This is a genomic window from Aeromonas tecta, from assembly GCF_000820185.1.
In the GTDB taxonomy this organism is placed as follows: domain Bacteria; phylum Pseudomonadota; class Gammaproteobacteria; order Enterobacterales; family Aeromonadaceae; genus Aeromonas; species Aeromonas tecta.
The window spans coordinates 115,259-171,218 of the sequence record NZ_CDCA01000022.1 but is presented as its reverse complement, the minus strand read 5'-3'; the positions used below and the strand labels follow the sequence as shown (position 1 = coordinate 171,218).

The window sequence follows — 55,960 nt, the reverse complement described above, 5'->3', positions numbered from 1 at the left end:
GTGCGGTTTGCCCGGCGTGCGGCAAGATGGACACCATGATGCTGTATATGGAGCATGGAGTCGAGAAGGTGACCTGTGTCGACTGCGGGGACACCCAAGTGCAGACTCAGGCCGAGGTCGACAAGGCCACCCGTGAGACCGAACAGGTCATAGGTGTGTTTCGTCCTGAATAACGGTCGGCCAGATGGCCGAGGTCGATAAGGCCATCATCAGACTGAACAGGTCATAGACGTGTTTCGTCCTGAATAACGGTCGGTCAGATGGCCGAGGTCGACAAGGCCATCATCAGACTGAACAGGTCATCGGCGTGTTTCGTCCTGAATAACGGTCGGTCGGATGGCCGAGGTCGACAAGGCCATCATCAGACCGAACAGGTCATAGGTGTGTTTCGCCCAGAATAACGGTCGGTCAGATGGCCGAGGTCGACAAGGCCATCATCAGACTGAACAGGTCATCGGTGTGTTTCGCCCCGAATAAGGGGCATCCAGTATATCCAGGATGAGGCCAGCTCCATTTTGGACTGCTGACTTTTTCAGCATGCCAGAGGGGGGCAGATCATATGCTTGGCCACCTTTTTGAGGTATTCTGGGCCCGTTTTTTTCTATCCGCAGGATCCCTGACATGAAAGTAGCTCCCCTGAGCGTGGTTACGCTGGAATACACGGTCACCGACGAACACGGTGAAGTCATCGACACCACTGTCGGTAAAGAGCCTCTGGTGTATCTGCACGGTACCCGTTATCTGGTCTCCGGCCTCGAAGCCGAGCTGGAAGGTCGTAGCGTGGGCGAGGCATTCGACATCACCCTGACCCCGAGCCAGGCCTACGGCGACTATGACGAGAGTCTGGTGCAGGAAGTCCCCGGCGAGCTGTTCGATGGCATGGAAGTGTCTGAAGGGGATACTTTTGTTGCCGAGACCGACGATGGCCACCGCCCGGTGACTGTGGTTGAAGTCTCCGAAGAGTTCATCAAGGTTGACGGTAACCATCCGCTGGCCGGCGTGACCCTGGGCTTCAAGGTTGAGATCAAGGACGTGCGCGCTGCCACGGCCGAAGAGCTGGCCCACGGCCACGTACACGGTGCCGGTGGTTGCGGTCACGATCATGGCCACGACCACGACCATGGTCACGATCATGAGCACGGCGGTTGCTGCGGTGGTGGCGGTCACGCTCACGATCACGGCCATGACCACGGTGATGACCATGGCCACGGCGGTTGCTGCGGTGGTGGCGGTTGCGGTGGCAAGGGTCACCAGCACTGATCTCAGCCTCTGGCATGATAAAAAAACCCGCGTCTATCGCGGGTTTTTTTATGGGTGGCCGGCCTTGGCTCAATAGTGCGGCGGCGGCGTCTCTTCGGCCATGCTGGCGATCTGGCTGGGTTGCACGCTCTGCAGCTTGTCGACCAGCAGCTGGATCTGATGCTTGAGCCGGTCGAGTTCACGGCCTTGGGTGGTCACCTCCTCATTGAGCTGCTCCACCGTGTATTCGGCATAGGCGAGACGACTTTCCAGGGTCTCGAGGCGATCGTTAAGTTGCTGACTCATGGGCCTTTTGGTCCTTACTTGATAGTCCAGATTTCGGCCAGGCCACTGGAACTGGCGCTGACGAGGTGGCTATTGTCGCGCAAAGCCACGCCATAGACCACCGCACTCGGTGGTTTCACCTTAGGGTGGGGCGAGACGCGCCAGCTCTGCAGCAGGCTGCCATCGCTGACTCGCCACAGGGATAGCTGGCGGGAAGGGGCACCTGTGATGAGCCAGTTGCCGTCATTGGCGAAGCGAGCGCTGGTGTAGACCTCGAAGCGGTGATCGAACTGCAAGCGGCTGCGCTCCTTGCCGGTTTTGAGATCCCAGATGATGGCTTGGTGGCTGTCTGCGGTGAAGGCGAGGCGCCCCGCCGGGTCCAGCCTCGCCATTATCACCCGGCCGCCGTGGTTGAAGCGCCACACCACCTGGCCAGAGCGGGTGTCCCACAGGTAGGCGCTGTAGTCGTTGCCGCCGGTGAGGGCGTAGCGACCATTGGCGGAGAGATCCACCGTATTGACCTGCTCGGTGTGACCGAGAAACTGCAACCTGCGACCGCTCTGGGTATCGACCAGTTCGGCCTTGCCGTCGGCGCGGCCGATCAGCACCTGGCGGCCATCGGCCGAGAGTGCCGCGTCCCTCAGGCTGGATTCAGGAAGCGAATAGTAGCCTTGGGATTGGCCATCTTGCAGGCGCCAGATGGCGAAGGCGTGCTGGGTGGCGGTGATGACGTGACTGTCGTCTGGGGAGAAACGGGTGAGGGTCACAAAGTCGTTCTGGTCATCGGACTGGCGCCAGCGCCAGCGTTCCGTGCCCAGTACCAGATCCCATACCACTGTGCCCTGACTCAGGCTGGAGGCGATGGCCAGCTTGCCATCGCTGGAGAGATCCGCACTCAGCAAGCCCTGATTGGCGAGGCGGATCTGTTGACTGGGTAGTGAGCTCTGTTCGCAACCAGTCAGCATCAGACAAATACCGAGGAGATAAATGGCACTTTTGATCATTTTTCCTGTCTCATGCTTTCGTTACCTGCGATCAGGGCGTTAGTATAAGGCGCTTATCACGATAAACCTCTCATTTCACGAAGGAACCGAGAGCGGTATTTAGAGTTTTGGAGAAACTGATGAACAATTTTCTGAAGGTATCCCTGTTGGCTGCGGCCGTCGCCGTCGGTCTGACTGGTTGCCAAAAAGACGAGAAACCTGCTGCTAATACCGCAGAGGTCAAGGCTGAAGCCAGCAAGCCGGCAGAGGCCCCCAAGGCTGAAGCCAAGAGCTTTGAAGAGCAATCCGGCTATGCAATCGGCCTCTCCATGGGTCGTTATATCGCCAATACCCTGGAACGTCAGCAGGAGCTCGGCATCAAGCTGGACAACGCTGTCATCCTCAAGGGTGTGACCGACGGTCTGGGCAAAGAAGCCAAGATGACCGACGAGGACATCCAGAAGGTTCTGCAGCAATACGACGCCAAGATCAACGAGTTGACCAAGGCCAAGGCTGACAAGGATGCGGTGGAATTCCTGAAGAAGGGTGAAGAGTATCTGGCCGCCAACGCCAAGAAAGAAGGCGTGAAGAGCACCGAATCCGGCCTGCAATATCAGGTTGAGAAGATGGGTGACGGCGCCAAGCCCAAGGCCACCGACATCGTCAAGGTTCACTACACCGGTACCCTGACCGATGGCACCAAGTTCGACAGCTCCGTCGATCGTGGCGAGCCGGCGACCTTCCCGCTCAACCAGGTTATTCCGGGTTGGACCGAAGGCGTGCAACTGATGCCTGTCGGCTCCAAGTTCAAGTTCTTCCTGCCGTCCAAGCTGGGCTATGGCGAACATGGTGCTGGCTCTATCCCGGCTAACGCCGTGCTGGTATTCGACGTTGAGCTGCTGGCTATCGAGAAGCCGGCTGCCGATGGCGACAACGCCAAGAAATAAGCAGAACACTGCACAAAAACGGCTCCCAAGGGAGCCGTTTTACTTGGCTCGGTCCGGTGCCTGCCTCATAAAAGAGGGCCGCCATGCCTTGAGTGTGTGCCGGCAAACCCCCAGAATAGACAACAAAATCAATCGCAAGGATGGACCCCGTGGCTGAAAACAAACCTCGCGTCTTACTGGTGGAAGATACCCGCAGTCTGGCGGTCGTCTATGAGCAGTATCTGGCCCAGGATGGCTATGAGGTACTGCTGGCCGACTGTGGCCAGCAGGCGCTGGCCCAGTTGATGGCGAGCCCGCCGCCGGTGGTGTTGCTGGATCTGGAGCTGCCCGACATGTCCGGCATGGACATTCTGCAGCAGATCACCGAACAGCAACTGCCCTGCTCCGTGGTGGTGATCACCGCCCACGGTTCGGTCGATGTGGCGGTGGAGGCGATGCGCCACGGGGCCTTCGATTTTCTGACCAAGCCATTTGATGGCAAGCGGCTGTGCGCCACCGCCCGCAACGCCCTGACTCATCAGCAGCTGAGCTCCTTGGTGGCCCAATACCGGGAGAACTTCGAGCGCAGCTCTTTTGCCGGTTTCATCGGCGCCTCCATGCCGATGCAGGCGGTCTATCGCATCATCGAGAGCGCTGCGCCGAGCAAGGCGACGGTGTTTATCACCGGAGAGAGCGGTACCGGCAAAGAGGTGTGCGCCGAGGCCATTCATCAATGCAGCCCGCGCCGGGAGCAGCCCTTCATCGCGCTCAACTGCGCCGCCATTCCTCATGACCTGATGGAGAGCGAGATCTTCGGCCACGTGAAGGGATCCTTTACCGGTGCTCAGGGGGATCGCAAGGGGGCGGCCAGCCTGGCCGACGGTGGCACCCTGTTTCTGGACGAGATCTGCGAGATGGACTTGGATCTGCAGAGCAAGCTGCTGCGTTTCATCCAGACCGGCACCCTGCAGCGGGTCGGCAGCGGCAAGCTGGAGACGGTAGATGTGCGCTTCGTCTGTGCCACCAACCGGGATCCCCTGGTGGAGGTGAAGGCGGGACGTTTTCGAGAAGATCTTTACTACCGGCTGCACGTGATCCCCCTCAGTCTGCCACCCCTGCGGGAGCGTGGAGAGGATATTCTGCTGCTGGCGCGAGATCTTCTGCTGCGTTATGCGAAAGAAGAGAACAAGCGTTTCAAGGACTTCGATGCCGAGACGGTGCGGGTGCTGCTCGATTACCCCTGGCCCGGCAACGTGCGTGAATTGCAGAACGTGGTGCGCAACATAGTGGTGCTCAACGACAGGGAGTGGGTGAGCACGGACATTCTGCCACCCCCGTTAACGGGTGGCCGCGGCAGTGCCCTGCAGGCAGCCATGTCAGCGCCCCGAGATGACGCCAGCGCCCCTGCGCCGCGCAATGTGCCCATTCGCCCGCTCTGGTTGGTGGAGAAGGAGACCATAGAGCAGGCCATCGCCAGCTGCGATGGCAATATTCCCAAGGCCGCGGCCCTGCTGGAAATCAGCCCCTCCACCATCTATCGCAAGAAGCAAGGTTGGGACGAGGCAAACCAAGGCTGACGCTGCGTGCAATTGGAGCTCAGCCCACTCAAGCTCTGTCCATCTATCGCAAGAAGCAAGGCAGGGAAGTGGTCAAGCTGAGCTGGCGGGTCTATGACCTGCCCTGTCCGGGGTTACAGTTTGGCGAGATGCTTGAGCCTTGCCAGCCGCTTCCCTTCGTTGGCCTGCAGCCAGCCATCGCGCGATAGCAGGAACCAGGCGCGGGCAAAGTACTCAGGAGCGCTTGGATCGTCCAGCATCAGGCCATTCTCCCCCAGCTCCTCGAACAGATAACCATCCTCTGGTTCCTTGACCTCCGCCATGTCGGTTTGCAATTGCCTCAGCTCGCTCATCGCCTGCTGGTGCTGTCCCTGGGCCCGGCTGAGACGGGCCAGACTCCAGCGGGCTATAAAAGCCTTGGCGGGGTTGCCATGTTGCTCATGCCAGCTCAGACACTTCTGCTGACAAGCCCTGGCTTCTTCGAGTCGCCCCAGTTCGAACAGAGTCCAGCCCTGATGGTGGTAAAGGCTCGGTAGCCAGCCGCGCGCCTGCTCATCCTGACTACGCTCCGCCAGGACCATGGCCAGTTGCTGCCAGCGGCTCCGCTCTTCCAGCGGGGCCGTGATGGCCACCATGTTGGCCGCGTCGATGGCGAGATAATCTTCCCCAAGCTGGAGCCCCAGCGGCCATGCCTGTTCGAACAGGGCTCTGGCTCGCGTCTTGTCTCCTGCCGAGTTGAAACAGCGACCCCGCTCCAGCAGGGCGCGCAGCCTTGCTCTTGGTGTCGCATCGGTGAGGCGGGTTTCTATCTCGTCCAGCAGCTGGTGCGCTTCTGTAAACTGGCGTTGTAGGGAATGGGTGCGGGCGAGCTGGGTCAGCAGTTCCAGCTGATATTGCGGCTCGGCGCTGGCCTGGGTCTCGGCCAGCAGGGCATGAAAGCGCGCTGCGCTGGCGGCGGGATCCTGATAATCCCACAGGGTCATGAAGTCGGGCGGGTTGTGCATCTGGCCTCCTGGCTGGCGATCCTCTCACCAAGATGCCCATTGGCCATTGTTTGTACAAGAGGCGCCCGTCACAGAGCGCCTCTTGGTCAGTCAGCAATCAGCATACTCAGCGGTCAATACACCTTCTGTTAATACACCATGCCCAGACTCATCAGCATCAACCCGAGGGCGGCGAAGGCACCCTCCTTGATGGCCAGACGGGGCACCAGCGCCTTGGGCAGGGCCGGGAACAAGCTAAGGGCGAAGCCGAGCCCGGGCATCAGCCAGTGAAAGCCAGGGCTGCGCTGGGCAGGATCGGCCGCGCCATTGATGACGATAAGCAGGATGAACAGGGTGAAGGCGGGCAGAATAAACCAGCGTGCGCTGCCGGAGGCGACGGCGCGCAGCGGCGAGATGCGATAGAGCACCAGGGTTACGATAAACAGCACCAGGGGGGCCAGCAGATAGAGCGGGGCCGGATTCATGATAGAGCTTCTCCAGACGGTGGGAGGCGGGATTTAATCAGCCGGTGCAGGACATGACCAGCATGTCGGCCCCAGCCTGTGAAGCCGATCCCAGGCAAACCTTTGCCTGGGGCGGGATCAGTGCAGCCAGAACCAGGCAGCGGCAAAGCCCAGCCAGCTCAGCACCAGCAGCGCCCAAGGCAGGGGATGCTGGCGGGTGATCTCGACCAGCTCGATCTCATGGACTTCTTCCTCGTGCTCACCCGGCGCTGGCTGCTTCGCCTTGGCTTGCAGTTTCTTCTGGCGGCTGGCTTCGCGGGCCCGCGCCTTCATCTGCTTCTTGTATTCGTCTACCCCCTTTTGGATCCCCTGGGCGATCAGCTGGGTCTGCTCCTTGGTCTGGCCGGGTTTCTGATTGGCGCGGGCGATCTTCATCGCCTCTTGCTGGGTCTCGGGGGAAATCTTGTCGTACTTTGCCATTCACGGCTCTCCTTGGCATCAATGGACGGAAGTATGCCATAACTGCCCGCGTCAGGCTGCCATCCAGGTACGTTTGATGGGCTGGAATACGGGTGAAAAATGCGCCGAATATCAGAATGAGAAAACAGGTTGCGTGGGTGATCACATTTAGCGGAATTTGTGAGTCGTCGATGAAAAAGCGTCACAAGTTGTTTGTTATATTACCGCCCGACCCGAGGCTGGGTCGTCCAATAACAATATAAAAAGGTGATATGGAAATGCATTATAAATTTATCAAAGGAAGTGTCGCACTGGCTGTGCTCGCTGCGCTGAGTGGTTGTAATACCTCCAAGAACGAAAGTGTCGCCCCCTGCACTGAAAATGTCTGCAAACTGACCGTCCTGCACACCAACGATACCCATGGTCGTTTCTGGCACAACGACAAGGGTGAATATGGCATGGCGGCCCAGAAGACCCTGGTCGAGCGCCTGCGCGGCGAGGCCAAGGCGGCGGGCAGCGAGGTACTGGTGCTGTCCGGTGGTGATGTGAATACCGGGGTGCCCGAGTCCGATCTGCAGGATGCCGAGCCAGACTTCATGGCCATGAACAGCATTCGCTACGATGCCATGGCGGTGGGTAACCACGAGTTCGACAACCCCTTGAGCATCCTCGAGAAACAGCGCGAGTGGGCCAAGTTCCCCATGATCTCCGCCAACATATACGACAAGGCCAGCGGCAAGCGCTACTTCGATCCCTACAAGGTGTTCAAGCTGGACAATGGCCTCAAGGTCGCCGTGCTGGGTCTGACCACCGAAGACACCGCCCAGCTGGTGGATCCCAACAACGTCCAGACACTGGAATTCCGCGATCCGACCACGGAAGCGGCCAAGCTGGGGCAGCAGATTCGCAGCAACAAGGAAGCGAATCTGGTCTTCGCCATCACCCACATGGGTCACTACGAGAATGGCCAGCACGGCAGCAATGCCCCAGGCGATGTGGAGATGGCGCGGGCACTGCCGGCCGGTACCCTGGACGCCATCATTGGTGGTCACTCCCAGAACCCGGTCTGCATGGAGCCGGGTACCCCGGACAAGTACGCCAACTTCCAGCCGGGTGACGATTGCCAGCCGGATCAGCAAAATGGCACCTGGATCATGCAGGCTCACGAGTGGGGCAAGTATGTGGGACGCGCCCAGTTTGATTACCAAAATGGCAAGCTGACCCTGACCAGCTATGAGCTGATCCCGGTCAACCTGAAAGACAGCAAAGGCGCCTTCATTCAGGAGGAAATCACCAAGGACCCCGAACTTTACAACACCTTGCTCGGCTATCAAGAGAAGGGGCAGCAGGAACTTGGGGTAGTGATCGGTTCCACCGATGGCAAGCTGGAAGGGGATCGGGCTGTCGTGCGCGCTCAACAGACCAACTTGGGACGCCTCATCACTGCCGCCACGGCGCAGAAGTTGAACGCTGACTTTGCCATCGTCAACTCCGGTGGGGTACGTGACTCCATCGCTGCCGGTGACATCAGCTACCGCAGCGTGCTGCTGGTTCACCCCTTTGGCAATACGGTAAACAAGGCCGAGATGAAGGGCAGCGAGCTGGTGACCTACCTGGGCCAGGTGGCAACCAAGACCCGCACCACCGGCGGCTATGCTCAGTTTGGTGGCATCAACATGGCGGTCGATTGCCAAGCCAAGAGCGTGACCATCACCAGCGTGGGTGGCAAGGCGTTTGATCCTGCTGCGACTTACAGCTTCGCCATTCCGAGCTTCAGCGCGGCGGGTGGTGATGGTTATCCGAAGATCAATACCATCAATGCGGGTCTGGTGGATGCCGCCGTATTGAAAGAGTTCGTTGAGCTGAAGAAGACTATCCAGGTGGCCGATTATCAGCCCAATGGGGAAGTCAGTTATTTGAACTCTCCCTCAACCGCGGGCTGCCAATAATATTCAGGCACTCTGTTAGTAATTAAAAAAGGCAGCCATGGGCTGCCTTTTTTATTCATGGTGCCTCATAAAATTGATGAGGTTGTTATTAACGAGAGTGACTGAGCTGAGAGCCATTGCCACAGTGCAATAGCATTCAGGACTCCGAAATAGAAAAGGCGACCCTGAGGTCGCCTTTTTACTTTCCGGATGGAGAGCCTTACAGCTGCTCGATGCCGGCGATGTGCCAGGGAGCATTGTCCTTGGCCAGGTTACGCTCGAGGTGCCACACCTCTTTGATGTCTTCCTCGACGTTCTCCTGACGGTCCATGTAGCGACCGCTGAAGCGCACGCTGACCTGGGCCCAGTCGCTGCCGTAGTCGGCGCGCACCAGCTGGGTGTCCACGTACATCACTTCGGTATGCTGCTCGCCGGTCAGTTCGGCACGTTCGGCCTTGAGGTTTTCGAACAGCTCGGGGCTCACGTACTCGCGTACCTTCTCCAGATCGTTCTTGTTCCAGGCCTCTTGCAGGGTGCGATAGTGATCGCGGGCACCGGACAGGAAACCATTCATGTCAAAGCCCGGGGGCAGACGGAACGGCACGTCACTGTCGGCAAAGCCGGTTGCCTGCGGGGCGCTGTTGCTCTGCTCGAACTGCTGCGGGGCCTGGGGAGGCTGATAGCCCGCATAGGCAGCCTGTGGCTGGGCCGTCGCCGCCTTGTTCTTGCGCATGGCACGGAACAGGAAGACGGCACCCAGGGCCAGCATAGCGATCAGCAGCATATCCATGCCCTGCAGACCTTCAAATGCACCGCTACCCAGCAGATAGGCGAACAGGCCGCCAGCCAGCAGGCCGCCGAGCAGGCCACCCATCATGCCGCTCTTCTTGGGCGCCGCAGCCAGAGTCGGGTTTTTGCCGTTCACTGGTGCTGCGTTCGGAGCCGGTTGCGCCGGCGCCGTCTTGTAGCTCTTGCCAAAGGATTTGCCGCCGCCAAATTTCTTGGCTTCGGCGATGGGTGCCCCGAGGCCTATGGCCAGGATCACGGCAAACAGGGTCAGCATCTTTTTCATTTTGACTCTTTCACTCTCATGTGGATGGGGGCATGCTCTGCTTGTGCGAGGCGCATGGCAGGCTGCCAATCCCTTTTTGTGGTGCAGCTTGCGACTATGATTAACATGTTTGGCATGAATTATTCATGAACAGATTGCCCCTTCCCGGGGCGCTCAGCGGAGAATAACCATGAAAAATAGACGACCGAGTAGAACGGTACGCAGACAGCGCAACAAGGCGAGAGCCAAGGTGCAGGATCAGACCCTGATCTGGCCCTTTATCGTGGTGTGAGGAGGTACAACCTCATACCCAGGTGCAGTGATGGCAACCCATGGGAGGACGGTTGCGCCAGAGTGACGTTAATAGGGCGCATTAGCGCTCGCGATGACGGGGTTTCTTTTGTAAAATTCCCGTCCCCTTCCCGCTGCGGTTTTTATGTGTATGGCAGAGCAAGTGACGGCGAAAAAAGACGCCAAGACACAACAGCTGAAAGTTCCCCCCCACTCCTTTGAGGCCGAGCAGTCCGTACTGGGCGGCCTGATGCTGGATAACGATGCCTGGGATCGGGTGGCCGAGCGGGTGATCGACAAGGATTTCTACAGCCGTCCCCACCGCCTCATCTTCCAGGCCATGACCCGCCTCACCAACGCGGGTAACCCAATCGATCTCATCACCCTGCAGGAAGAGCTGGAGCGCTCCGAGCAGCTGGAAGAGTCGGGAGGTTTTGCCTATCTGGTGGAGATCGCCAAGAACACCCCGAGCGCTGCCAACATCAACGCCTACGCCGAAATCGTGCGCGAGCGGGCGGTGGTGCGGGAGATGATTAGCGTAGCCAACGAGATAGTCGAGGCAGGTTACGAGCCCCAAGGCCGCACCTCAGGCGATCTGCTGGATTTGGCCGAGAGCAAGGTGTTCCAGATTGCCGAGCAGCGCACCAGCGCCAACGAGGGGCCGCAGCCCCTTAAGCTCATTCTGGAGCAGACGGTCGACAAGATTGAAGAGCTGTTCAAGACCCCCCACAACGGGGTGACCGGGGTCTCCAGCGGTTACGGGGATCTGGACAAGATGACCGCCGGTCTGCAGCGCTCGGACCTCATTATCGTCGCGGCCCGTCCCTCCATGGGCAAGACCACCTTTGCCATGAACCTGTGCGAGCACGCGGCGCTCACCGCCGACAAGCCGGTGCTGATCTTCTCCCTCGAGATGCCCTCCGAGCAGATCATCATGCGTATGCTCGCCTCAGTCGGGCGCATCGATCAGACCAAGGTGCGGACCGGTCAGCTCGACGACGAGGATTGGGCGCGGCTCTCCTCCACCATGGGGTTGTTGCTCGAGAAGGGCAAGATGTACATAGACGACGCCTCGGGTTTGACACCGACCGACGTGCGCTCCCGTGCGCGCCGCATCGCTCGTGAGCACGGGGGTCTGTCCATGATCATGATCGACTACCTGCAGCTGATGCGGGTGCCGTCACTGTCTGACAACCGAACCCTGGAGATCGGTGAAATCTCCCGCTCCCTCAAGGCGTTGGCGAAAGAGTTGCAGTGCCCGGTGGTGGCGCTCTCCCAGTTGAACCGAAGCCTGGAGCAGCGTGCCGACAAGCGCCCAGTCAACTCGGATCTGCGGGAATCCGGCTCCATTGAGCAGGATGCGGATTTGATCATGTTCATCTACCGCGACGAGGTCTATCACGACGACAGCCCCGACAAGGGCATCGCCGAGATCATCATCGGCAAGCAGCGTAACGGCCCCATAGGAAGAATACGACTCACCTTCCAGGGTCAGTTCTCCCGGTTCGACAACTACGCCGGCCCGGCCTTTGACGATGACTACTAAGCCGGAGCGAATCGCTCCCAACTGACAACACAGAGTTTTCCCGGTTCGACAATTATGCCGGTCCGGCCTTAGACGATGACAATTAAGGGCTGACACCCCCCGGTGCCTGGCGCATTCATGCGCCATCATGCCCTCGTAAGGGAAAACAGATGAAAGCGGCTATTGCCCAAATCGATACCCAGGCCCTGCGCCACAACCTCGCCGTGGTCAAACGCCACGCTCCTTCCTGCAAGATCATCGCCGTGGTCAAGGCCAACGCCTATGGTCATGGTCTGCTGCCGGTCGCCCGCACCCTGGTGGACGCGGATGCCTATGCGGTTGCCCGCATCGAGGAGGCGCTGATGCTGCGCTCCTGCGCCGTGGTCAAACCCATAGTGCTGCTGGAAGGCTTCTTCTCGAGCGCAGACTTGCCCGTGCTAGCGGCCAACAACCTGCAGACCGCTGTGCACACCTGGGAGCAGCTCGAAGCCCTGGAGCAGGCGGAGCTGCCGGCCCCCGTGGTAGCCTGGCTCAAGCTCGATACCGGCATGCACCGACTCGGGGTGCGGGCTGACGAGATGCCCGCCTTCATCGATCGCCTCGGCAAGTGCAAGAACGTGGTACAGCCGTTCAATATCATGACCCACTTCAGTCGCTCCGATGAGCTGGAGCAACCGACCACCCGCGAGCAGATCGACTTGTTCAGCCGTTTGACCGCGTCCCTTGCGGGCGAGCGGGCCATGGCGAACTCGGCAGGCATCCTGGCCTGGCCGGACTCTCACTGCGACTGGGTGCGCCCCGGCGTCATCCTCTACGGCGTCTCTCCCTTCCCGGGTACTGTGGCGGCGGATTACGACCTGAAACCCGTGATGACCCTCAAGACCCAGCTGATCGCGGTGCGGGATCACAAGGCCGGTGAGCCGGTGGGCTACGGCGCGAACTGGGTATCGGAGCGCGATACCCGGCTCGGGGTCATCGCCATCGGCTACGGCGACGGCTATCCCAGGATGGCACCCAACGGCACCTCAGTGCTGGTCAATGGTCGCATAGTGCCCCTGGTGGGCCGGGTCTCCATGGACATGACCACGGTAGACTTGGGCCCGGGTGCCACCGACAAGGCCGGTGACGAGGCCGTGCTCTGGGGCGAAGGCCTGCCGGTGGAGCGGGTGGCCGAGGAGATAGGCACCATTCCCTACGAGCTGATCACCAAGCTGACCTCCAGAGTCTTTATGGAGTATGTGTAACTCTTTGACCTGGGATGAGTTGTCGAGGAGATAGGTGCCATTTTTCCCTATGAGCTGATCACCAAGCTCACCTCCCGGGTGCTTATGGAGTACTTTTAGCCCCCTCATCCCCAACCCTTCTCCTGCGAGGGGAGAGGGAGCAAGAGAGTAACGACAGCAGTTCTCTCTTCTCTGGGAGAACTATGAAGAATAAAAAAGGCCGCCCTTATCGAGGCGGCCTTTTTTGTTCTACTGTGATCGCATTGAGAACATAAAAAGCCCCGCATCGGCGGGGCTTGAGTCTCTATCACTATGTGGCGCTTAGCCTATGGTCATCAGGCTGGCGTTGCCACCGGCGGCGGCGGTGTTGACCGAGAGGGCATGCTCGATCAGTAGGCGCTCCAGCGGGATGTCGGTCTCGCCGCGGTGCAGGCCGTGCACACCGACGATGGCGCCAGGACGGGCGGCGGCCAGCTTGCTCACCTCGCTCAGCTGATCCGAGTCGCCGTGGTGCAGCAGGGCATCGAAACCGATGTCGCCATTGGCCCAGTCAGTCACCAGCTGGATGCGGCCCCGCGCCTCGGCCGGCAGGCTCGCCTGCAGAGTGCGGTTCTGGGCATTGTCCTGCCACAGCACCTCTGTCCCGACCGCCAGACAGGCTGCCAGCTGCGCCAGCAGATCCGCTTTATCTTCGGCCAGACAAAGAACCCGCTCCCGTGGCAGCAGGCTGTAAGTGTTGCGCTCACCGGTAGGGCCGACCAGCACCTGGGTCAGGCCACTCTGGGCCAGCTCGCCATACTGGTCGCACAGTGCTACCAGGGCTTTCTCCTGCTTGGCTGCCCAGTTGCGCAGCGCCTGCAGGGCTGGCTTGGTTGCCTCGCTACGCTGGGTGGCACCCGGCTCCTGACGCAGCTGGCTGGCCACCGCATCCTGCGGGCGAGTGGCCAGCAGGCGATACATGTAGAGCGGGCCGCCCGCCTTGGGACCGGTACCGGAGAGGCCTTCGCCACCGAAGGGTTGCACCCCGACCACGGCACCGACGATGTTGCGGTTCACGTAGAGGTTGCCGACCTTGGCGGTGTTCACCACCTGGGCGATGGTCTCGTCGATCCGGGTGTGCACACCCAGGGTCAGGCCGTAGCCGCTGTCGTTGATCTGGCCCAGCAGCTCGCCGAGCTTGGCGCGCGGGTAGCGCACCAGGTGCAGCACGGGGCCGAACACTTCGCGACCGAGCTCATCCAGGCTGTCGAGCTCGATGAGCGTCGGCAGCACGAAGGTGCCGCGGCTGTAATCGGCACCTTGTGCCCGGGCAATCTGATGCACCTTGCGACCCTTGTTGGTCATGGCCTTGATGTGCTGCTCGATGTTGGCCTTGGCCTCGGCGTCGATCACCGGACCGATATCGGTGGAGAGGTGCTCGGGGTTGCCGACCTTGTACTCGGCCATGGCGCCCTTGAGCATGCGGATCACGCGATCCGCCACGTCTTCCTGCACGCACAGCACCCGCAGGGCGGAGCAGCGCTGGCCGGCGCTGTCGAACGCGGAGGAGATGACATCCATCACCACCTGTTCGGTCAGGGCGGAGGAGTCGACGATCATGGCGTTCTGACCGCCGGTCTCGGCGATGAGGGGAATGGTGCGGCCCTGGGCGTCGAGGCGACCGGCCAGGTTGCGAGAGATGATGCCCGCCACCTCGGTGGAGCCGGTGAACATGACACCGCGCACCCGCTCGTCGGCAATCAGCGCCGCACCCACGGTTTCACCGCGGCCCGGCAGCAGTTGTACCGCACCGGCCGGCACACCGGCTTCCAGCAGGATGCGCACCGCTTGGGCTGCGATGAGCGGGGTCTGCTCGGCGGGTTTGGCCAGCACAGTATTGCCGGCGGCGAGCGCCGCGCACACCTGGCCGCTAAAGATGGCCAGCGGGAAGTTCCAGGGGCTGATGCAGACCACGGGGCCGAGCGGCCTGTGGCTGTCGTTGGCGAAATGATTGCGGGCCTGGGCGGCGTAGTAGCGCAGGAAGTCCACCGCCTCGCGTACCTCGGCGATGGCGTTGCTGAAGGTCTTGCCGGACTCGCGCACCAGCAGGCCCATCAGGGGTTGCAGCTCGGATTCCATCAGCTCGGCGGCTCTGTCCAACACGGCGGCACGCTCGGCGGGCGGGGTCGATTGCCAGATCTGGCCGCTGGCGAGGGCGCAGGTCAGTGCACCGTCGACCAGCTCAGGAGTGGCTTCGCTCACCTGACCAACGATGTCGCGGTGATCCGCCGGGTTGACCACATTCTGGAACTCGGTCGGCGCTGATATATCCATGCCCAGCATGGGCAGCGCCTGGTAGCGGGTATTGGTGCTGCCGAGCAGGGCGGCGGAGAGGGACCCCAGGCGGTGTTCGTTGGCGAGATCCAGCCCTTCGGAGTTCGGACGGGCATCGCCGTACAGATCCCGCGGCAGGGGAATGCGCGGGTGCGGCAGACCCAGGGTGCCTTCGCGGGCGGCCATCTGCTCGATCTGCTGCACCGGATCCTGCACCAGATCCGCCAGGGAAATGTTGTTGTCCGCGATGCGGTTGACGAAGGAGGTGTTGGCCCCGTTCTCCAGCAGGCGGCGCACCAGGTAGGCGAGCAGAGTCTCGTGGCTGCCGACCGGCGCATAGATGCGGCAGGGGCGGCCCAGCTTTCCGTCGGCGACCTTGCCGACCACCTGTTCGTACAGCGGCTCACCCATGCCGTGCAGGCACTGGAACTCGTACTGGCCAGGGTAGTAGTTCTGACCGGCGAGCTGATAGATGGCCGACAGCGAATGGGCGTTGTGGGTGGCGAACTGCGGGTAGATGGCTTCCGGCACCGCCAGCAGCTTGCGGGCGCAGGCCAGATAAGAGAGGTCGGTATAGGGCTTGCGGGTATAGACGGGGTAGCCTTCCAGACCGTCTTGCTGGGCGCGTTTGATCTCGCTGTCCCAGTAGGCGCCCTTCACCAGCCGGATCATCAGGCGGTGACGGCTGCGCTTGGCCAAGTCGATGACGTAGTCAATCGCATAGGGGCAGCGCTTCTGATAGGCCTGGATGACGAAGCCGATGCCATTCCAATCGGCGAGGCTCGGATCGAAGCAGAGCCGCTCCAGCAGATCCAGCGAGATCTCCAAGCGGTCGGCTTCCTCGGCGTCGATGTTGATGCCGATGTCGTACTGCTTGGCGAGCTGGGTCAGGGAGAGCAGGGTGGGGTAGAGCTCCTCCATCACCCGATCGTACTGGGCACGGCTGTAGCGCGGGTGCAGGGCGGAGAGCTTGATGGAGATGCCCGGGCCCTCGTAGATGCCGCGGCCGTGGGAGGCCTTGCCGATGGCGTGGATGGCCTGCTCGTAGGAGGCGAGATAACGCTTGGCGTCCTCTTCGGTCAGGGCCGCTTCCCCCAGCATGTCGTAGGAGTAACGGAAGCCCTTGCTCTCGGTGCTGCCGGCGTTGGCCAGCGCCTCGGCAATGGTCTCGCCGGTGACGAACTGCTCACCCATCAGCCGCATGGCCATGTCGACGCCCTTGCGGATCAGCGGCTCACCGCCCTTGCCGATCAGGCCCTTGAGGGAGGTGTTGAGACCGGCCTCGTTATGGGTGGCCACCAGCTTGCCGGTGATGAGCAGGCCCCAGGAGGCAGCGTTGACAAACAGGGAGGTGCTGTTGCCCAGATGCTGGCTCCAGTTGCCACCGCTTATCTTGTCGCGGATGAGGGCATCGCGGGTCGCCTTGTCCGGGATGCGCAGCAGCGCCTCCGCCAGACACATCAGGGCCACCCCTTCCTGGGAGGAGAGGGAGAATTCCTGCAGCAGCCCCTGCACCAGGCCCTGACGGCCACTGGCACCCTTCTGATTGCGCAGCTTCTCGGCGATGCTCAAGGCGAGCTTCTGGGTCGCCTCGGCCTTGTCTTTGGGCAGGCGCGCCTGCTCCAGCAGCATGGGCACGGCCTCGGTCTCGGGACGGCGATAGGCGGAGGTGATGGCGGCGCGCAGCACGGATTGCGGCAGGATACTCTCGGCGAATTCGAGGAAGACCTGGATGCCCTGCTCGGTCAGCGTCTCCAGCGGCTCTTCGCCCGCGGCGGCGGCCAGACCGGACTGTTCGGTCGGGGTCAGGCCAGACTCCAGCTGTTCCAGATAGGTGAAGATCGCCTGCTTGATCAGCCAGTGGGGGGTGCGGTCTATGGTCTGGGCAGCCTGCTTGAGTCGGTCGCGGGTTGCTTCGTCGAGTTTAACGCCAAGGGTGGTGGTGGCCATGGGACTTCCTGTGTCGGTACGGTAGAGATATTACGGAACGGTTAAATTTCGATGATGATGGTGCAACCAGGTGCAACCTTCAAGTTAGAATTTTTAATCATTGTGCTACATGGTTGCATTTGAGCTCTTTCATCAGGTCTGTGTTGTGGCGAGGCTTTGGACGGATTTCATATTTTTTACTGTAAGATTAATAGGTTAATGACCTGTCTCGTGAATGTTGAACGAGGCGCAACCCGGCGCATCCACGTTGCTCTTTTTTGGCGGCGATCAGAGGGATCTTGGCAGGGGCCGCCTTCTTGCTGGCGCGACAGGTCAGGCCGCTCGATCATCGGGGGCGGGTTTCACTCGTTGAATGGCGATCCTTTTCGGATCCAAATTACCCCTCTTTGTGCGCCGCATCGATACGACGCCAGCAGCCGACTCTTCTATGCTGATAGCTGGCCTTTGGGCCACCCCATCAATGACAAGGAGAACGTTATGGCACGGGTCAGTACCTACCTCAATTTTGCCCGGGAGACGGAAGCCGCCTTCCTGTTTTACCGGGAGGTGTTTGGCGGCGACTTCAATGGTCCCATCCACCGCTTCAAGGACTCCCCTGGCTGTCCGGGTCAGGATCCGATTTCCCCGGTAGATGGGGAGCTGGTGATGCATGTGGAGCTCGCCATTCTCGGCGGCCATGTGTTGATGGGCACGGATGCTCCGGCCAGCATGGGGTTCACCCTGGTGCAGGGCAACAACAGCTACCTCAATCTGGAGCCGGACAGCCGCGCCGAGACCGATCGGCTGTTTGCGGCGCTGAGCAAGGGCGGCAAGGTGGAGATGGCGCTGCAGGAGATGTTCTGGGGCGACTACTTCGGATCCTTGGTGGATAAGTTCGGTACCCACTGGATGTTCAACTGTCAAAGCAAAACATAACTGCGTGTTTGTCATGATAAAGGGCGCCATGGCGCCCTTTTTATCTATTTACTCTTCCCATGGCCTTATTTGCTGCGACCGACCATCTCGGCGGGCACCACCCAGGCATCGAACTGCTCGGCACTGAGATACCCCGAGGCGATGGCCGCCTCCCGCAGACCGAGGCCGGCACTGTGGGCATGCTTGGCTATCTCGGCCGCCTTGTCATAGCCGATGTGGGGGTTGAGCGCCGTCACCAGCATCAGGGAGCGGGCCAGCAGATCGTCGATCCGATCCCGGTTCGGGCTGATGCCAATGGCGCAGTGATCGTGGAAGCTCTGCATGCCGTCGGCCAGCAGCCGCACGCTCTGCAGGAAGTTGTAGGCCATCATCGGCCTGAACACGTTGAGCTCGAAGTTGCCGCTGGCGCCGCCGATATTGATGGCCACGTCGTTACCCATCACCTGGGCGCAGAGCATGGTGAGCGCCTCGCTCTGGGTCGGGTTGACCTTGCCCGGCATGATGGAGGAGCCGGGTTCGTTCTCGGGGATGATGAGTTCGCCAAGCCCGCTGCGGGGGCCGCTGGCCAGCCAGCGTACGTCGTTGGCGATCTTCATCAGGCTGGCGGCGAGCGTCTTGAGGGCGCCGTGGGCATGCACCAGGGCGTCGCTCGCCGCCAGTGCCTCGAACTTGTTGGGGGCGCTGACCAGCGGCAGGCCCGTCTGCTCGGCGAGGGTGCTGGCCACCGCCTCGGCGAAGCCGGGGGGACAGTTCAGGCCGGTGCCGACCGCGGTGCCGCCCAGTGCCAACTCATACAGGTGGGGCAGGGCGGCGCGCAGATGGCGCTCCCCTTGCTCGAGCTGAGCGACCCAGCCGGAGAACTCCTGACCCAGGGTGAGGGGGGTGGCGTCTTGCAGGTGAGTGCGGCCAATCTTGACGATGTCATCGAAGGCGAGTGCCTTGCTGGCCAGGGTGCTTCTCAGGGTGATGAGGGCCGGCAGCAGGCGCTGGGTGATGCTGATGGCGGCCGCCAGGTTCATGGCACTGGGGAAGACATCATTGCTGGACTGGCTCTTGTTCACCTCGTCGTTGGGGTGGACCAGCCGCTCTTCGCCCCGGGCGCCGCCGAGCAGCTCGCTTGCCCGGTTCGCCAGTACCTCGTTGAGGTTCATGTTGGTCTGGGTGCCGGAGCCAGTCTGCCAGACCATCAGCGGAAACTCATCCTCATGCTGGCCGCGCAGCACCTCGTCGGCCGCCGTCATGATGGCCTGGGCCTTGCGTGCGGCGAGCAGCCCCAGATCGTGGTTGACCCTGGCACAGGCGGATTTGATGTGAGCGAGGGCATGGATGATCTCCTGCGGCTGGCGTTCGCCGGAGATATTGAAATGGTGCAGGGAGCGCTGGGTCTGGGCGCCCCAAAGCTGATTGGCCGGTACTGCTATCTCCCCCAGACTGTCTCGTTCCATCCTGATGTTCATCTGTGCTCTCCTGCCGATTGGGTGTTCCCTAGCATGACCATAAACGGCGGCCGAGGCCAGTTTGCATAAACCTGTATTCAATATATAATAAGTAAAGCTTACTATATGGATTGGCTACTATGTATAAACAACCGGATACCCTCGGATTCCTGATCGGCGACGTGCAACGCCAGATGCGTCGCCAGTTCCAGAAGCAGCTGGAAGGCAGCTGCCTGACCCTGGCCCAGGCGCGTGTGCTGGTCCACATCGCCCGCAGCGAGGGGATCCGTCAGGTGGAGCTGGCCGAGCGGCTGGACATCCAGCCCATCACCCTGGCGCGTCAGCTCGATCAGCTGGCCGAGAACGGCCTGGTGGAGCGGCGCAGTGATCCCCACGACAGACGAGCCTATCAGCTCTATCTGACTGAAGTGGCAGAGCCCTATCTTGCGAAGATCAAGCAAGCCTCCGAAGTGGTGCATCAACACGCCATCGGTGAGCTGGGGGAGGCGGCGACCCGCTCCCTTTGTGATGCTCTCAAGACCCTGCGTGACAATCTTTCTAACTATTAATTTTATTTTTATCAGCATTAAATGCGGAGCGTTTCTATGAATACCGAATCTCCCTCTCCCCAAAAGCCGGTGACCAACCGCCGCCGGACCCGCCTGCTGTTGCTGGTGGTCGTGCCGGCGCTGGCCCTGCTCGGCGTCGGTGCCATCTATATGCTGGGCGGCCGTTATGTCGAGACCGACAACGCCTACGTGAAGGCCGACAAGGTGCCCATCAGTACCGAGGTGCTGGGCCGGGTGGCCAAGGTGTACGTCGGCGAAAATGCCCAGGTCAAGGCCGGCCAGCCGATGTTCGAGCTGGATCCCGAGTCCTTCCATGTGGCGGTCGCCAAGGCCGAGGCAGAACTCGCCAAGGCTCGCACCGATCTGGTGGCGCTGCAGACCAGTTATCGCGGCCAGCAGGCCGAGATCGACGTGGCCCGTACCCGTCATGCCTATGCCCTGAAAGAAGAGCGTCGTCAGGCGGATCTGGTGGCCAAGCACTTCACCTCCACCGCCAACTACGATGACGCGCGTCAGCTCACCATCCAGACCGCCCAGCAGCAAGTGGCACTGGAAGAGGGGCTCAAGAAGATCGAGGCCTCCCTCAGCGGCAACGTGAACCTGCCGGTCGAGCAGCAGCCCGCCTATCAGGAAGCCGCCGCCGGTCTGGCCAAGGCCAAACTGGATCTGGCGCGTACCACCGTCTACGCCCCAGCCAACGGCATCGCCAGTCAGCTGCCCAAGCCGGGCCAGTACATGATTGTGGGGATGACTGCCATGATGCTGGTGGAGACCGATACGCCCTGGGTTGAGGCGAACTTCACCGAGACCGAGCTGACCCATGTCCAGCCGGGTCAGACGGTCAATATCAGTGTGGATACCTACCCGGACGCACACTGGACCGGGGTGGTCGAGAGCCTGAGTCCGGCGACCGGTTCCGAGTTCTCGGTGATCCCGGCCCAGAACGCCACCGGCAACTGGGTCAAGATCGCCCAGCGCGTCACGGTGCGGATCCGACTGCAAGAGGTGGCCGATCAGCCTGCGCTGCGTGCGGGCCTGAGTGCCACTGCCGAAATCGATACCGGCCATCAGCGCAATCTGCTGGGCTGGTCACTCCGAGGTTGATATGACGACTTCAGGCACAGAGGAGGCCGACCAAGGCTCCCGTCGCGTCTTCATCACCCTGTCGGTGATGTTGGCCACCATCATGCAGGCGCTGGATACCACCATCGCCAACGTGGCCCTGCCCCATATGCAGGGCGCCATGGGCGCGACCCAGGACCAGATCTCCTGGGTGCTCACCTCCTACATAGTGGCGGCGGCCATCTTCATGCCGCTGACCGGTTTCATCTCATCCCGCATCGGTAGAAAGCGCCTGTTCATGTGGTCGGTGGCGGGTTTCACCGTCGCCTCCATGTTGTGTGGGGCGGCCCAGAGCCTGGAGCAGATAGTGCTGTTCCGTCTGCTGCAGGGGATCTTCGGTGCCAGTCTGGTGCCGCTCTCCCAGGCGGTGCTGCTCGATACCTATCCGCCGGAGAAACACGGCTCCGCCATGGCGATGTGGGGCATAGGGGTCATGGTTGGCCCCATCCTCGGGCCGTCGCTGGGTGGCTGGCTCACCGAGTACTACAACTGGCGCTGGGTGTTCTACATCAACCTGCCGTTCGGTCTGTTGGCCTGGTTCGGGCTCGCCGCCTTCATCGAGGAGACCAAGCTCGATGCCAGTCGCCGCTTCGACTTGCTGGGCTTTGCCCTGCTCAGTATCGGCATAGGGGCGCTGCAGATGGCGCTGGACAGGGGGGAATCCCAGAACTGGTTCTCCAGCCGGGAGATAGTGGTCGAAACCATCATGATGGTGATGGCCTTCTACCTGTTCGTGGTGCACATCTTCACCCACCCCCATCCCTACATAGAGCCGGCCCTGTTCAAGGACCGCAACTTCAGCGTCGGGCTGGTGTTCATCTTCATCGTCGGCATCATCTTGCTGGCGACCATGACGTTGCTGCCGCCCTTCATGCAGGGGTTGATGGGGTATCCGGTTATCGATGTGGGCTACCTGCTGGCACCGCGCGGGGTCGGCACCATGTTCGCCATGATGCTGGTCGGCCGGCTGTCGGGTCGGGTGGATGTCCGTTATCTGATCCTGCTTGGGTTGCTGCTCACCAGCTTCTCCATGTGGGAGATGACGCTGTTCAACACCGACATCAGCAGTTGGGACATAGTGCGCACCGGCATAGTGCAGGGGCTGGGGCTCGGCTTCATCTTCGTGCCCTTGTCGACCATCACCTTCGCGACCCTGGCACCGCGTTTTCGTAACGAGGGGACGGCGTTGTTCAGCCTGGTGCGCAACATCGGCAGCAGCATCGGCATCTCTGTGGTGATCACCTATCTGGCTCAGCGCACCCAGATGAACCACGAGGCGTTTGCCTCCTACATCAATCCCTTCAATACCGGCTTGCAACAGGGGATGGGGGTGGCGGCACTGATGGCGCCCAAGGGGCTCGCCATGCTCAACGGCGAGGTGACCCGTCAGGCCAGCCTGCTCGCCTACCTGCAGGACTTCCGGCTGATGATGTGGGTCAGTCTGTGCGCCATCCCACTGGTGTTGCTGCTCAAGGCTCCCAAGCGGGGTGGCAACAAGGAGGAGATGGCGATCCTGGAGTAAGGCTCAGGCCATCCTCTGCCGAGGGGACGGCCTAACGAGCAGGCTTGGATAAAAGAGTTGGACAACGAAAGAGGGATGGCCTGAGCCATCCCTCTTTTTTTGTGCGCAGTGGCTGGGCTGGTTCAAGGCCGCATCAGCACTTGGGGGCGAAGGGGGTCAGCCCGGCCAGCGGAGTGGCATCCATAAACTCCTGGGGCGTCTCGCCGTGCTTGAAGATCTTGAAGCCCTCGCCGCGGGCGCTCCAGTACTCGATGGTCTCGCTGCTGCTCTCACCGCTAATCTGCAGCAGACTGGCCTCGCGCAGGGCCACCACGTGCTCGCTCGGGTTGATGGCGCAGAACTCGGCGAGGCGCTCGTCCCGGGTCTCCCCCATGTGACCGCTGATGCTGGCATCCAGATAGTGGGGGTTGATCTGCTGCGGGAAGAGGCCGAGGGCCGGCAACACGGCGGCGTTGCACACCGGCATGTCGTTGGTGGTGCGAATGCTCGGGGTTGCCACGTTGCAGCCGGCGCTCCAGCCCACATAGGGCACGCCACGTTCACGCACGGCGCGCTGGATGGGCACGACCAGACCATATTCGTGCAGCAGCTGGTTCAGGCGCCAGGTGTTGCCACCGCTGATGAAGATGGCATCGGCCTGATTGATGGCCGCCACTGGGTCATCGAACTGGTGAATGCTGATGGCTTCGACCCCCAGGCTCTCGCCGAGCTCATTGGCGCGGGCATCCCAGTCGCTGCGGATCACCGCATAGGGGATGAGCAGGATGCGCTTGACCTGTTTGCGGGCGAGCAGGCTCTGCACCCGATCCCGGGCCCAGCCGAGCAGGCCCGGGTGTTCGCTGGCTTTACCATTGCTCAGAAGAAGCAGTTCCATAATGACTCCTAGATATCGAAAGGCGCAGGGTCAACTGACCCTGAGAAAGGCAGGAGGGCACCATACCCCCATAGCGCCGCCAAGTGTGTGATCTCATCGCGTTTTGTGTCCGGCGGCCGACGGAGTGCCCATTTTTTGGCCGGATGGCTCCCCGTTATCAGGGCGCCGAATGGACGTCTGCATAGAGCAGCATCAGCTCGGCCAGGGAGTCGACCTCGAGCCGCCGCATCAGGCTGGCGCGGCACACCTCGACGGTGCGCACCGAGATGCAGAGCGCCTGCGCTATCTGCTGGTTCTTGTGGCCCAGGGCGATGAGCTGCAACAGCTGGTGCTCGCGGGGGGTGAGGCGACGGTAGGCACGCTGGTGCTCAAGGTGGGTCGCCGTCGCTTGCGTGGCCTGCCAGGCCCGCTCGATGGCACTTAGCAGGGGGGCGAGTTGCACCGGTTTTTGCAGGAAGTCGACCGCCCCCTGTTTCAAGGATTCCACCGCCAGGGGCACGTCCCCGTGGCCGGTGAGAAAGAGGATGGCGATGGGGCTCTGTGCCTCCTTCAGCCGCTGCTGCAGCTCTGGGCCCGACAGCCCGGGCATGCGGCAATCCAGGATCAGGCAGGCGGGCTGATGGAGCGCCACCTCGGCGAGGAAGCGCTCCCCATCGTCAAAGCAGCTGAGCGCCAGATCGCAGCTCTCCAGCATGAAGCCAAGGGAGTCGAGCACGGCCCTGTCGTCGTCGACCAGATAGAGGGGAAGCTGGGGGGGGCTCGGCATATCAGTTCCTCGAGGGGTGGGAGGCATCGGCCTCCGGTGGCGTGACGGGGAGCTCGACCCGGGCGAGGCAGCCTCGGGGCTGGGCGTCCCTCAGGCTGAAGTGGCCGCGGTGAAACTCCACCACGTCCCGGCAGATGGCGAGGCCGAGCCCCATGCCATCGGCCTTGCTGCTGTAAAACGCCTGCCGCAGCTGGGCCTGGGAGGCCGTGAGGCCGGGGCCGTTGTCCTGCACCTCCAGCCGCAACCGATCCGGCTCGAAGGCGATTCGCAGCTCGACCCTGGGGGCATCCGTTGATTGGGCGCCGGCCTGCGCCGCGCTCTCGGCGCCATTCTTGACGAGGTTCACCAGCAGTTGCTCCACTCCGGTGCCATCCAGCAGGAGATGGCGTGGCTGGCCCTGCCAGCGGAGGATCAGCTCGACACCGAGCGGTGCCAGCATCTGCTCCAGCAGCGGCGTCAGCCGCGCCATCAGCGCCACCAGATCCGTGGGCTCCGGGCTGCGGGGCCGCTTCTGCCAGCGGGATCGCAGCCGCCCTATGGTCTGGCTGATGCGCTCTACCTGCTGGCCTATCTGCTCCAGGGCCAGGGTCAGGGCCGGATCCTGTGCCGCCTGCTCCCGCTTGGCGATGCGCCGCAGGGCGCCCTGGCTGTAGCCGGCGATGGCGGTCAGGGGCTGGTTGATCTCGTGGGCCATGTTGGCGCCGAGCTCGCCAAGCTCCGCGAGGCGTCGGGCCTGCTCGAGCTGGCGCGCCTGCTCATCGAGCCGGTGGCGGGCCTTGAGCAGTCGCCGCTGGCTGCGGTTGAACAGATGTTGCAGCAGCAGGTGGTGGCCGCCGAGCAGCGCCAGCAGCAGCAGGGCACCCCAGCCCCACTCTTGATGCTGGCGCAGCCAGTGCCAAGCTTCCTGCCACCAGGGGCTCTGCAGGGGGTGGCGATCCAGCTCCTTGAGCAGGCGATCGATGGCGAGGGGGCTGGTGGGCACAGTCCAGCCCGCCGAGTCGGCGGCCCGGGCAACCTCGCTGTCCGGGGGCAGGGCGAACAGGGCGCGGGTGACCGCCATCGCCAGTGCGGGGGAGACCCGCTCCGTGCTCGCGAGAGACCAGTTCGGGTAGAGCCGGGTCGAGCTCTGGCAACCGAGGCTGGTGACGGCCTGCTGGTCGAGCACCCGAAAATCCGCATAGGCAATCTTGCCCTCTTGGACCATGCGTTCGAGCTGGCAGACCGGCACTATGGCGGCGGCCACCGCCTTGCTTTGCAGCTGGGAGATCAGTCTATCCAGTGGGAATCCGGTGAAGTTTATCGCTGAAAAGAAGTCATCTATCCGCACACCTTGCTGATAGGCCTCGAAACGGTAGGCGAGATAACCACCGAAGGCCTCCTGAGATACGGCGGCGACCGCCTCTCCCTTGAGATCCCGCCAGCCCTGGAAGGGGGCGTCGGCGCGCACCACCAGAGCGGCGCCGATGGCGAGGTTGTCACCCCCATCCGGGCTCCTCAGGGTCGCGAGCCAGGCGAGGGGATACTGGCGTGACAGGCTGACCAGCTGACCTGGGTTGGTGATGACAAAGTCGATCCGTTCATCGGCGACGGCTTCGGCCAGCCCGTCGAGCTCCAGCGGCACCAGAGCGAAGTGCTGACCCGGCACCCTCTGCTCCAGCCAGCCCATCAGCGGTTGCCACTGCTGCCGGGCGAGGGGGAGGCCGCGAGTCGCCAACACGCCGACTCGCACCGGCTCTGCTTGGGCAGATACGGGCACGGGCTGGCTCGGCTCGGACGCAGCCAAAGCGGGCAGGGCCATCAGCCAGAGCAGCAGGCCGGACAGCAGCCAGCTCAGCCGCCGGAACCGGAATGATGGCAAGGGTTGGAGGAACAGGGGCGCGAACATAGGCGGCCAGTCTATCACCGGGAGGGGTATCAGGGCCCGGCTTGACCCCCTGTCGGGTGTGCAATGGGGGGCCCGTCACAGTTCGGCCAGAGGCCCGCCGCTTTTCTTGCGCTGGATCAAGGGGGCCCCCGCTATGTGGAAAACCACAATAGAGACGGATTTTTCTGCCGGGGACAATGGCTCATCCCCACGCTTGCCCCCTGGGCAAGCCAGCAGAAGGAAGAGTCCATGGAGCCCAGCAAGCGCCGATTGTTATCCGGCATTGCCGCCATCACCGCCGGGGCGGCCCTGATCCCCGTCGCTCAAGCCCGGAGCCCGCGCCATGCCCCAGGTGCCCGTCCAGCCATAGGCCGGGGCGATCCCGGCAAGCGTTACGGCATGCTGATCGACTTGCGCCGCTGCGTCGGCTGTCAGGCCTGCACCGTCGCCTGCACCATCGAGAACCAGCCCCCCCTCGGCCAGTTTCGCACCACGGTCAGCCAGTACGAGGTGAGCGAGGTGGCGGCCCTGGAGGCCCCTGCGTCCCTCTTCATGCTGCCGAGGCTCTGCAACCACTGCGCCGAGCCCGCCTGCCTCGACGTCTGCCCCACCGGCGCCACCTTCCAGCGGGACGACGGCATCGTCGTGGTCAACAACGACTGGTGCGTCGCCTGCGGCTACTGCATGCAGGCCTGCCCCTACGACGCCCGCTTCATCAACCACGAGACCCACGCCGCCGACAAGTGCACCTTCTGCGCCCACCGGCTGGAGGCGGGGCTCCTGCCAGCCTGCGTGGAGAGTTGCGTCGGTGAGGCGCGCATCATTGGCGACTTGAACGATCCCGAGAGCCAGATAAGCCGCCTGCTGCGCGAGCACGAGCCGGCCCTCAAGGTGCTCAAGCCCGAGGCCCATACCCAGCCGAGGGTCTTCTATCTCGGCATGGACGAGGCCTTCGTCAGCAAGATCGACGGCAACCCGGCCCTGCGCACCCTGCTGACCGACGATGGCAAGGAGATAGCCCATGACCATTAACGAACTGCTGGCCCCGGATCAGCCCATCACCTGGCTGCCCTGGGCGGTGCAATATTTCTTCCTGATTGGCCTCGCCTACGGCGCCCTCTGGCTCGGCGCTGCCGATCAGTGGCGCAAGGCACCGGACAAGCGGCTGCAGACCCTGGCGGCTGTGCTGATGATGGGGGCAGGGGTGGTGGCCCCCATCGCCCTGACGGCGGATCTGCACCAGCCAGCCCGGGCCTGGCACTTCTACGCCCAGACCCGCTTCAGCTCCATCATGTGGTACGGCGCCTATCTGCTGCCGCTGTTCAGCCTGCTCTCCATGCTGCTGGGCTGGTCGCTGCTCAGGCCAGCCCTGGCCAGCCGCGGCCAAGGGGATGACGCCATGGCCCGCCTCGCCCGGCTGCTCTGTCTGGGCACCTGGTCGGGGCAAGTTTGGCTCAAGCCGCTCTCCCTGCTGGCGGTTTTAAGCGGGCTCAGCATCGCCCTCTACACGGGGTTGGAGACCATGGTGGTGGCGGCGCGCCCGCTCTGGCACACGCCCTGGCTGCCCTGGTTGCTGGTCATCAGCGCCCTGCTGGGAGCCCAGAGCGCCCTGCTGCTGCTCAACCGAGTGCTGGCGGGCTGGCGTGAGAAGACAGAGTCGACCCTGTTGCGCCAGAGCCGCTGGACCCTCGCCTTGCTCGCCCTCTCCCTGCTGGGCTGGGCCCTATTTGGGGGCGCCTCGGCGGCGGAGGCGAGTGCGCTCTACCGGCTCGATCCCAGCTGGCAACTGGCGGCCCGCTGGCTGCTGCTGACCCTCTGCCTGCTCGGTGCCCTGATGCTGGTGGGGAGGGTAGCCCGCCGCGCGCAGCCCTGGCGGCTGTGGGGGCTGGCGCTGCTCTCCCTGCACCTGGTGTGGGGGCTGCGCTGGCTGGTACTGATCCAGGGGCAGCTCGCCCCCAAATACGGGGCCGGCGTCTATCTCTACCAGATAGCCTGGGGCCCAGAGGGGGTGCTCGGCATCCTCGGCACCTTCGGCCTGCTGCTGGCCCTGCTGGTGGCGCTCAGTGAGCTGGTGCTCACCCCTTATCCCCATCCCAACACAGACGAGGCACGCTAGATGGATCACAGCAAACGCAAGTTTCTCAAGGGCGCCGCCATCGCCGGGGGCACAGGGCTCTTCGTGGCCGGTTACAGCGACACCATTAGGCAGGTGGTGAACGGCGTGGCTACCGGCAGCGCCGGCAAGCCGACCCGGGATCCCATCCACGGCAACTCGCTCCCGGTGGAATACCATATCGATGCGCAGGGGGAGCTGCACCCCAACCCGGCCCAGCGCCTCGCCAACACCATGTGCCTCGGCTGCTGGACCCTGTGCGGGGTGCGGGCCCGCATCGACAACGAGAGCGACAAGATAGTGCGGATCCTCGGCAACCCCTATCACCCGCTCTCCGCCCGCCACCACATCGACTTCAAGACGCCGATCAAGCAGGCATTGCTCGGCACCAGCGGTTATCAGGAAGGTGGGTTGGAGGGTCGCTCCACCGCCTGCGCCCGGGGCAACGCCATGCTCGAGCAGCTCGACAGCCCGCACAGAGTCACCCGCTGCCTCAAGCGGGTGGGGCCGCGCGGCAGCGGCCGCTGGCAGAGCATTCCGTTTGAGCAGTTGGTGCAAGAGGTGGTGGAGGGGGGCAATCTGTTCGGCGAGGGCCAGATCGAGGGGTTGAGGGCCATACGCAACCTCGCGGAGCCGCTGGATCCCATGAACCCGGAATACGGCCCCAGGGCGAACCAGCTGCTGGTGAGCAACGCCTCGGACGAGGGTCGGGATCACTTCATCAAGCGCTTCACCTTCAACGGCTTCGGCACCCGCAACTTTGCGAACCACGGCGCCTACTGCGGCCTGTCGTTCCGGGTCGGGGCCGGCGCCCTGCTGGACGATCTGGAGAAAAATGCCCACCTCAAGCCCGATTGGGACGAGAGCGACTTCCTGCTGTTTATGGGCACCTCACCCCAGCAGTCCGGCAACCCCTTCAAGCGTCAGTCCCGCCAGCTGGCGGCGAACCGGGCGCGGGAGGGCAAGCCGTTCTCCTACGTGGTGGTGGCACCGAGTTTGCCCAATACTGTGAACATGCCCTCCGCCCCCGCCAACCGTTGGCTGCCCATCAGGCCCGCCACGGATTCCGCCCTGGCCCTGGCCATGCTGCGCTGGATCATCGACAACCGGCGCTACGCCGAGTCCTTCCTGGCAGCGCCCAATGCCGAGGCCGCCGAGCGGGCCGGTTATCGCGGTTTCAGCAATGCCAGCCATCTGGTGGTCAGCGACCAATCCCACCCGCGTTTCGGCCAGATGCTGCGCTCAAGCGATCTCGGGCTGCCCTTTGAGGAGGAGGCCCATGGGGAAGGGGATGCCGTGCTGGTGGCCGATGCGGGCAGTGGAGCCCTGTTGCCCGCCGGCCAGTGCGAGCGGGCCAGCCTCTGGGTCGATCGCCGCATCACAGTTCCAAGTGGCGAGCTGGCGGTCAAGAGCAGCTTCCAGCTGCTGGCCGAATCGTGCCGGGAGCACACCCTGGAGCAGTACAGCGCCGAGTGCGCCGTGCCGGTGAACGACATCGTCGAGCTGGCGCGGGAGTTCACCAGCCACGGCACCCGGGCGGCGGTGGTCTCCCACGGCGGCACCATGAGTGCCAACGGCTTCTATTCGGCCTGGGCCATCATGATGCTCAACGCCATGATAGGTAACCTCAACGCCCGGGGGGGCGCCGTGGCGAGCGGCGGCAAGTTCGATCCCTTCGGCGCAGGACCGCGCTACGATCTGGCGAGCTTCCCTGGCATGGTCAAACCCGCAGGGGTCTTCCTTTCCCGATCCAAGTTCCCTTACGAGAAGACCTCGGAATATCGCCGCAAGCGGGAGGCGGGGCAGAACCCCTATCCGGCGCGAGAGCCCTGGTTCCCCATCTCGGGCCCCTTGCTCGGCGAGCACCTGACCGCGGCGGTGAACGGCTATCCCTACCGGCTCAAGGCCTGGATCAACCACATGGGCAACCCCCTCTACGGTCAGGCCGGACTCGCCAAGGCCATAGGCGAGCAGTTGAAAGACCCGAGCGTGTTGCCGCTCTTTATCAGCATCGACAGCTTCATCAACGAATCCTCGGCGCTGTCGGATTACCTAGTGCCAGACACCCTCACCTACGAGTCCTGGGGCTGGGCCACCGCCTGGCACGGGGTCATGACCAAAGTCTCCACCGGCCGCTGGCCGGTGGTGGAGCCTCGCGTCGCCAAGACCGCCTCGGGGGATCCCGTCTGCATGGAGTCCTTCCTTATCGCGGTGGCCAAGCGCCTCGGCCTGCCGGGCTTTGGGGAGGGGGCGGTCAAGGGGGCAGATGGCAAGCTGCACGGCTTGAACAAGGCGGCGGACTTCTCCCTCTATGGCGCGGCGAACGTCGCCTATCTGGGCCAACCGGTGCCCGCCATAGGGCCAGAGGACCTCGCCTGGTCCGGGGTGGAGCGCATCATGCCGGTGCTGAACGCCACCCTGAGCCCGGAGGAGGCGGGCCGCGCCGCCTACCTCTTCGCCCGGGGCGGGCGCTTCGAGCCGGTGGTCAAGGGGCGCGATGAGGCCGGTCAGCCGAGCAAGCGCTGGCCCAAGCCATTGATGCTGTGGAACCCCGAGGTGGGCAGCCGTCGTCACAGCCAGAGCGGCCAGTTCCTGAGTGGCACCCCGCGCTTCTTCCGCCCCCAGCTGGCGGATGGTACGCCGCTCAACGAGGCGTTCAAGCCGGCCCAATGGCCCCTGCTGCTCACCAGCTACAAGTCTCACACCATGAGCTCCATGAGCATCGGTTCGGATCGCCTGCGCCAGGTGAACCCCAGCAACCGGGTGCGGCTCAACTCAGAGACGGCGGCGCGCTTAGGCATAGAGAGCGGGGACAGGGTGCGGGTCAGCACCCCGGATGGCAGCCTGATCGGGGTGGCCGAGTGCGTGGCCGGGGTGCAAACGGATGCCATCGCCATCGAGCACGGCTTCGGTCACAAGGAGCTGGGGGTGCGGGCGCACTGGGTCGATGGCAAGGAGGTGGCGGCGAGCCCCTTGCGCGGGGCCGGGGTCAACCTCAACGATCTGGCGGTGCTGGATCCGAGCCGTCACGGTCGCTACCCCCTGGTGGACTGGGCCATCGGCTCCTCGGCGCGCCAGGGCCTGCCGGCCAGGGTCGACAAGCTGGTGTAGCGCCAGAGACAAAAAAGCGGGGCCACTATGGCCCCGCTTTTCATTGGGTGATCTTTGGGATCACTTGTCCAGTTCGAAGTCCACCCACACCAGGCGGTGATCCGAACTCACCCCCTTGGCGATACCGAGCTTGGCGTCATACACCAGGTGGTAGCCGGGCTCGAAGCTGGCGGGCCAGAACACCCCCGAGGCCACCGCATTGAGGTTGGCGGAGGGGATCAGGTGATCGAGCTGCAGGCCGCTGCTGCTGGTGATGCGCTCAGGGGTCGGCCTGTTGTTGTTGCGCTTGCACTGATCCGGTTGGCTGGCGAGGCACTCGGGGCCCCCCTGGCTCACCGGGATCAGGGCGCCGTTGGTGACCGCCTGATTGACCAGCACATGGTTGTGCAAGTCCTGGATGGCACTCAGATCCCCGTCGCCGAGTTGGGGATCGGCGTTGAGATCCCCGGCGATGACGAAGCGAGCGCCCGCGGGCAGACCACCGGCCTTGCCCGCGTCATCCACCATGTAACTGGCGGCTTCCACATAGTCCTGCCAGAAGGCGACCTCGGCCCTGTTGTGCTTGACGTTGTGGCGCGCCGCGTTGCCGAAGATGGGCGGGGTCGGATGGGAGATGAGGAAGTGGATCACCTCTTCCCCCTTGGCGGTCTTGACCAGCACCGGCACATCCGCGTGGTTTTTGGAGGAGAGCGGGAACTGGGCCCAGGCCGCGGCGTCATACCAGGGCTGGCCACACTGGCGGCCGGCCGGGATCGGCGCCTTGGGGTTGTTGCAGTCGTCGATGACGGGGTTGGTTTCGCCCGGCATGTCCTTCCACTTGAAGTGCTGGAAGGTGCGGATCCCCTTGGTGTCGATGGGATATTTCGACATCACGGCGAAGGCGTACTGGCCGTGGTAGTTGCCAAAGCCCCAGGCGTCGTCCGGCCCGCTGTTGACCTTGCCGTCCAGGTTGAGATCCTGGCCGCTCATCAGACCTGTGTTGGTGGCAAAGTTCTGCATCACCGGGTAGCTGATGACCTGCACATCGGCGTGTTGCGGGTGGGCCAGGTAGTTGCTGTTGAACGCCTGCAGATCGGCGCTGCTCTCCCCCTTGCCGTCGTTGTCGAACTCGTTCAGCAGGAAGACATCCGGGCGGGTACGCTGGATGATTTCGGCGATATTGCGGATCTGCTGTACGTCTTTCGCGCGGGTGATCTCGGCCTGGCTTAGGCTGCCGTCACCGGCCTGATAGCGGGTCAGCAGGGCATCCTGGGCGGCTCTGTCTAGCACCAGCTCGGCGCTCAGCATGCCGGCGGCGGTGCGGTCGAAGGAGAGGTTGAAGGTAGCGAAGCGAACCATGGGGGTCGGGGTCTCTGAGTCGTTTTGGCTGTTACAGCCTGCCAGCATTCCGAGGGAAATGGCAGCGGCGACCAGGGTTTTGTTGATGTTTTTCATTGTAATATTCCGTAGCATCAAGATGTTATGCCTCTGTAGGGTCAAGTGAGGCGCGGACATTATAGGGATGTCGGTCACAAGAGGGGCTCTGAATGGGCCAAACTGTGTGTCCATTCACAAAGTGCCGTGAAAAACGCCATAAAAAGTGTCGTTAAAAAGGACGCCAAGAGTCGGAATCTGAGGTCAGCCAGGCTGCAGTAGTCAATCCTGCTGTGAATGAACCTGGGTCTGAATCTATTCACCATAGCATTGGGAGGGAGGCGGGATGAGTCGGCAGCAAACGGCCCTGGTGGTCGAGGGGGGCGCCATGCGCGGCATCTTCGCCGCCGGGGTGCTGGATGCCTTTTTGGCGAAGGGGAAGACGGCGTTCGATCACTGCATCGGGGTGTCGGCGGGGGCGGTCAACCTGGCGGCCTATCTGGCCGGTCAGCAGGGGCGCAACCACAGGGTCATCACCGATTACTCCTGTCGCCCCGAGTTCATCAGCCTGGCCAAGTTCCTGCGCGGTGGCCACTGGCTCGATCTCGACTGGCTGTGGGAGATCACCATCCGCGAGATCAGGCTGGATCTCGCGCACTTTGCCGAGAGTAGGGTGCCGCTGACCGTGGTCACTACCCGGGTCTCGGACGGTCAGGCCGCCTATCTCAGGGGGAGTGCAGAGGCGCTGGAGCAGCAGATCAAGGCCTCCTGCTCGGTGCCGCTCGCCTATCGCGACTTCGTGAGCATCGGGGGGGAGGCCATGACGGACGGCGGGGTGGCGGACTCCATTCCGGTGCGCCACGCCTATGAGCAGGGGGCGCGGGAGATCACTGTGGTGCTGTCCCGGCCGCTCGGCTATCGCAAGAGGGCGCCCAGATTGCCGGCCCTACACCGCCACCTGCTGCGCCGCACCCCGGCGTTGGCCGAGGCGAGCCTGGTGCGTCATCGCAGCTACAACGATGCCATCGACTTTATCCGCCAGCCGCCGGCGGATTGCCGCATCCGGGTCATAGTGCCCCCCGCGGGCTTTCGGGTCGGCCGCATGACCACGGACAGAGACAGGCTGGAGCAGGGTTATCAAATGGGCTGGCAGGCGGGATTGGCCTATCTGGCCGAGACAGGATCGGCCAGCCAGGGAGCCGAGACAGAGCGGGGACGCTAAGCCTTAGTTGGCCGCCAGACGCAGGGCATGATTCTTCGGGTGAATGTCGGCATCACGAACAGGCACAGCATGGATGGACTGCGCCAGCCAATCCCAGTCCAGTAGCGGGGTGCCGGCCTTGAAGCGCTGATAGGCCTGCCCCTGTTGCACTGTCAGGAACAGGGTCGCCGGCAGGCCGAGCCGATTGAGGTAGCGCACCATGACCTCACCCCGGTAGGTGCAGAGGCGCTGCTGCAGCTCGGACAGGGTCAGTCCGTACTCCTTGCCCGTTTCATCCCAGATTTCAAACATGAGAGGTCGCTCCTTGCGATGAGGAGTCCACTGTTTCTAAAAAACCGGGGGAGGGCAATTGTCAGATTTGACAGTGCCAAATGGAATTCGGCCAGAAAAGCGAAAACCCGGCGCCAGGCCGGGTTTTCTGAAGAATGGTGGAGGGAGAAGGATTCGAACCTTCGAAGGCAGAGCCGTCAGATTTACAGTCTGATCCCTTTGGCCGCTCGGGAACCCCTCCACGGGGTATTACTATTTTTTGGCCTGCTACTCAGGAAGATGGTGGAGGGAGAAGGATTCGAACCTTCGAAGGCAGAGCCGTCAGATTTACAGTCTGATCCCTTTGGCCGCTCGGGAACCCCTCCACGGGGTATTTTCCTGATTTTTTCGCACTTGAATGGTGGAGGGAGAAGGATTCGAACCTTCGAAGGCAGAGCCGTCAGATTTACAGTCTGATCCCTTTGGCCGCTCGGGAACCCCTCCCCAAGTGCGAGGCCGCATACTACCAGATCCCGTGGGGTTGTGAACCCCTCAGCCCCATTCTGACGAGAAAAAAGTATCGTTTGGTCATTTTTTGATATCTCTCGCTCAAAAATCACGCTTTTCAACGACTTTCATGCCGGGGATAGGGCACTTGGGCAGGCCGGGGCGGGAGGCGGGTCAGCGAACAATCAGCCAACAAAAAGAGGAGCCCAGGGCTCCTCTCACACAGAAATGGTCGGCAGGGCTCAGGCGTCGCGGGCCTGCTGGCAGCCGTCGACCGCGTGGGCGATGAGTTCCAGCGCGTTCTGCTCACAGGGGGGCAGCTCCTCATCACAATGGCCAAGCGGGGTGACCCGGTCGCCCCACTTGAGGAGGGCGGCGCCCCAGGTCAGGCCGGCACCGAAGGCGGCGCTCAGCAGATAGCTGTTCGGCTTGACCCGGCCCTGCTCCAGCGCCTCGCACAGGGCGATTGGGACGGTGGCGGCCGAGGTGTTGCCGTAGTGCTCTATGTTGACCATCACCTTGTCCATGGGGGCGTTCATGCGCTTGGCCAGGGTCTCGATGATGCGCATGTTGGCCTGGTGCGGGACGATGAGATCGACCTGCTCCGGCGCTATGCCCGCCTGAGCCAGCACGGCGCCGGTGGCCTCGCCCATGCCACGCACGGCGCGCTTGAAGATCTCCTGCCCCTCGAAGTTGAAGGTGAACAGGCCGTCGATGTCGGCGAAGCGCACCCGATCGGTACCAAAATTCGGCACGTGCAGGATCTCGCGGGCCTCGCTGTCACAGCCGAGCTTGTTGGCGATGAGCCCAGATTCGATGTCGCTCGCCTCGAGCACCACGGCGCCGGCGCCGTCACCGAACAGCACGGCGGTGTCGCGCTTGGCCCAATCCAGCAACTGGGTCAGTCGCTCGGCGCCTATCACCAGCACCTTGCTCATCATGCCGGTCTGCACCAGGGAGGTGGCGACCGAGAGGGCATAGACGAAGCCGGTACAGGCGGCATTGAGATCGAACACCGCCGCCTGGTGGGCGCCGAGGGCTTGTTGCACCGCGGAGGCGCCGTTGGGGACCAGAGTGCCCGGGGTGGCGGTGGCCAGTATGATGCCGTCGAGTTCGCTGGCCTCGAGACCGGCGCAGGCCAGGGCGCGGCGACCGGCCAGGGTGGCGAGGGTCGAGTTGCTGACGTGGGAGACTCGGCGCGCCTTGATGCCGGTACGCGGGTAGATCCACTCGTCCGAGGTGTCCATGATGGTGCTGAGATCGTCGTTGGTCAGCACTGCGGGGGGCAAGCATTTGCCCCAGCCGGTGATATTGGCGTATTTCATCTTGTGGTCGCTTCTTGTTATGAGTCGCCCGTGGGCGGAAAATCGTCCAATTATGCCGGACAGGTCAACCAGTGTCATCTCGTGGTCATGTGCCTGCCTGCGGCAGGAGGCGAATGACGGGGCGAGCAAGCCGGTGATTTTGCTTAAGTTCCCGGCCCTGCTTGTCCTAAGATAGGCGCTCTCTCTTTTCCCCAGGCTTCACCGAGGTGATGGTAGTGCACAAAGCGAATCTCAACCTGTTGCCGACCCTCAAGGTGTTGCTGGAGACCCGCAACATCAGCCGGGCGGCCGAGCTGTTGCACCTGAGTCAGCCCTCCATCAGCAAGCAGCTGACCCAGCTGCGCGGCGAGTTCGGTGACGAGCTGCTGGTGCGAGAAGGCCAGCGTTGGCTGCTGACGCCGCGGGCGGAGCGTCTGGCAGCCCAGCTTGCGGATTCTTTGGGTGCCTTGGACCGGCTCTACGCCGCTCCCGAGTTTGACCCCGAGCGCTGCGAGCGGGTGTTCCGGCTTGCTTCTTCGGACTACGTGGCCCAGCACATATTGCCGGATATCTGCGCCGCGCTCGCCAACGCCGCCCCCCAGGCGGCCCTCGAATACAGCCTGTGGGACAAGCGCCAGCTGCCGCAGCTGTGGCAGTCCGAGCTGGATCTGGTCTCCACCATCACGGATCTGGTGCCGGATCAGATCCGGGGCTTGCATCAGGGGGAAGACCGACTGGTGATGCTGATGGGGCGCCACCATCCGCTCTCGGGCACGGCGCCGACCCTGGATGACTACCTCGCCTGGCCCCACCTGCAGGTGAGCGGCGGCGGTGACAAGGACAGCCCGGTGGAGCGGGTGCTGGCGCCGCAGGGCCTGTCCCGGCGCTGGTTTGCCCGGGTGCCCTTCTTCCAGGCGGCGGTGGAGGTGCTGCTGCGCACCGATTGCCTGATGACTACCCCGGCCCACATCGCCTGGCAGCTCGCCCTGGATCACGAGCTGAGCTTCTGCGACCTGCCCTTCGCCGCTCGCTCCCAGCAGTATCATCTGCTGTGGCACCAGCGCCACCATCAGGACCCCGCTCACCGCTGGTTTCGGGAGCTGGCCTACCCCTTCCTGCGGGATCATCTGCAACGCACCGTCGGCGAGAGCCGCAAGACCCTGGGGAAAGGTCCCGCAAGGTAGCCTCAGTGCTTTATATTGCAAAAATTAACAAAACAATTCATTCATACTGCTGCATAGTCATTGGCTATGAGTTCTATTCATAACTTTCACTTCTGGCATGATGTCGTCCCCCTTACCCTGAGGGCCGGTATTCATTTTCATTCGAGAGAGAGAGAGGCAGTGATGGAATTCACGAGTTGGTTGGCACTGGCGGCGGTTTGTTTCATGGGGGCCATCAGCCCGGGACCCAGTCTGGCGCTGATCATCCGCAACACGGTGCAGGGCGGGCAGGGACACGGGGTAGCGACCGCCCTCGGCCACGGGCTCGGGGTCGGCATCTATGCGCTGATCACGGCGCTCGGCCTCTCTGTGTTGATCACCCAAACCCCAGTGCTGTTTGACATCATTCGCTACGGCGGCGCCGCCTTCCTCGCCTGGCTCGGCGTCAAGGCGCTGCTGGCCAAGCCTGCCAGCGGTGAGGTAGAACAGGAAGCCCATGGTCTGCGTGGCCGGCAGGGCGCCTTCGAGGGCTTTATGGTGGCCTTCCTGAACCCCCAACTCGCCATCTTCTTCATCGCCCTGTTCAGCCAGTTCGTGCATGCCGATACCGGTTGGCGCGAGGGGAGCATCATGATGCTCACCGCCGGCGGCATCGACGCCGTCTGGTATGTGCTGGTGGCGCTGGTGCTGTCGCGCGGCCCTGTGCTGGCCTGGCTCAAGGCCAAATCGTCTGTCATCGACAAGCTGAGCGGTCTGGTGCTGATCGGCCTGGCACTCAAGGTGGTGTTCTAGCACGTTGTGTGGCTCCCTCTGCCAAAGGAAGAAGGAACCTCCAGCACTGCCGCTCCTTACGCGCTTGGCTTACGCGGTTGGTAAATTATCCAGGACGTAGCCGCAGCACAGCGATCTACTCCCTTCTCCCCTCGCGGGAGAAGGGGTGAGGATGAGGGGGTAACAGCAGTACTTAGCGAGAACAGCGCCCTCTGAGCAGGGCCTATGTTCAATCCTGTATCTTGCGGTGATCTTAAGCGGGATCAAGGCAGGGAGGTACGGGCCTCGCTAGAGTGGCTGCCTTTGCTGCCGCCTGCGAACCAGACCCATGCACGATCAAACCCGTCGTCTCGAACAGAATCGCCTCGAACTGCTGGCCCCGGCCAAGAATCTCGCCTACGGCATTGAAGCCATCAACCATGGCGCCGATGCCGTCTACATGGGCGGCCCCGCCTTTGGCGCCCGCAGCGCCGCCGGCAACTCCCTCGATGACATAGAAGCGCTGGCGCGCCACGCCCACCGCTTCGGCGCTCAAGTCTTCGTCGCCTTCAACACCCTGCTGCACGACCACGAGCTGGAGCAGGCCAGGCGCCTCACTCACCAGATCTATGAAGCGGGCGCCGATGCGCTGATCGTGCAGGACATGGGCCTGCTGGCGCTGGACTTGCCTCCCATCGCCCTGCACGCCAGCACCCAGACCGACAACCGCACCCCAGAGAAGGTGAAGTTTCTGCAGGACGTGGGCTTCTCCCAGGTGGTGCTGGCCCGCGAGTTGTCCCTCGAGCAGATCCGCGCCATCAGCGCGCAGACCAATGTGCAACTGGAATTCTTTATCCACGGGGCGCTGTGCGTCTCCTACAGCGGCCAGTGCAACATCAGCTATGCCCGCACCGGTCGCAGCGCGAACCGGGGAGAATGCGCCCAGCTGTGCCGGCTGCCCTGCACCCTGCAAAAGCCGGACGGCGAGGTGCTGGTGGCAGACAGTCACCTGCTCTCTTTGAAAGACATGGATCAGAGCGCGAACCTGGAGGCGCTGATCGAGGCGGGCATCCGCTCCTTCAAGATTGAGGGGCGACTCAAGGGGCTGGATTACGTCAAAAACGTCACCGCCTGGTATCGTCAGAAGCTCGACGCCATTTTGGAGCGGCGCCCGGATCTGGTGGCGAGCTCAGCTGGCCGCTGCACTTACGGCTTCACGCCGGATCCGAAGAAGAGTTTCAACCGGGGTGCCACCGATTACTTTCTCCACGGCCGCCAGCCGGATATTGACTCCCCGCGCAGCCCGAAATACTTGGGCGAACCCCTGGGCCGGGTCACTCGCGTCAGCAAGGAGGGGATAGAGATAGACGGGCGCCCGCTCGACAAGCTGGGACTTAGCTTGAACAACGGCGACGGTCTGGGCTTCTTCAAGCCGAACAACGAGCTGGTGGGGATGCGGCTCAACAAGGTCGAGACCAAGGCGGGAAGCAAGCAGTTGCTGCTCTCGGAACCCGTGCCCGGGCTCAAGGTTGGCAGTGAGATCTACCGCAATCACGATCAGGCCTTCAGCAAACTGCTGGAGAAACCGAGTGCGGATCGCCGCATCCGGATCGATATGCGCTTATCCGAGTGTGAGGAAGGGCTGCGGCTCACCCTTATCGACGAGCAGGGCATCGAGGCCAGCGTGGAGCTCGTCTGCGACAAACAGATTGCCGGCAACCCGGAGCGGGCGCTGCAGCAGGCGCGGGATCAACTTGGCAAGCTTGGCAACAGCCTGTTCGTGGCGCGCAAGATTGAGCTGGCGTTCACTTCTCCGCTGTTTATCGCCGCCTCCCAGCTCAACGGCCTGCGCCGGGACGGCATAGCCGCGCTGGAAGCGGCGCGCCTCGCGAGTTACAAGCGCCCGGAGCGGCGCATCCCATTGCGCGACGTCACCTATCCCCAGCATCGACTCTCCTACCTTGGCAACGTGTTGAACGCGGCCGCCGAGCAGTTCTTCCGCGAGCACGGGGTGGAGCGCATTTCTCCCGCCTATGAGGCGAACAAGGAGGAGGGAGAAGTGGTGCTGATGATCACCAAGCATTGCATCCGCTACAGCCAGAACCTCTGCCCCAAGGAGGTGCCCGGCCTCAAACCCGAACCGCTCGAGCTCAAGATGGGCAAAGACAGTTTCCGGCTGCGCTTTGATTGCAAACGCTGCGAGATGCAGGTGATGGGCAGCCTCAAGCGGTAATAGTGGCCAGACAGGGCATGTCACGGGCGCGAATTCGATGGCAGTATAGGGGAGGCGCTATGGGGGAGGCTCGCTTGATCCGGGCACCCCAGCTTAACGCAGGCATGGATGGGGGCGACGGATGCTGATCGCCCCCTGCTGTTGTGATGCCTCTTGTTTTGACAAATGGAGTTGCGATGGAAATCAAGGACCTGCCGTTTTGCACCACGAACTGGGCCGAGATAACGCCCACCGAACATAAAGGGGAGCGCGGCGTCGCCCGCTGGCACACCCAGCACTTTGGCCCCATGCGGGTGCGGATGGTGGCGTATTCCCCCGGCTATCTGGCGGATCACTGGTGCAGCAAGGGCCACGTCCTGCTGTGCCTCGAGGGGGAGCTGCACACCGAGCTGCAAGATGGCCGCGTCTTCACCCTGACGGCGGGCATGAGCTATCAGGTGGCCGACAACGCCGAACCCCATCGATCCTTCACCGAGCTGGGCGCCAAGCTCTTTATCGTCGACTGACTCGCGTATTCCTTTCCCCATTTAATCAAGAGGTTGCCCATGCTGGAGCTCAGACCCAACTGCGAGTGCTGTGACAAGGACCTGCCCGCCGGCAGCAGTGATGCGCTCATCTGCTCGTTCGAGTGCACCTTCTGCACCGATTGCAGCGAGCGCCATCTGCAGCACGTCTGCCCGAATTGCGGCGGCGAGCTGGTCAGGCGCCCCCGCCGCCCCGCCGCGAAACTCACCGCCAATCCCGCCTCCATCAAGCGGGTGTTTAACCCGGCGCTGCGAGACAACAACCGATAACTCCGCCATGCCAGCACAGCGGCGGCAAGGCCAGCGCCGTCTCCGTGCTGGCCGTGTCGCTACAGGGGGGCCAAACCCAGCGGCCCATCCCAGATAGTGCTTTACCTTCTCCCGGCTAGAGCCCTTATCACAAGGGTTCAACCAAGGAGCGCGAGATGGCGGAGCGATTTGAAGGAGAGGGGGCGCTGGCCTATGACCAGCGCATTCCATTGCTGGTGCCGGGTTATGAGTTGTTGCATCAGTTGAGCGCGGCCCAGCTGATGGCGCGGCTCGGGACCGATGCCCGAGTGCTGCTGGTGGGGGTGGGTACGGGGTGCGAACTGGTGCTGCTCGGCAAACTCTGCCCAGGGTGGCAGTTTATCGCCCAGGACATCTCGGCGGACATGCTGATGCAGGCGCGTCAGCGGGCCGACGAGGCCGGGATGGGGGAGAGGGTTACCTGGCTGTTGGGGGAATTACCCACTGCCTCATTACGCTGTGACGGCGCACTCTGTCTGCTTGTGCTGCATTTTCTGGAGGAAGATACCAAGGCGACGTTGCTTGGTGCTATCTCCCGCCAACTCAGGGCCGGCGCGCCGTTGCTGCTGGCGGATCTCATGGTGGCGGAGGATCCGATGGAGCGCACCGTCATGGGGCAGCAGGCGCGGTTGGCGGGTCTGCCGATGGCGGCCAGCGAGCGCATGGTGCAGCGCCTTGCCGATGACTTTATTTCGCTCGATGAAGGGCAACTTCAGCAGCTGTTACATGCAGCCGGGTTTAGCACGGGGCAGCGTTACTTTCAGGCGCTCGGCTTTCACGGCTGGCTGGCAACAAGGCGCTGAGATATCCGGCGCGCACGCGGCCTGCCACACCAAAGCGGGAGCCGCAGAGGGCTCCCGCTAACGGCACGGTCAGACAGCTTATTTCTCCATCACCACATTCCAGGGACCGTCTGCCTGGATAAAGAATACCGCCTCCTCATTGCCTTCCACCTTGGCCACATGGGGCACCTTGTCGGTCAGGGCGAAGTAATCGCCGGGGCCGAGGCGGTACTCCTTGCCTGCGACCGTCAGGGTGATGGCGCCCGACATCAGGGTCACATAGTGATCCGCGTCGTGATGATGGCTAGGCGTCACCAGCCCCACCGGGTATTTCAGGAAAAACCGGCTCGGTCCCGTTGCCATGTCGCCGGAGACCGGGGCGGCCGCGATGCCATTACCAAGATCCTTCCACTTGAGCTGCGCCTTGCTGACCACCTGCTCCCCGGCGGTGGCCCAAGAAGGGGCGCCGACCATCAGCAGTGCCGACAGCGAAAAGACGACTGCCGCGATAAATTTCATCTGCTATCTCCTTTGCGAATTGAAAAATCGGTTAGCGGCAAGATCATCCCGATCTCGCCTCCTCAAGCATAGAGCCAGGTGCCTGTATCCAGTGAGGGTGCCCGCATGCCACTGATCCGCAGGAACCAGCCCACTGCGTGGCAAGGGGCATCGAAATGGGCTAGAGGATCAGCAGTGTGGTCATCGCCGGATTGTCTATCCGGTGATGAGGATCTGCCGCAGCCAAAGGAGCAAGAAGATGGCCGAGCAACAACCCCCGTTCGATGCCGAGCAGTACAAGCGCGCGCAACGGGCGCAGTGGAACAAGGATGGCGCGGCCTGGCGGCGCTGGAACCCGGTGCTGGATGCCTGGTACGGCGAGGCGACCGAGCGGATGCTCGATCTGGCACGCATCCAACCCGGTCAGCGCATCCTGGACGTTGCCGCCGGCGCCGGTGAGCCGGCGGTCAGCGCCGCCCGGCGGGTGGGGGCGAGTGGCCATGTGCTGGCGACCGACATCTCGGAGGGGATCATGGCGCTGGCGCGGGAGGTTGCGTTGGAGCACGGGCTCAGCCAGCTGGAGACCCGGGTCATGGATGGGGAGAAACTGGCTCTGCCCGACGAGGGCTTCGATGCCGTACTGTGCCGGCTTGGCCTGATGTATATGCCGCAACCGATGATCGCCCTGCGCGAATGGCGCCGCGTGCTCAGACCCGGTGGCCGGGTCGCCGTCATGGTCTTCTCCACCCCGGAGCGCAATGACTGGGGGGCGGTGCCTGCCGTCATCATCCGGCGTCATACCGGACTTGCGGCACCCGCCGCCGGGCAACCCGGCCCCTTCAGCCTGGGGGCAGCCGGGGTGCTGGAGGACGTCTTTCGTCAGGCCGGATTCGCCGATCCAGACGTGTATGCCGTGCCGGTGCCGCATCGCGCGGCCTGCGCTGCCGACTTCGTGCGGGTCGCCCGGGAGGCGTTCGGTGGCTTCAATGCCATGATGGCGCAACTGCCTGCCCCCGAGCAGGCGACGTTGTGGGACGAGATCGCCAGCTCATTGCGCTGCTTCGAGTCGGCCAGCGGGTTTGAGGCGCCGGGGGAGTGCCTGCTCGCGGCGGCAAGCAAGTAGCTCAGGCCCGCGGCGCATGATGAAAACGAAGCCGCCAGCATGAGTGGCCTTTTTTTCTCAACACGCAATGCCTTCCAGTTTTAGCAGCGCCTGCTTGATGGGCAGCCCCCCCGCGTAGCCGGTCAGGCTGCCGTCCTTGCCTATCACGCGATGACAGGGAACGATGATCGACAGCGGATTGCGACCGTTCGCGGCGCCCACCGCTCGCATCGCGGTCGGCTTGCCGATGGCGAGCGCGATGTCGCGGTAGCTGCGGGTCTCGCCATAGGGAATGTCGCACAGCGCCTGCCACACGGCGCGCTGAAATGCTGTGCCCTGGGCCGCGAGCGGCAGCGTGAAGCGCTGCAGCTCCCCCGCGAAGTAGGCGCGAAACTCGGCAAGATAGGGGGCGAGCGCCTCGCTGTCTTGCTGCCACCCTTGCTGGTCTGGCAGGGTGCGCAGGCCGTTTGCGAAGTCCACGTGGCGCAGGCCAGTCTCGTCGATGGCGATCAGCAGCGGGCCGCAGCTGGTTTCCAGAACGTCGTAACGGATCATGATGTTGTCTCCTCTCATTCTTGATGTGTCGGTGCAGTCAGCAGCGCGGGCTGCTCGCTCATGGCGTGCCACAACCAGCTTGCGGCATAGGCACGCCAGGGTTGCCATGCGGTGCTCATTGATTCCACCTCCTTGACCGGCAGCTTCACGCCGCCGCCGAGCGCCTTTTGCAATACCAGATCGGAGGCGGGGAAGGCGTCCGGATCCTGCCCCGTGCGCAGCCGCCAGTAGGCAATGGTCCAGGGGCCTATGCCCGGCAGCGCGAGCAGCTGCTCATCGCTCGCCGTGGCGAGGGAAATCGCTCCGCTTGCCAGCGCGCCGGCAACGCCCTGCAGCGTTCTGATCCGGCTGCCAGGCATGCCGATGCCGTCCAGGTTGAGCGCACACAGCTGCGCCGGGGTCGGCAGCGCCGCTATGCCAAATTGCGCCTCGGTGCGCGCCACCAACCGCCCCATGATGGTGATGGCGCCCTTGACCGACACCTGCTGGCCGACGATGGCGCGCAGCAGCACCTCGTATTCATCCCAGCCTCCGGGCAACCTAACACCGGGCCAACGTGCCTGCAGTCGTGCCAGCAGCGGATCTTGCGCGAGCCGCGCACCGATGCGCACCATGTCCGCATCGAGATCCCACATGCGCCGCACGCGATACAACAGATCCGGCAGCGCGCTCGGCGGCAGATCCCGCAGCGTCAGTCGCAGCTGGTTGCCGGGGCCCGGCTCGATGCGGATCCAGCCCTCCTGTTCGCCGACCTTGTGGCGCCGCTCGTAGCCCTGTTCGTCGACGCGCTCCAGCCCCGGGATAGCGCGCAGCCGGTAGAACGCGAGCATGGCGTGCACATCAAACGGCGGACGATATGGCAGTTGCAAGCCGAGCATCGCGCCTGGCTCGGACTCGTCTTGCGGGGGCTGCGCCCCTTGCTGTTTACGCAGGGCACTCGGGGCCAGACCATAGGCTTGTTGCCACGCATCGTTGAAGCGGCGAATGCTTGCAAAGCCTGCCGCAAACGCTACCTCGGTAATGGGCAGTGCGGTTTCGGTCAGCAGTCGTTTCGCGAGCAGCAGGCGGCGCGTCTGCTCCACCTGTTTTGGCGAGGCGCCGAGGTGTTGCTCGAACTGGCGCCTGAGTGTGCGCTCGGTGATCCCCGCTTGCGTGGCAAGCTCGGCGAGGGAGTACGCGCCAAGCTCGCCGCGTTCGATGCGCGTCAGTATGCGTGCGAGCAGCGGCGGTAGATCCCCGTTTTGCGCTGGCGCCAGCTCGGGCCGGCAACGCAGGCAGGGACGCAGCCCGTGCTGCTCGGCGGCGGCCGCGAAGCGAAAGTACTGCACATTGTGTTCGTGCGGCGCGCGCGCCGGGCAGATCGGGCGGCAATAGATGCCGGTGGACAGCACGCCGGTGAAGAAGCGGCCGTCGAAACGTGCATCCCGGGCGAGCCGGGCGGCGTGACATTGCTCGCGAGTGAGACCGGGGATGATCTCGTCCTGATAGGGCTCGGTCGGTGGCAACGGATTCATGGCATGGGCTCGGCACTGGGAACATGCTCAGAGAGTAAGGGGCGGGGGGCGCAGTGACTAGCCAGAAACGGACAGGGATTGAAATAAAATGCCCATCCTGGAGTGGCGAGTCGGAGAGATGGCAGGGCTGCGTGAAAACAGTCGAGCGGGGCAGGTAAATATGCGAATCTGCAGCTGACCCCATCAACGAGGATTCCCCCATGCCAGGACCCGCCCGCGCCGGCACCCTGATCTACGCCAAGGATCTCGCACGGCTGACCAATTTCTACCGCACCCTGCTGCAGATGGACATTCTCAGCCAGGATGACGGCTTCGTGGTGATGGAAAATCACGACATCCAACTGCTGTTGCACGCAATCCCCGACGCCATCGCCAGCCGTATCGTTATCGAGGTACCGCCGCAGTTGCGCGAAGAGGGTGCCATCAAGCCGTTCTTCACGGTGCCAAGTCTTGCCTGGGCCGAGGCGAAGGCGGCGGATCTTGGCGGTGGCTGCTTGTCGCAACAGTGGTCGATTCCGGGCCTGGTGCTGCGCAATGCGTTCGATCCCGAAGGCAATATCCTGCAACTGCGCGAATCGCTCAGCACGCCCGATCCGCTGTGATAACTCACCAATAATAACGGGGCAGCCAAGGCTGCCCCGTCATGCTCGCGCAACCCCTTACTTCAGATAACGCTGTTCCAGGTGTTTGCGCAGCCACTGCGGGTTCAGCGCCTCACCGGTCGCGTTGCGGATCAACGTATCGGTGTCGTACAGGCTGCCCTGCGACCAGATGTGGCGGCCGAGCCACGCGAGGATCTCCGGCAGCCGGCCCGCGGCGATCAGGCTGCCCATCTCGCCCACGTCTTTCTCCAGTGCGAAGCGCAACTGCGCCGCGTACATGGCGCCGAGCGTGTAACTCGGGAAGTAGCCAAACGACCCATCCGTCCAGTGGATGTCCTGCATGCAGCCGTTCTGGTAGTTGCCCTTCGTCGACAGACCGAGCCACTGCTGCATCTTTGCATCCCACAGCTCGGGGATGTCCGCGACCTCAATGCGCCCTTCAATCAGATCGCGCTCCAGCTCGTAGCGCAGGATCACGTGCGCCGGGTAGGTCACCTCGTCCGCATCGACGCGGATAAAGCCGGGCTCGACGCGGTTGTACAGTTTCGCGAGGTTTGCAGGATCCAGCGCCGGCTGGGTGCCTAAGTGCGCGCGGATGCGCGGCGCGATGAGCGACAGGAACGCCGGGGAGTGGCCAAGTTGCATCTCGCAAAACAGGCTCTGGCTCTCGTGAATGCCCATGGATCGCGCCTCGGCCACCGGCTGGCCCAGCAAGTGACGCGGCAGCCCCTGCTCGTAACGGGCGTGGCCCGTCTCGTGCACTATGCCCATCAGGCTGGAGACAAATTCGTCCTCGTTGTAGCGCGTGGTGATGCGCACGTCCGTCGGCACACCGCCGCAGAACGGGTGGCTGCTCACATCGAGTCGCCCGTGCGCAAAATCAAAGCCGAGCAACCCCATCACCTCCTGACCGAGCGCCTGCTGGGTCGGGGTGGGGAAGGGACCTTGCGGGATCAGCAGGGTGTCGCTTTTTTGCTGCTCGCTCACGGTCTGGATAAGGCCGGGCAGCCAGCTCGTCAGATCGCCGAAGATCTCGTCAAGTCGCGCGCTCGTCATGCCCGGCTCGTACAACGCCAGCATGGCGTCGTAGGGGCGCACGTTCAGCGCCTCGGCGCGAAGGCTGGCCACTTCCCGCGACAGCTTCACCACCTCTTTAAGATTCGGTGCAAAACCGGCCCAGTCGTTCTCCTTGCGCTGACGGCGCCAGGCGTGTTCACACTTGCTGCCGGCGAGCGACAGTGCCTCCACCAGCTCCCCCGGCAGCAGGCTCGCATCCTGCCAGTGGCGCTTGATCTCGCCCAGGTTCGCGCGCTGGGTTGCATCCAGGCTCTCGCTCTCGGCCTTGGCAATCCAGTCGCCGAGCTCGGGGGCGGTGCGCTTCTCGTGAATGAGCACACCGAGCTCGGCCATGGCCTCGGCGCGCGCCTCGTTGCCGCCCTCCGGCATCATGGCGGCCCGATCCCAGCCACAGATGGCACTGAGGTGGCCGAGGCGGTGCAGCTGCTGCTGGTGTTGTTCAAGCTTTTGATATGACATGGGATTGTCCTTGTTATCGTCCCTGAGAATATGCACCCCGTACCTGGCATTATCGGGGCGCCATGATGCTAGCATCGGCGCTGGGCGTTTTGCCACTACGGGGTGCTCAGCCGAGCCTTTTCTGGTGACGCTCGCGGTTCTCCGCCTTCTGGCGATCGCTCTTTCGCAGCAACACATAGAGCGCGCCGCTGCCACCGTGGCGGCGCTCGGCGCTGTGCATGGCCATGACCACCGGCAGTTGCGGCAACCAGGCGCTGATGTGGCTCTTGAGGGTGGCGCGCGGCGTGCTGCGCTCCCCCTTGCCGTGCAGGATCAGCAGGCAGCGAATATCTCTTTGCTCGCAATCCGCGATGAACTGCACCAGCGCCAGCCGGGCCTCGTGCAGGGTCTTCTGATGCAGATCCAGGCTGGCCTGCAGCTCGTACTTGCCGAGCCGCAGCTTCTTGTAGACCCCCTCCTGCACCCCGTCGCGCTTGAAGCCGACGATGTCGTGAGGATCGAGCAGGGGGATGGCCTCCATGCTGAGCATGTCCTGGGGGAGCGGGCCCGCGCTGGCAGCCAGGCGGCGCGCGAGCTGCGCCTCGGTCGGGGTCAGCGTACCCGCTTGGGGATCGATATGGTCGCGCTTGAGTGGCCGCACACCGGCCACCTCTTGCTGAAACAGTGAGAGTTCGTCGTCGTGAGGCACGGCAGGCTCCCCGAATAAGAATGGGAGGACATTATAGCGGGCCCAGACCCTGCTTAGAATGGAGGGCGCTGGCGAGGTAAATATCGCGCTGCGAGTTATTGCTCCTCGGTGGGCGGGGCCTTGTGTGCATCACCTCGTATGGCGGGTCAGAGGTGCACTGGGTAGGAAGCCTGTCGGCTTATTGTTCCTCGGTAGGGGGCTTGGCGTGCATCACCTTGTAGACGAAGTAGACCCCGTAGCCGCTGATCAGCAGGAAGGTGCCGATAATTACCAGCATGGACATCAGCCCTACGCTGTTGCCAAACATCAGGTTCATCCAAAATTCCATCTCGTTCACTCCAGTCATCCATCGATGACAGGCATCATAGATACCTCTTTGGGAGCAATGAGATGATCCCGATCAAGTCCCGTCGTGGTTATTAAACCGGCAATCCGTTCTGTGAGCGGCCTCGCACTCACAGGGGGAGGTCAGGCCCCATGGCGGGGAAGAGTCCGCTATCTAGTGGCTTGTGGACTCGGCTCGGTGAGCGCCTGGATGCGCCAGCCTTGCTGCTCCAGCAGTGCAAGCAGGCCCTGATCGCCGTAAAGATGCAGGGCGCCTACCACGATAAAGCTCTCGTTTGGCAGGGTCGACCACTTCGCCAGCCAGTTGCGGTTGCGCTCTGCCAGCAGGGTCTGTTCCACCCATGCTTGCAGCTTGGGCGGCGCCATCTCCTCTCGCAGCAGGTTGATGAGGGTCGCCTGATCGCCGTTTTGCCAGGCCGTCATCACCTTGTCAAAGCCGGTCTTGAGCTCTGGCAACTCATCCAGGGTGCTGGATAGCATAAGGGTCTGATTGTCACCGACACTGGCGAGGTAGCCGAGCTGCTCGAGCAGGGTCTCGAAGCCGACGATGGGTTTGCCGCCCTCGCTTGCTCGCTTGGCGAAGTGTTGATCCACCCCGAACTCGCCGCTGTAGCCGGTGCGCTCGAGCACCGCCTGGGTCAGGGTGATGGCCGCAAACCAGGGCCGTAGCGGCGCCAACATGGCTTCATTCAGACCGTTCTGACCGGCGGCGATCAGGGTACGCCGATAGAGATCCGGCGGCACATGATCCTTGAGTGTCTTGCCATCCACCAGTCGGGTGATGGCCCCCATCTCCTGCCACTGCTCCTGGGTGAGGTTTGTCATGTCGACCTCCATTACCAGGGCGCGGCTCTGTTGCCAGGCTCGCTCGACAGGCTCTGGCAGCGGATAGAGTGAGGCCTTGCCCGCATGGATGGAGCCCAGCAACCAGTGCTGTTCACCGCCCTTGCTGATGCGATAGAAGGCCGGATCGGCGAAGGCCTGCAGCGGCAGCAGCAGGCACAGCAGGAAGGAGAACAGCGAGCGATGAGATCTCATGAGATACCTTATTGTGAGAGGGATGGCTTCTCTTCATAACAATAATCCCTATGATAAGTCCTCATTCGTCACAGCCAAGAGGTTTCCCATGCCCCACCTTCGCTTTCGGGCAGTTTCTGTCGACACCCTGCAGCAGATCAGCACGCCCTTGTTGGCGGATCTCTGCGCCCTGACCGGCGGCAAGCCGGAGTTTGTCACCATGGAAGTCATCGACTGCATCCGGGTGCGCGACGGCGCCATCGAGACCGGCTCCCCCTTCGTCGAACTGGTCTGGTTCGAACGCCCGCAGGAGCTGCAAGATGCCGCCGCCGCCCTGATCACCCGCCATCTGAAGGCGGCGTTGGGAGAGGAGACTTATGTGGTGGTGCAGGTGCTGCCCATAGTCAAAAGCCATTACTACAGCAACGGTGAGCACTACTGAGCTGAGGTAGGGAGAGGGCAATATCCGGTGGTGCAGGTGCTGCCTATCGTAAAAAGCCACTACTGCAGCAACGGTCAGCACTACTGAGTGACGCAGGCGGGATGACGGGGCTGTCGGCCCCGTCGTTACCTGGGGTCAGGCGGATTTTATCAGCAACTTGTCCAGCCAGCGGCTCGGCAGCAGGCGGCGCAATACGGTAAACAGCCTGGTCGGGACTGTGACGGGGTAGCGATGTTTCGGCCGCCGGCTTTGGAGTGCATGCAGCAGCGGCGCTATGCAGGATTCGCTTGGCAGGGTGAAACCGCGGGCGCCACCCTCGCGCTCCAGCCGGCTCAGGGTCTGCTGATAGGCGGTCTGATGGCGGCTCGTGAGAGGGTCTATGTGGCGCAGGAAGGCGGCGCGGGCATTGGCACGAAAGCGGGTATCGATGGGGCCGGGTTCTATCAGGCTGATGTGCACCCCGGTGCCATCGAGTTCGAGGCGCAGGGTGTCGGTGTAACCTTCCAGTGCAAACTTGCTGGCGTTGTAGGCGCCACGATACTTCATGGCCACCAGGCCGAGCACCGAGCTGTTTTGCACTATGCGCCCTTCCCCTGCCGTGAGCATGGGCGGCAGCACCTGGCGAATGAGATGATGCCAGCCAAATAGATTGCTGTTGAACTGCTCGCGCAGCGCGGCGGTGGGCAAGTCTTCCAGCGCGCCGGGCTGGCCGTAGGCGCCGTTGTTGAACAGTCCATACAAACGTCCCCCGGCCAGCGCCAGCGCCTCGGCGGCCCCCTGCTCGATGCTGGTTTCATCTGCGAGATCCAGCTGCACCGCCAATAATCCCAGCTGTTGCAACTGCGCCACATCCTCACTCTTGCGGGCGGAGGCGATGACGGTAAAGCCCTGGCTGCCGAGCGCCTTGGCGGCGGCGAGGCCGATGCCGCTGGAGCAGCCGGTGATGAGTACGAAGGGGTGGGGCATGGGGCTGTCCTTAAGCGATGACGGGATCCTGATGGCTGCGGGCATGGTAGCCCGAGCGCCCCAAAAATACAAAACCGGGCCCAAGGGCCCGGTTTGCTCATTTGCCACTGCCTGATTACAGGAAGGTGAACGGCATGATGATGTGGAACTTGACGTCATGCTCGGAGCTGAACATGTTCGGGTAGTACCAGCTGCCCTTGTCGTCTTGCTCGTTGTTGTAGTCGGTGTAGTGCAGCTTGAACAGGGTGCCCTTCAGCTTGCCGTCTTGCACTGTGTACATGACGTCGAAGTTCGCCGCCCACTCTTTACCGCCTTCCAGCGAGCTGTCGCCGTTGTTGGCATCCCAACCGTAGGCACCGGAGATGCCGGTGGACCAGCCAGGGGCACCCACCAGATCATCCAGGGTACGGGTCACGCCGAAGAACAGTGCCTTCTCGTCGTTGTGGTTCCAGTCAGAGCGGGAATCCCACCAGATCTCGTTCGCACCCTGAGAGTTGCCGTAGCCGCGGGTCAGACGGGGCAGGTAGTTGCCCAGGTCACCCTCAGCCTTGGTCCACAGACCTTCCAGACGGAAGCCGTACTGGGCGTAGTTCCAGGAGGCGGTCAGGGCTTGTTGCCAGGCCAGTCCGTCATAGTCTTCGTTGTCGGTGTTGGAACCGTAGAACTGGTAGCTGGTGTTCAGACCACCCAGCACGTCAAACTTGTGTGCCAGTTTGAAGTGGTAGCTGTCCATGTAGCCTTCGGACTGACCAAAACCACCGGTGACGGCGGTGCCATCTTCAAAGGTGTAACGGGCGGCCAGACCATGGATGTAGTCGATCTTGTTCGCGTCGGTGAAGGGGTCGCTGGCGTAGGGGCTGCTCTTGGAGAAGCCGGCGGTGTTCTTGAACCAGGGCGCCTTGTATTCATCGGCGATGGCGTAGGTCAGGTAGAGACCACCGAAGTTAGCTTCGATCTGGCCACCACGGTAAGTACCGGGTTGATAGGACCAGTTCACACCCAGAATACCGGGAACATACAGTTGGGTGTAACCACCCTTGGCAGTGACCTTGCCTTCCATGAACTTCAGTTTCAAGGCGGCGTTGGAGAGGCTGAAGCCATTCTCGGGAACACCGTCACCACCTGAACCCCACTGGTCACCCCAGAAGGAGAATTCGTTCTCTTCGTTGACGCCGTTGCTCTCGTCGACGGCCAGGTCATAGGCACCGAAACCGCCCACATCGATACCAACCATGTCCCAGGCATAACCGGAGTTGAAGTTGAGGGCTGCTTGGGCGGTAGAGTGACTCAGGTTGGAGTGGTACTTGCCATCCTGACCGGGACCGGCTTGTTTGCGGTCACGCTCACGCTGGAAGTAGAACAGGCCGCCGGACAGTTTTGCGTCATCGGCGAATGCCTCGTAGGACTTGCCATATTCCGGGCTCATCATGTCCTGAGCGGCCAATGCCATACCGGGTGCGACCAGCGCTGCAACCACGGCGGCACTTAACGCGGCGCGCTTGAAGATCACTTTTTCCATTTTGTATTGCTCCTGATTTTATGGACTTAGCTTTTTTGTCCGGCAGTCAGGCATGGGCCCGCCGCTCGGTATTGGCATTGCAATCAACACCCCGTAGGGCAAAAAGAAATTCTTGTCTGTGTCGTACCCAGGTTCCCGAATGCCTTGGCGCATCGGTTAGGGTCATCTGTATCTTTACAGTCGTTATTTTTTATGTACCGACCCTTGGCGATCGGACACCATCAAGAGTACGTTCGCGGTGCGAAATATCAACGGAAAGTTCCCTCGAAGTTTCAAAAATATGACCGAGTGCAAATAATCATGATTCTTGTCATGGATACTCCTAGCCCGCTCATATCGGTAGTGACAGCGTTTTCAAGCAGAAATATCCGTTATCCTGAGCGGATCTCGGGGTGGATTCAGAACTTTCTTTGTTAACCGGATGGCAACAGATAATTTTGTGTCACAAAAAAAGATATGACTGCACCACAGCACCAGCTACGGGGCTCGCGATGAGCGACGCGGCCCCGTTTGTGGGGGCCGATCTGAGCCGATATGGAAGGGCGCAGAGCCGCTCCAGATGGCGACGTCAGCGCTGGCGCAACGGAACGGTTCAGGCTTGGTTCGGATGTGTCTGAGTCGATGTCAGGGGGATCCAGCCCACGTGGGCTGGCAGGGTGCCAGCCTTGCTCGGCGCAGGAAGATCAGAGCTGATGCGATAGAAAAGGATCCGCTCTGCTCCACCTGACCGGGAGCAGAGGTTACTTCGCGGATTGCCGCAAAATAAGTCAGGCCTGGCCAAGGATGCGCGGGATCTGCTGGGCCTGATGGTGAATGTGCTGTGACACCTGTACCGAGAGCTGGCTACCCTGGCGGGCGTGCTGGCTGATGCGGCCGATGAGTGCGGCGAAGCTGGCCAGTCGGTGTTCCTGGCTCCTGGCGTTATCGGCCCCCTGCAGGGCGATGACGGTGGTGCTGCGCGCCATCTCCCGCACCGTCTGGGTGGTCTGGCGCAGCTGCTCTGCCTGCTGGCGCTGCTGGCCGGATCCGGTGGTGATGCGGGTCAGCACCTGGGAGAGTTGATCGCCCGCCTGAGTGAGCCGCGTCAGGATCTCGGTGATCTGGCCAAGGGAGCGCTGGGTGTCGGCCGACAGGTGGCGCACCTCGTCGGCGACCACCGCGAAGCCGCGCCCCTGCTCACCGGCCCGGGCCGCCTCGATGGCGGCGTTGAGCGCCAGCAGATTGGTCTGTTGGGCGATGTGACCGATGACATCGACGATGGCGGTGACGTCATCCACCGAGCGCTTGAGCTGCGTCAGGGCGCCGCCGCTCTCGTCGATGGCGAGGCCGGTTTGGGCGGTGGCGGCCAGCATGTTGCCGACCAACTGCTCACTCTGGTGCATGGAGTGTTCGTTGTGCTGGGCGTGCTGCGCTATCTCGGCAGCCACGTGGTGTACCTCGCTGGCGAGCTGGTTAAGCTCGCTCATCATGCCGTCGCTCTCGTCCACCACCTGCTCGGTGGTGCGGGTGCTGTGATGGATCTCCTGCACCTGAGCCACCATCTCCTGCAGGCTCAGGGAGACACAGGACAGCTGACCCGCCTTCTGCTGCTGATCCTGTTGCAGACGCGAGATCAGGCGGTTGTAGCTCGCGACTATGTCGGCCAGTTCGTTGCGATCACGCCCCTCCGGCAACATTTGCGCCTCGCCGGTGGCATCGAGTTGCAGGAAGGCGCCGCGCAGTTGCAGCAGCGGCCTGACCAGCCAGCGACGCTGCACCAGCGCAAACAGCAGGGCGACCACCACCAGGCAGAGCGCGAGGGAGCCGAGGATGGTGGCGAGCTCCCGATTCACCTCCTGATGTGTGGCGGCGAGCCGTTCTCCCAGCTGGCTGCTGGCCTGCAGCAACTGTGCAATATCCTGCTGGACTCCTTGTTGGGCCGCCTGCTGTTGTTGCAGCGCCTTGCGGCTGTTATCCAGTTCCTGCGGGTAGCGCTTGAGCAGGGAAACCAACTCGGCTCTGGGCTGCTCGCCGAGCTCCTTGGGTACCGATTCCCCCAGGGTGAACTCATCGACAGGCGTCTCTTCGAACAGGTTCAGGCTCGGCAGGGCTGCCAGCGCATCGGCCTGTTTTTGCAGGGCGCTCAGCTCGAATTGCAACCCTTCCAGCAGCTTGGGGCTGGCCTGCGCCATGTAGTTCTGACGCAGATGGCCGAGCCCCGGCAGGCTCGCCAGCATATCGGCCGCCCCCTGACGGTATTGATCTGCGCTCACCGGATCCGCTCCCATTGCCCCCTGCTGGCCGTAACGCAGCAATGCCTTGGCGTGGGCGGTCAGCTCGTTCTCGGCATTTTGCAGCAACCACTGGCTGTTGCCGGAGAGCTTGCCCGCGGCGAGGTAGTCGCCGTCGATGCGCATACCCATCTGCTCGAGCAGGGCGCGCAGCGGTGCACTCAGTGGATCATCTTGCGGTGGCAGCTGGCCGAGGGCTTGCCTGCGCACTCCCTGCGCCTCGGTCAGGCGCAAGGGATCGCCACTGGCGAGATAATCGCGCAGCGCCCCCTGCAGCGGGCCGGTCAGCCGTTGCTGCAGCCGATCGTGCTGGCGCTGAGTCTGCTCGGCCTGATCAAGCTGCTGCCAGCCATGAAACAGGGCGGCGACTTGTACCCCGGCGACCAGCAGTAAGACCAGGGAGGAGAGGGCGGCATAGTGGGCAATTTTCACATCAGATTCCTGCTTGAACCACGCAATGGGCTGGAGCTTAAGCAGGAGTGATGGCGTTTTTATGACAGCGGTGCGGGGGCGATCGGTGCCTTGGGTGTGCGGACCAGCAAGCCAATCAAGGCGCCGCCCATGATGAGGGCGCCTGCCAGCAGATGGCGAGGGGTGAGCTGTTCGCCGTTGAGCCACACTAGCAGCAGGGTACTGAGCAGCGGTGTCAGGTAGGCGAGGGCCCCGATGCGGCGTGGATCCCCATCCCGCAGCGCCAGATACCAGGTGACGAAGGCCGCCCCCATGGGACCGAGCGCCAGCCCCACGATGAGCAGCCAGTCGGCTTGGGGGATCTGGGCTAAGGGCAGTGGTCCCTCCAGTCCCCAGGCCAGCAGCAGCGCCAACAGCCCGGCGGGCAGGCAGGCGGCGGCCGTCACCACCGCGGGGGCGGGAGGCAGGCGACGGGAGAGCACAGAGTAAGCCCCCCAGATGATGGCGGCGCCGAGCGCCAGCAGGTAGCCGGGCAGATAGGCCTGCTGCAGTTGCAGCTTGCCGTCGACCATCACCAGCACCGAGCCGGCGAGGCCGAGCGCTCCGGCTAGCAGGTGATGCAGGTGCAGCGGATGGCCCGGCAGCAGCAGCG

Annotated in this window: 49 protein-coding genes and 3 tRNA genes (2 of these 52 cut by a window edge); 24 read left to right on the top strand and 28 right to left on the bottom strand. The window is 62.8% G+C overall.

Annotated features, from left to right (window positions below; translation table 11 throughout):
• Positions 1 to 173: the 3' portion of a YheV family putative zinc ribbon protein gene (locus tag BN1137_RS07875; protein ID WP_050718070.1), read on the top strand. 34 nt of this gene lie to the left of the window's left edge; 173 of the gene's 207 nt are visible here — the last part of the coding sequence; its start codon lies beyond the left edge, outside the window; the stop codon is at positions 171 to 173.
• A 448-nt stretch (positions 174 to 621) separates the two neighbouring features.
• Positions 622 to 1,260: an FKBP-type peptidyl-prolyl cis-trans isomerase gene (locus BN1137_RS07870; RefSeq protein ID WP_050718069.1), complete on the top strand. Its 639-nt coding sequence runs from the start codon at positions 622 to 624 to the stop codon at positions 1,258 to 1,260.
• 69 nt (positions 1,261 to 1,329) lie between these two features.
• On the opposite strand, the gene BN1137_RS07865 is transcribed toward BN1137_RS07870, so the two are convergent.
• Positions 1,330 to 1,545, bottom strand: a complete 216-nt coding sequence (locus tag BN1137_RS07865; protein ID WP_025328072.1) for a SlyX family protein — start codon at positions 1,543 to 1,545, stop codon at positions 1,330 to 1,332.
• Between the two features lie 14 nt (positions 1,546 to 1,559).
• Positions 1,560 to 2,528, bottom strand: a complete 969-nt coding sequence (locus BN1137_RS07860; protein WP_050718068.1) for a WD40 repeat domain-containing protein — start codon at positions 2,526 to 2,528, stop codon at positions 1,560 to 1,562.
• A 119-nt stretch (positions 2,529 to 2,647) separates the two neighbouring features.
• Between BN1137_RS07860 and fkpA the strand changes: the two genes are divergently transcribed.
• Positions 2,648 to 3,454: an FKBP-type peptidyl-prolyl cis-trans isomerase gene (gene fkpA, locus BN1137_RS07855; RefSeq protein WP_050718067.1), complete on the top strand. Its 807-nt coding sequence runs from the start codon at positions 2,648 to 2,650 to the stop codon at positions 3,452 to 3,454.
• A 149-nt stretch (positions 3,455 to 3,603) separates the two neighbouring features.
• Complete coding sequence (locus tag BN1137_RS07850) at positions 3,604 to 5,010, top strand: sigma-54-dependent transcriptional regulator (RefSeq protein WP_050718066.1); 1,407 nt, start codon at positions 3,604 to 3,606, stop codon at positions 5,008 to 5,010.
• A 113-nt stretch (positions 5,011 to 5,123) separates the two neighbouring features.
• Here the strand turns inward: BN1137_RS07850 and BN1137_RS07845 are convergent, their stop codons facing one another.
• From BN1137_RS07845 to BN1137_RS07835, 3 genes are all read right to left on the bottom strand, one after another.
• Positions 5,124 to 5,993 (bottom strand): tetratricopeptide repeat protein, encoded by an 870-nt coding sequence (locus BN1137_RS07845; protein ID WP_050718065.1) that lies wholly within the window; start codon positions 5,991 to 5,993, stop codon positions 5,124 to 5,126.
• Between the two features lie 128 nt (positions 5,994 to 6,121).
• Positions 6,122 to 6,457 carry a hypothetical protein gene (locus tag BN1137_RS07840; protein ID WP_050718064.1) on the bottom strand — a complete coding sequence of 112 codons (336 nt, stop codon included), beginning with the start codon at positions 6,455 to 6,457 and terminating at the stop codon, positions 6,122 to 6,124.
• 117 nt (positions 6,458 to 6,574) lie between these two features.
• Positions 6,575 to 6,916: a DUF2956 domain-containing protein gene (locus tag BN1137_RS07835; RefSeq protein WP_050718063.1), complete on the bottom strand. Its 342-nt coding sequence runs from the start codon at positions 6,914 to 6,916 to the stop codon at positions 6,575 to 6,577.
• A 257-nt stretch (positions 6,917 to 7,173) separates the two neighbouring features.
• On the opposite strand from BN1137_RS07835, the gene ushA reads away from it, so the two are divergent.
• Positions 7,174 to 8,844: a bifunctional UDP-sugar hydrolase/5'-nucleotidase UshA gene (gene ushA, locus BN1137_RS07830; RefSeq protein WP_050718062.1), complete on the top strand. Its 1,671-nt coding sequence runs from the start codon at positions 7,174 to 7,176 to the stop codon at positions 8,842 to 8,844.
• A 199-nt stretch (positions 8,845 to 9,043) separates the two neighbouring features.
• Here ushA and BN1137_RS07825 read toward each other — a convergent pair whose 3' ends face one another.
• Positions 9,044 to 9,895, bottom strand: coding sequence for a Tim44 domain-containing protein (locus BN1137_RS07825; protein WP_050718061.1), 852 nt, complete (start codon positions 9,893 to 9,895; stop codon positions 9,044 to 9,046).
• A gap of 421 nt (positions 9,896 to 10,316) precedes the next feature.
• Here BN1137_RS07825 and dnaB point away from each other — a divergent pair, with 421 nt between their 5' ends.
• Positions 10,317 to 11,711, top strand: a complete 1,395-nt coding sequence (gene dnaB / locus BN1137_RS07820) for a replicative DNA helicase (protein ID WP_050718060.1) — start codon at positions 10,317 to 10,319, stop codon at positions 11,709 to 11,711.
• Between the two features lie 149 nt (positions 11,712 to 11,860).
• The gene (gene alr, locus BN1137_RS07815) at positions 11,861 to 12,934 is read left to right on the top strand and encodes an alanine racemase (protein WP_050718059.1); all 1,074 of its coding nucleotides are present in this window, start codon (positions 11,861 to 11,863) and stop codon (positions 12,932 to 12,934) included.
• 300 nt (positions 12,935 to 13,234) lie between these two features.
• Here the strand turns inward: alr and putA are convergent, their stop codons facing one another.
• Positions 13,235 to 17,176, bottom strand: a complete 3,942-nt coding sequence (gene putA, locus BN1137_RS07810; RefSeq protein WP_050718058.1) for a trifunctional transcriptional regulator/proline dehydrogenase/L-glutamate gamma-semialdehyde dehydrogenase — start codon at positions 17,174 to 17,176, stop codon at positions 13,235 to 13,237.
• Positions 17,177 to 17,653: 477 nt separating this feature from the next.
• Between putA and BN1137_RS07805 the strand changes: the two genes are divergently transcribed.
• Complete coding sequence (locus tag BN1137_RS07805) at positions 17,654 to 18,091, top strand: VOC family protein (RefSeq protein WP_050718057.1); 438 nt, start codon at positions 17,654 to 17,656, stop codon at positions 18,089 to 18,091.
• 65 nt (positions 18,092 to 18,156) lie between these two features.
• Here BN1137_RS07805 and fumC read toward each other — a convergent pair whose 3' ends face one another.
• Complete coding sequence (gene fumC / locus BN1137_RS07800) at positions 18,157 to 19,548, bottom strand: class II fumarate hydratase (protein WP_050718056.1); 1,392 nt, start codon at positions 19,546 to 19,548, stop codon at positions 18,157 to 18,159.
• Positions 19,549 to 19,667: 119 nt separating this feature from the next.
• Here fumC and BN1137_RS07795 point away from each other — a divergent pair, with 119 nt between their 5' ends.
• From BN1137_RS07795 to BN1137_RS07785, 3 genes are read left to right on the top strand one after another with little or no spacing between them, the layout of a single operon-like run.
• Positions 19,668 to 20,096: a MarR family winged helix-turn-helix transcriptional regulator gene (locus BN1137_RS07795; RefSeq protein WP_050718055.1), complete on the top strand. Its 429-nt coding sequence runs from the start codon at positions 19,668 to 19,670 to the stop codon at positions 20,094 to 20,096.
• Between the two features lie 36 nt (positions 20,097 to 20,132).
• Entirely contained in the window at positions 20,133 to 21,200 is a 1,068-nt protein-coding gene (locus BN1137_RS07790; protein WP_083443402.1) for an HlyD family secretion protein, read from the top strand.
• A gap of 1 nt (position 21,201) precedes the next feature.
• On the top strand, positions 21,202 to 22,740 hold the full coding sequence (locus BN1137_RS07785) for a DHA2 family efflux MFS transporter permease subunit (RefSeq protein ID WP_050718053.1): 1,539 nt from the start codon (positions 21,202 to 21,204) through the stop codon (positions 22,738 to 22,740).
• A gap of 133 nt (positions 22,741 to 22,873) precedes the next feature.
• Here BN1137_RS07785 and pepE read toward each other — a convergent pair whose 3' ends face one another.
• The 3 genes from pepE to BN1137_RS07770 all read right to left on the bottom strand — a co-directional run bounded on the left by pepE (position 22,874) and on the right by BN1137_RS07770 (position 26,265).
• Positions 22,874 to 23,614 (bottom strand): dipeptidase PepE, encoded by a 741-nt coding sequence (gene pepE / locus BN1137_RS07780; RefSeq protein ID WP_050718052.1) that lies wholly within the window; start codon positions 23,612 to 23,614, stop codon positions 22,874 to 22,876.
• A 157-nt stretch (positions 23,615 to 23,771) separates the two neighbouring features.
• Positions 23,772 to 24,380, bottom strand: coding sequence for a response regulator transcription factor (locus BN1137_RS07775; RefSeq protein ID WP_050718051.1), 609 nt, complete (start codon positions 24,378 to 24,380; stop codon positions 23,772 to 23,774).
• 1 nt (position 24,381) lies between these two features.
• Positions 24,382 to 26,265, bottom strand: coding sequence for a sensor histidine kinase (locus BN1137_RS07770; RefSeq protein ID WP_083443401.1), 1,884 nt, complete (start codon positions 26,263 to 26,265; stop codon positions 24,382 to 24,384).
• A gap of 228 nt (positions 26,266 to 26,493) precedes the next feature.
• Between BN1137_RS07770 and dsrO the strand changes: the two genes are divergently transcribed.
• From dsrO to BN1137_RS07755, 3 genes are read left to right on the top strand one after another with little or no spacing between them, the layout of a single operon-like run.
• On the top strand, positions 26,494 to 27,276 hold the full coding sequence (dsrO, locus tag BN1137_RS07765) for a sulfate reduction electron transfer complex DsrMKJOP subunit DsrO (RefSeq protein WP_050718050.1): 783 nt from the start codon (positions 26,494 to 26,496) through the stop codon (positions 27,274 to 27,276).
• Positions 27,266 to 28,360: an NrfD/PsrC family molybdoenzyme membrane anchor subunit gene (gene nrfD, locus BN1137_RS07760; RefSeq protein WP_050718049.1), complete on the top strand. Its 1,095-nt coding sequence runs from the start codon at positions 27,266 to 27,268 to the stop codon at positions 28,358 to 28,360. The genes dsrO and nrfD overlap by 11 nt, the downstream gene beginning before the upstream one ends.
• Positions 28,361 to 31,468, top strand: coding sequence for a tetrathionate reductase subunit A (locus tag BN1137_RS07755; protein WP_050718048.1), 3,108 nt, complete (start codon positions 28,361 to 28,363; stop codon positions 31,466 to 31,468).
• Between the two features lie 60 nt (positions 31,469 to 31,528).
• On the opposite strand, the gene BN1137_RS07750 is transcribed toward BN1137_RS07755, so the two are convergent.
• Positions 31,529 to 32,902 (bottom strand): endonuclease/exonuclease/phosphatase family protein, encoded by a 1,374-nt coding sequence (locus tag BN1137_RS07750; protein WP_050718047.1) that lies wholly within the window; start codon positions 32,900 to 32,902, stop codon positions 31,529 to 31,531.
• A 265-nt stretch (positions 32,903 to 33,167) separates the two neighbouring features.
• Between BN1137_RS07750 and BN1137_RS07745 the strand changes: the two genes are divergently transcribed.
• Complete coding sequence (locus tag BN1137_RS07745) at positions 33,168 to 34,043, top strand: patatin-like phospholipase family protein (RefSeq protein WP_050718046.1); 876 nt, start codon at positions 33,168 to 33,170, stop codon at positions 34,041 to 34,043.
• Positions 34,044 to 34,046: 3 nt separating this feature from the next.
• Here the strand turns inward: BN1137_RS07745 and BN1137_RS07740 are convergent, their stop codons facing one another.
• From BN1137_RS07740 to BN1137_RS07720, 5 genes are all read right to left on the bottom strand, one after another.
• Complete coding sequence (locus BN1137_RS07740; protein WP_050718045.1) at positions 34,047 to 34,334, bottom strand: hypothetical protein; 288 nt, start codon at positions 34,332 to 34,334, stop codon at positions 34,047 to 34,049.
• A 135-nt stretch (positions 34,335 to 34,469) separates the two neighbouring features.
• Positions 34,470 to 34,554: transfer RNA gene (locus BN1137_RS07735), tRNA-Tyr, on the bottom strand.
• Positions 34,555 to 34,593: 39 nt separating this feature from the next.
• Positions 34,594 to 34,678, bottom strand: a tRNA-Tyr gene (locus BN1137_RS07730).
• 33 nt (positions 34,679 to 34,711) lie between these two features.
• Positions 34,712 to 34,796, bottom strand: a tRNA-Tyr gene (locus BN1137_RS07725).
• A gap of 245 nt (positions 34,797 to 35,041) precedes the next feature.
• Entirely contained in the window at positions 35,042 to 36,124 is a 1,083-nt protein-coding gene (locus tag BN1137_RS07720; protein ID WP_050718044.1) for a ketoacyl-ACP synthase III, read from the bottom strand.
• A 215-nt stretch (positions 36,125 to 36,339) separates the two neighbouring features.
• Between BN1137_RS07720 and BN1137_RS07715 the strand changes: the two genes are divergently transcribed.
• The 6 genes from BN1137_RS07715 (at position 36,340) to BN1137_RS07690 (ending at position 41,864) form a co-directional block, all read left to right on the top strand.
• Positions 36,340 to 37,287, top strand: coding sequence for a LysR family transcriptional regulator (locus BN1137_RS07715; protein WP_050718179.1), 948 nt, complete (start codon positions 36,340 to 36,342; stop codon positions 37,285 to 37,287).
• 162 nt (positions 37,288 to 37,449) lie between these two features.
• A complete protein-coding gene (locus BN1137_RS07710) occupies positions 37,450 to 38,058 on the top strand; it encodes a LysE family translocator (RefSeq protein ID WP_050718043.1) in 609 nt (202 codons plus the stop codon).
• 307 nt (positions 38,059 to 38,365) lie between these two features.
• The gene (locus tag BN1137_RS07705) at positions 38,366 to 40,249 is read left to right on the top strand and encodes a peptidase U32 family protein (RefSeq protein WP_050718042.1); all 1,884 of its coding nucleotides are present in this window, start codon (positions 38,366 to 38,368) and stop codon (positions 40,247 to 40,249) included.
• 176 nt (positions 40,250 to 40,425) lie between these two features.
• On the top strand, positions 40,426 to 40,755 hold the full coding sequence (locus BN1137_RS07700) for a DHCW motif cupin fold protein (RefSeq protein ID WP_050718041.1): 330 nt from the start codon (positions 40,426 to 40,428) through the stop codon (positions 40,753 to 40,755).
• A 39-nt stretch (positions 40,756 to 40,794) separates the two neighbouring features.
• On the top strand, positions 40,795 to 41,043 hold the full coding sequence (locus BN1137_RS07695; RefSeq protein WP_050718040.1) for a DUF1272 domain-containing protein: 249 nt from the start codon (positions 40,795 to 40,797) through the stop codon (positions 41,041 to 41,043).
• Positions 41,044 to 41,198: 155 nt separating this feature from the next.
• Complete coding sequence (locus tag BN1137_RS07690; RefSeq protein WP_050718039.1) at positions 41,199 to 41,864, top strand: class I SAM-dependent methyltransferase; 666 nt, start codon at positions 41,199 to 41,201, stop codon at positions 41,862 to 41,864.
• A gap of 78 nt (positions 41,865 to 41,942) precedes the next feature.
• On the opposite strand, the gene BN1137_RS07685 is transcribed toward BN1137_RS07690, so the two are convergent.
• A complete protein-coding gene (locus BN1137_RS07685; protein ID WP_050718038.1) occupies positions 41,943 to 42,362 on the bottom strand; it encodes a cupin domain-containing protein in 420 nt (139 codons plus the stop codon).
• Positions 42,363 to 42,600: 238 nt separating this feature from the next.
• On the opposite strand from BN1137_RS07685, the gene BN1137_RS07680 reads away from it, so the two are divergent.
• Positions 42,601 to 43,464, top strand: coding sequence for a class I SAM-dependent methyltransferase (locus BN1137_RS07680; RefSeq protein ID WP_050718037.1), 864 nt, complete (start codon positions 42,601 to 42,603; stop codon positions 43,462 to 43,464).
• 57 nt (positions 43,465 to 43,521) lie between these two features.
• Here BN1137_RS07680 and BN1137_RS07675 read toward each other — a convergent pair whose 3' ends face one another.
• Both BN1137_RS07675 and BN1137_RS07670 read right to left on the bottom strand, forming a co-directional pair.
• Positions 43,522 to 43,998 (bottom strand): methylated-DNA--[protein]-cysteine S-methyltransferase, encoded by a 477-nt coding sequence (locus tag BN1137_RS07675; RefSeq protein WP_050718036.1) that lies wholly within the window; start codon positions 43,996 to 43,998, stop codon positions 43,522 to 43,524.
• A gap of 14 nt (positions 43,999 to 44,012) precedes the next feature.
• Positions 44,013 to 45,512: a DNA-3-methyladenine glycosylase 2 family protein gene (locus BN1137_RS07670; protein ID WP_050718035.1), complete on the bottom strand. Its 1,500-nt coding sequence runs from the start codon at positions 45,510 to 45,512 to the stop codon at positions 44,013 to 44,015.
• Between the two features lie 200 nt (positions 45,513 to 45,712).
• On the opposite strand from BN1137_RS07670, the gene BN1137_RS07665 reads away from it, so the two are divergent.
• The gene (locus BN1137_RS07665) at positions 45,713 to 46,114 is read left to right on the top strand and encodes a VOC family protein (protein WP_050718034.1); all 402 of its coding nucleotides are present in this window, start codon (positions 45,713 to 45,715) and stop codon (positions 46,112 to 46,114) included.
• Between the two features lie 57 nt (positions 46,115 to 46,171).
• Here BN1137_RS07665 and BN1137_RS07660 read toward each other — a convergent pair whose 3' ends face one another.
• The 4 genes from BN1137_RS07660 to BN1137_RS07650 form a co-directional block, all read right to left on the bottom strand.
• On the bottom strand, positions 46,172 to 47,650 hold the full coding sequence (locus BN1137_RS07660) for a carboxypeptidase M32 (RefSeq protein ID WP_050718033.1): 1,479 nt from the start codon (positions 47,648 to 47,650) through the stop codon (positions 46,172 to 46,174).
• A gap of 106 nt (positions 47,651 to 47,756) precedes the next feature.
• Positions 47,757 to 48,338 (bottom strand): DNA endonuclease SmrA, encoded by a 582-nt coding sequence (gene smrA, locus BN1137_RS07655; RefSeq protein ID WP_050718032.1) that lies wholly within the window; start codon positions 48,336 to 48,338, stop codon positions 47,757 to 47,759.
• A gap of 178 nt (positions 48,339 to 48,516) precedes the next feature.
• Entirely contained in the window at positions 48,517 to 48,666 is a 150-nt protein-coding gene (locus BN1137_RS21875) for a DUF3149 domain-containing protein (RefSeq protein ID WP_083443404.1), read from the bottom strand.
• Between the two features lie 167 nt (positions 48,667 to 48,833).
• Positions 48,834 to 49,721: a TraB/GumN family protein gene (locus tag BN1137_RS07650; RefSeq protein ID WP_050718031.1), complete on the bottom strand. Its 888-nt coding sequence runs from the start codon at positions 49,719 to 49,721 to the stop codon at positions 48,834 to 48,836.
• A gap of 88 nt (positions 49,722 to 49,809) precedes the next feature.
• Between BN1137_RS07650 and BN1137_RS07645 the strand changes: the two genes are divergently transcribed.
• Positions 49,810 to 50,142, top strand: coding sequence for a DUF1904 family protein (locus BN1137_RS07645; RefSeq protein ID WP_050718030.1), 333 nt, complete (start codon positions 49,810 to 49,812; stop codon positions 50,140 to 50,142).
• A 135-nt stretch (positions 50,143 to 50,277) separates the two neighbouring features.
• On the opposite strand, the gene BN1137_RS07640 is transcribed toward BN1137_RS07645, so the two are convergent.
• From BN1137_RS07640 to BN1137_RS07625, 4 genes are all read right to left on the bottom strand, one after another.
• Positions 50,278 to 51,108: an SDR family oxidoreductase gene (locus tag BN1137_RS07640; RefSeq protein WP_050718029.1), complete on the bottom strand. Its 831-nt coding sequence runs from the start codon at positions 51,106 to 51,108 to the stop codon at positions 50,278 to 50,280.
• A gap of 115 nt (positions 51,109 to 51,223) precedes the next feature.
• The gene (locus BN1137_RS07635) at positions 51,224 to 52,627 is read right to left on the bottom strand and encodes an OprD family outer membrane porin (protein WP_050718028.1); all 1,404 of its coding nucleotides are present in this window, start codon (positions 52,625 to 52,627) and stop codon (positions 51,224 to 51,226) included.
• 767 nt (positions 52,628 to 53,394) lie between these two features.
• Positions 53,395 to 55,329, bottom strand: a complete 1,935-nt coding sequence (locus tag BN1137_RS07630; protein WP_050718027.1) for a methyl-accepting chemotaxis protein — start codon at positions 55,327 to 55,329, stop codon at positions 53,395 to 53,397.
• A 59-nt stretch (positions 55,330 to 55,388) separates the two neighbouring features.
• Positions 55,389 to 55,960, bottom strand: partial view of a DMT family transporter gene (locus BN1137_RS07625; RefSeq protein ID WP_050718026.1) — the 3' portion only. It continues 319 nt past the right edge of the window; only the last 572 of its 891 coding nucleotides appear in the window; the start codon falls outside the window, past its right edge — the gene reads right to left on this strand; its stop codon occupies positions 55,389 to 55,391.

What these genes read in the sequence shown, in the direction of transcription:
- BN1137_RS07670 (WP_050718035.1), bottom strand. Translation starts at nt 45,512, where the DNA reads ATGAATCCGTTGCCACCGACCGAGCCCTATCAGGACGAGATCATCCCC.
- dsrO (WP_050718050.1), top strand. Translation starts at nt 26,494, where the DNA reads ATGGAGCCCAGCAAGCGCCGATTGTTATCCGGCATTGCCGCCATCACC.
- BN1137_RS07835 (WP_050718063.1), bottom strand. Translation starts at nt 6,916, where the DNA reads ATGGCAAAGTACGACAAGATTTCCCCCGAGACCCAGCAAGAGGCGATG.
- BN1137_RS07845 (WP_050718065.1), bottom strand. Translation starts at nt 5,993, where the DNA reads ATGCACAACCCGCCCGACTTCATGACCCTGTGGGATTATCAGGATCCC.
- putA (WP_050718058.1), bottom strand. Translation starts at nt 17,176, where the DNA reads ATGGCCACCACCACCCTTGGCGTTAAACTCGACGAAGCAACCCGCGAC.
- nrfD (WP_050718049.1), top strand. Translation starts at nt 27,266, where the DNA reads ATGACCATTAACGAACTGCTGGCCCCGGATCAGCCCATCACCTGGCTG.
- BN1137_RS07680 (WP_050718037.1), top strand. Translation starts at nt 42,601, where the DNA reads ATGGCCGAGCAACAACCCCCGTTCGATGCCGAGCAGTACAAGCGCGCG.
- BN1137_RS21875 (WP_083443404.1), bottom strand. Translation starts at nt 48,666, where the DNA reads ATGGAATTTTGGATGAACCTGATGTTTGGCAACAGCGTAGGGCTGATG.
- BN1137_RS07805 (WP_050718057.1), top strand. Translation starts at nt 17,654, where the DNA reads ATGGCACGGGTCAGTACCTACCTCAATTTTGCCCGGGAGACGGAAGCC.
- BN1137_RS07635 (WP_050718028.1), bottom strand. Translation starts at nt 52,627, where the DNA reads ATGGAAAAAGTGATCTTCAAGCGCGCCGCGTTAAGTGCCGCCGTGGTT.
- BN1137_RS07700 (WP_050718041.1), top strand. Translation starts at nt 40,426, where the DNA reads ATGGAAATCAAGGACCTGCCGTTTTGCACCACGAACTGGGCCGAGATA.
- BN1137_RS07785 (WP_050718053.1), top strand. Translation starts at nt 21,202, where the DNA reads ATGACGACTTCAGGCACAGAGGAGGCCGACCAAGGCTCCCGTCGCGTC.
- BN1137_RS07795 (WP_050718055.1), top strand. Translation starts at nt 19,668, where the DNA reads ATGTATAAACAACCGGATACCCTCGGATTCCTGATCGGCGACGTGCAA.
- BN1137_RS07860 (WP_050718068.1), bottom strand. Translation starts at nt 2,528, where the DNA reads ATGATCAAAAGTGCCATTTATCTCCTCGGTATTTGTCTGATGCTGACT.
- BN1137_RS07870 (WP_050718069.1), top strand. Translation starts at nt 622, where the DNA reads ATGAAAGTAGCTCCCCTGAGCGTGGTTACGCTGGAATACACGGTCACC.
- BN1137_RS07685 (WP_050718038.1), bottom strand. Translation starts at nt 42,362, where the DNA reads ATGAAATTTATCGCGGCAGTCGTCTTTTCGCTGTCGGCACTGCTGATG.
- BN1137_RS07695 (WP_050718040.1), top strand. Translation starts at nt 40,795, where the DNA reads ATGCTGGAGCTCAGACCCAACTGCGAGTGCTGTGACAAGGACCTGCCC.
- BN1137_RS07660 (WP_050718033.1), bottom strand. Translation starts at nt 47,650, where the DNA reads ATGTCATATCAAAAGCTTGAACAACACCAGCAGCAGCTGCACCGCCTC.
- fumC (WP_050718056.1), bottom strand. Translation starts at nt 19,548, where the DNA reads ATGAACATCAGGATGGAACGAGACAGTCTGGGGGAGATAGCAGTACCG.
- BN1137_RS07790 (WP_083443402.1), top strand. Translation starts at nt 20,133, where the DNA reads ATGAATACCGAATCTCCCTCTCCCCAAAAGCCGGTGACCAACCGCCGC.
- BN1137_RS07750 (WP_050718047.1), bottom strand. Translation starts at nt 32,902, where the DNA reads ATGAAAAACATCAACAAAACCCTGGTCGCCGCTGCCATTTCCCTCGGA.
- BN1137_RS07675 (WP_050718036.1), bottom strand. Translation starts at nt 43,998, where the DNA reads ATGATCCGTTACGACGTTCTGGAAACCAGCTGCGGCCCGCTGCTGATC.
- BN1137_RS07775 (WP_050718051.1), bottom strand. Translation starts at nt 24,380, where the DNA reads ATGCCGAGCCCCCCCCAGCTTCCCCTCTATCTGGTCGACGACGACAGG.
- BN1137_RS07720 (WP_050718044.1), bottom strand. Translation starts at nt 36,124, where the DNA reads ATGAAATACGCCAATATCACCGGCTGGGGCAAATGCTTGCCCCCCGCA.
- BN1137_RS07665 (WP_050718034.1), top strand. Translation starts at nt 45,713, where the DNA reads ATGCCAGGACCCGCCCGCGCCGGCACCCTGATCTACGCCAAGGATCTC.
- BN1137_RS07740 (WP_050718045.1), bottom strand. Translation starts at nt 34,334, where the DNA reads ATGTTTGAAATCTGGGATGAAACGGGCAAGGAGTACGGACTGACCCTG.
- BN1137_RS07825 (WP_050718061.1), bottom strand. Translation starts at nt 9,895, where the DNA reads ATGAAAAAGATGCTGACCCTGTTTGCCGTGATCCTGGCCATAGGCCTC.
- BN1137_RS07710 (WP_050718043.1), top strand. Translation starts at nt 37,450, where the DNA reads ATGGAATTCACGAGTTGGTTGGCACTGGCGGCGGTTTGTTTCATGGGG.
- BN1137_RS07690 (WP_050718039.1), top strand. Translation starts at nt 41,199, where the DNA reads ATGGCGGAGCGATTTGAAGGAGAGGGGGCGCTGGCCTATGACCAGCGC.
- BN1137_RS07640 (WP_050718029.1), bottom strand. Translation starts at nt 51,108, where the DNA reads ATGCCCCACCCCTTCGTACTCATCACCGGCTGCTCCAGCGGCATCGGC.
- BN1137_RS07650 (WP_050718031.1), bottom strand. Translation starts at nt 49,721, where the DNA reads ATGAGATCTCATCGCTCGCTGTTCTCCTTCCTGCTGTGCCTGCTGCTG.
- BN1137_RS07645 (WP_050718030.1), top strand. Translation starts at nt 49,810, where the DNA reads ATGCCCCACCTTCGCTTTCGGGCAGTTTCTGTCGACACCCTGCAGCAG.
- alr (WP_050718059.1), top strand. Translation starts at nt 11,861, where the DNA reads ATGAAAGCGGCTATTGCCCAAATCGATACCCAGGCCCTGCGCCACAAC.
- pepE (WP_050718052.1), bottom strand. Translation starts at nt 23,614, where the DNA reads ATGGAACTGCTTCTTCTGAGCAATGGTAAAGCCAGCGAACACCCGGGC.
- BN1137_RS07770 (WP_083443401.1), bottom strand. Translation starts at nt 26,265, where the DNA reads ATGTTCGCGCCCCTGTTCCTCCAACCCTTGCCATCATTCCGGTTCCGG.
- BN1137_RS07745 (WP_050718046.1), top strand. Translation starts at nt 33,168, where the DNA reads ATGAGTCGGCAGCAAACGGCCCTGGTGGTCGAGGGGGGCGCCATGCGC.
- ushA (WP_050718062.1), top strand. Translation starts at nt 7,174, where the DNA reads ATGCATTATAAATTTATCAAAGGAAGTGTCGCACTGGCTGTGCTCGCT.
- dnaB (WP_050718060.1), top strand. Translation starts at nt 10,317, where the DNA reads ATGGCAGAGCAAGTGACGGCGAAAAAAGACGCCAAGACACAACAGCTG.
- fkpA (WP_050718067.1), top strand. Translation starts at nt 2,648, where the DNA reads ATGAACAATTTTCTGAAGGTATCCCTGTTGGCTGCGGCCGTCGCCGTC.
- BN1137_RS07755 (WP_050718048.1), top strand. Translation starts at nt 28,361, where the DNA reads ATGGATCACAGCAAACGCAAGTTTCTCAAGGGCGCCGCCATCGCCGGG.
- BN1137_RS07705 (WP_050718042.1), top strand. Translation starts at nt 38,366, where the DNA reads ATGCACGATCAAACCCGTCGTCTCGAACAGAATCGCCTCGAACTGCTG.
- BN1137_RS07865 (WP_025328072.1), bottom strand. Translation starts at nt 1,545, where the DNA reads ATGAGTCAGCAACTTAACGATCGCCTCGAGACCCTGGAAAGTCGTCTC.
- BN1137_RS07840 (WP_050718064.1), bottom strand. Translation starts at nt 6,457, where the DNA reads ATGAATCCGGCCCCGCTCTATCTGCTGGCCCCCCTGGTGCTGTTTATC.